The 57,372-nt window shown below is 53.0% G+C and carries 52 protein-coding genes; 22 read left to right on the top strand and 30 right to left on the bottom strand.

Going from position 1 to position 57,372, the window contains the following annotated elements:
• Positions 1-23: 23 nt before the first annotated feature.
• The 3 genes from D6C13_RS01050 to nfsA all read right to left on the bottom strand — a co-directional run bounded on the left by D6C13_RS01050 (position 24) and on the right by nfsA (position 2,298).
• Positions 24-506: a type III secretion system chaperone family protein gene (locus D6C13_RS01050; RefSeq protein WP_120130992.1), complete on the bottom strand. Its 483-nt coding sequence runs from the start codon at positions 504-506 to the stop codon at positions 24-26.
• A gap of 147 nt (positions 507-653) precedes the next feature.
• Positions 654-1,556, bottom strand: coding sequence for a 30S ribosomal protein S6--L-glutamate ligase (rimK, locus tag D6C13_RS01045; protein ID WP_120130991.1), 903 nt, complete (start codon positions 1,554-1,556; stop codon positions 654-656).
• A gap of 19 nt (positions 1,557-1,575) precedes the next feature.
• Positions 1,576-2,298, bottom strand: coding sequence for an oxygen-insensitive NADPH nitroreductase (gene nfsA, locus D6C13_RS01040; RefSeq protein WP_120130990.1), 723 nt, complete (start codon positions 2,296-2,298; stop codon positions 1,576-1,578).
• A 309-nt stretch (positions 2,299-2,607) separates the two neighbouring features.
• On the opposite strand from nfsA, the gene D6C13_RS01035 reads away from it, so the two are divergent.
• Positions 2,608-2,874, top strand: coding sequence for a GrxA family glutaredoxin (locus D6C13_RS01035; RefSeq protein ID WP_120130989.1), 267 nt, complete (start codon positions 2,608-2,610; stop codon positions 2,872-2,874).
• A gap of 39 nt (positions 2,875-2,913) precedes the next feature.
• Here D6C13_RS01035 and ybjM read toward each other — a convergent pair whose 3' ends face one another.
• Positions 2,914-3,300 (bottom strand): inner membrane protein YbjM, encoded by a 387-nt coding sequence (ybjM, locus tag D6C13_RS01030; RefSeq protein WP_120130988.1) that lies wholly within the window; start codon positions 3,298-3,300, stop codon positions 2,914-2,916.
• A gap of 324 nt (positions 3,301-3,624) precedes the next feature.
• On the opposite strand from ybjM, the gene D6C13_RS01025 reads away from it, so the two are divergent.
• A complete protein-coding gene (locus tag D6C13_RS01025; RefSeq protein WP_120130987.1) occupies positions 3,625-5,307 on the top strand; it encodes an aspartate:alanine antiporter in 1,683 nt (560 codons plus the stop codon).
• Positions 5,308-5,524: 217 nt separating this feature from the next.
• On the opposite strand, the gene D6C13_RS01020 is transcribed toward D6C13_RS01025, so the two are convergent.
• From D6C13_RS01020 to D6C13_RS01005, 4 genes are all read right to left on the bottom strand, one after another.
• Positions 5,525-5,890, bottom strand: coding sequence for a bleomycin resistance protein (locus tag D6C13_RS01020; protein WP_120130986.1), 366 nt, complete (start codon positions 5,888-5,890; stop codon positions 5,525-5,527).
• Between the two features lie 162 nt (positions 5,891-6,052).
• Positions 6,053-7,162 carry a porin OmpC gene (gene ompC / locus D6C13_RS01015; protein WP_120130985.1) on the bottom strand — a complete coding sequence of 370 codons (1,110 nt, stop codon included), beginning with the start codon at positions 7,160-7,162 and terminating at the stop codon, positions 6,053-6,055.
• A 453-nt stretch (positions 7,163-7,615) separates the two neighbouring features.
• Entirely contained in the window at positions 7,616-7,903 is a 288-nt protein-coding gene (locus D6C13_RS01010; RefSeq protein ID WP_120130984.1) for a hypothetical protein, read from the bottom strand.
• Positions 7,896-8,417, bottom strand: a complete 522-nt coding sequence (locus D6C13_RS01005; protein WP_120130983.1) for a GNAT family N-acetyltransferase — start codon at positions 8,415-8,417, stop codon at positions 7,896-7,898. Before D6C13_RS01005 ends, D6C13_RS01010 begins: the two co-directional genes overlap by 8 nt.
• A gap of 87 nt (positions 8,418-8,504) precedes the next feature.
• On the opposite strand from D6C13_RS01005, the gene D6C13_RS01000 reads away from it, so the two are divergent.
• Positions 8,505-9,239 (top strand): class I SAM-dependent methyltransferase, encoded by a 735-nt coding sequence (locus tag D6C13_RS01000; protein WP_120130982.1) that lies wholly within the window; start codon positions 8,505-8,507, stop codon positions 9,237-9,239.
• Between the two features lie 308 nt (positions 9,240-9,547).
• Entirely contained in the window at positions 9,548-10,153 is a 606-nt protein-coding gene (gene ybjG, locus D6C13_RS00995; protein ID WP_120130981.1) for an undecaprenyl-diphosphate phosphatase, read from the top strand.
• Between the two features lie 82 nt (positions 10,154-10,235).
• Here ybjG and D6C13_RS00990 read toward each other — a convergent pair whose 3' ends face one another.
• Complete coding sequence (locus D6C13_RS00990) at positions 10,236-11,447, bottom strand: serine hydrolase (RefSeq protein ID WP_120130980.1); 1,212 nt, start codon at positions 11,445-11,447, stop codon at positions 10,236-10,238.
• Between the two features lie 310 nt (positions 11,448-11,757).
• On the opposite strand from D6C13_RS00990, the gene D6C13_RS00985 reads away from it, so the two are divergent.
• A complete protein-coding gene (locus tag D6C13_RS00985) occupies positions 11,758-12,102 on the top strand; it encodes a GlpM family protein (protein WP_120130979.1) in 345 nt (114 codons plus the stop codon).
• A 101-nt stretch (positions 12,103-12,203) separates the two neighbouring features.
• A complete protein-coding gene (locus D6C13_RS00980) occupies positions 12,204-12,896 on the top strand; it encodes an HAD family hydrolase (protein WP_120130978.1) in 693 nt (230 codons plus the stop codon).
• A 9-nt stretch (positions 12,897-12,905) separates the two neighbouring features.
• Here the strand turns inward: D6C13_RS00980 and D6C13_RS00975 are convergent, their stop codons facing one another.
• Positions 12,906-13,829 carry a LysR family transcriptional regulator gene (locus tag D6C13_RS00975; protein WP_120130977.1) on the bottom strand — a complete coding sequence of 308 codons (924 nt, stop codon included), beginning with the start codon at positions 13,827-13,829 and terminating at the stop codon, positions 12,906-12,908.
• A gap of 156 nt (positions 13,830-13,985) precedes the next feature.
• Between D6C13_RS00975 and D6C13_RS00970 the strand changes: the two genes are divergently transcribed.
• The 3 genes from D6C13_RS00970 (at position 13,986) to D6C13_RS00960 (ending at position 17,455) form a co-directional block, all read left to right on the top strand.
• Entirely contained in the window at positions 13,986-15,407 is a 1,422-nt protein-coding gene (locus D6C13_RS00970) for a M20 family metallopeptidase (protein WP_120130976.1), read from the top strand.
• Complete coding sequence (locus tag D6C13_RS00965; RefSeq protein WP_120130975.1) at positions 15,404-16,687, top strand: MFS transporter; 1,284 nt, start codon at positions 15,404-15,406, stop codon at positions 16,685-16,687. The genes D6C13_RS00970 and D6C13_RS00965 overlap by 4 nt, the downstream gene beginning before the upstream one ends.
• Before the next feature lie 147 nt (positions 16,688-16,834).
• Entirely contained in the window at positions 16,835-17,455 is a 621-nt protein-coding gene (locus tag D6C13_RS00960; protein WP_120130974.1) for a glutathione S-transferase family protein, read from the top strand.
• Between the two features lie 85 nt (positions 17,456-17,540).
• Here D6C13_RS00960 and D6C13_RS00955 read toward each other — a convergent pair whose 3' ends face one another.
• Entirely contained in the window at positions 17,541-18,692 is a 1,152-nt protein-coding gene (locus D6C13_RS00955) for a PQQ-dependent sugar dehydrogenase (RefSeq protein WP_120130973.1), read from the bottom strand.
• Between the two features lie 297 nt (positions 18,693-18,989).
• Between D6C13_RS00955 and D6C13_RS00950 the strand changes: the two genes are divergently transcribed.
• From D6C13_RS00950 to yicI, 3 genes are all read left to right on the top strand, one after another.
• On the top strand, positions 18,990-20,063 hold the full coding sequence (locus D6C13_RS00950; protein ID WP_120130972.1) for a sugar ABC transporter substrate-binding protein: 1,074 nt from the start codon (positions 18,990-18,992) through the stop codon (positions 20,061-20,063).
• A 201-nt stretch (positions 20,064-20,264) separates the two neighbouring features.
• Complete coding sequence (locus D6C13_RS00945; protein WP_120130971.1) at positions 20,265-21,632, top strand: glycoside-pentoside-hexuronide family transporter; 1,368 nt, start codon at positions 20,265-20,267, stop codon at positions 21,630-21,632.
• A 119-nt stretch (positions 21,633-21,751) separates the two neighbouring features.
• Positions 21,752-24,076, top strand: coding sequence for an alpha-xylosidase (yicI, locus tag D6C13_RS00940; protein WP_120130970.1), 2,325 nt, complete (start codon positions 21,752-21,754; stop codon positions 24,074-24,076).
• Between the two features lie 110 nt (positions 24,077-24,186).
• On the opposite strand, the gene xylR is transcribed toward yicI, so the two are convergent.
• The 4 genes from xylR to xylF form a co-directional block, all read right to left on the bottom strand.
• Positions 24,187-25,374, bottom strand: coding sequence for a D-xylose utilization transcriptional activator XylR (gene xylR, locus D6C13_RS00935; RefSeq protein WP_120130969.1), 1,188 nt, complete (start codon positions 25,372-25,374; stop codon positions 24,187-24,189).
• A gap of 178 nt (positions 25,375-25,552) precedes the next feature.
• Positions 25,553-26,689, bottom strand: a complete 1,137-nt coding sequence (gene xylH / locus D6C13_RS00930; RefSeq protein ID WP_244212608.1) for a xylose ABC transporter permease XylH — start codon at positions 26,687-26,689, stop codon at positions 25,553-25,555.
• Positions 26,690-26,744: 55 nt separating this feature from the next.
• Positions 26,745-28,286: a xylose ABC transporter ATP-binding protein gene (locus tag D6C13_RS00925; RefSeq protein ID WP_120130967.1), complete on the bottom strand. Its 1,542-nt coding sequence runs from the start codon at positions 28,284-28,286 to the stop codon at positions 26,745-26,747.
• Positions 28,287-28,351: 65 nt separating this feature from the next.
• Complete coding sequence (gene xylF / locus D6C13_RS00920) at positions 28,352-29,344, bottom strand: D-xylose ABC transporter substrate-binding protein (RefSeq protein WP_120130966.1); 993 nt, start codon at positions 29,342-29,344, stop codon at positions 28,352-28,354.
• A gap of 381 nt (positions 29,345-29,725) precedes the next feature.
• On the opposite strand from xylF, the gene xylA reads away from it, so the two are divergent.
• Both xylA and xylB read left to right on the top strand, forming a co-directional pair.
• Positions 29,726-31,045 (top strand): xylose isomerase, encoded by a 1,320-nt coding sequence (gene xylA / locus D6C13_RS00915; RefSeq protein ID WP_120130965.1) that lies wholly within the window; start codon positions 29,726-29,728, stop codon positions 31,043-31,045.
• A 91-nt stretch (positions 31,046-31,136) separates the two neighbouring features.
• Complete coding sequence (xylB, locus tag D6C13_RS00910) at positions 31,137-32,588, top strand: xylulokinase (protein WP_120130964.1); 1,452 nt, start codon at positions 31,137-31,139, stop codon at positions 32,586-32,588.
• 338 nt (positions 32,589-32,926) lie between these two features.
• On the opposite strand, the gene lsrG is transcribed toward xylB, so the two are convergent.
• Genes lsrG through lsrA form a run of 6 tightly spaced genes read right to left on the bottom strand, consistent with a single transcriptional unit; the run spans position 32,927 to position 38,803 of the window.
• Positions 32,927-33,217 (bottom strand): (4S)-4-hydroxy-5-phosphonooxypentane-2,3-dione isomerase, encoded by a 291-nt coding sequence (gene lsrG / locus D6C13_RS00905; RefSeq protein WP_120130963.1) that lies wholly within the window; start codon positions 33,215-33,217, stop codon positions 32,927-32,929.
• A gap of 3 nt (positions 33,218-33,220) precedes the next feature.
• On the bottom strand, positions 33,221-34,096 hold the full coding sequence (gene lsrF / locus D6C13_RS00900) for a 3-hydroxy-5-phosphonooxypentane-2,4-dione thiolase (RefSeq protein WP_120130962.1): 876 nt from the start codon (positions 34,094-34,096) through the stop codon (positions 33,221-33,223).
• A 19-nt stretch (positions 34,097-34,115) separates the two neighbouring features.
• The gene (gene lsrB, locus D6C13_RS00895) at positions 34,116-35,117 is read right to left on the bottom strand and encodes an autoinducer 2 ABC transporter substrate-binding protein LsrB (protein ID WP_425272685.1); all 1,002 of its coding nucleotides are present in this window, start codon (positions 35,115-35,117) and stop codon (positions 34,116-34,118) included.
• 28 nt (positions 35,118-35,145) lie between these two features.
• Positions 35,146-36,171 (bottom strand): autoinducer 2 ABC transporter permease LsrD, encoded by a 1,026-nt coding sequence (gene lsrD, locus D6C13_RS00890; protein WP_120130960.1) that lies wholly within the window; start codon positions 36,169-36,171, stop codon positions 35,146-35,148.
• On the bottom strand, positions 36,171-37,247 hold the full coding sequence (lsrC, locus tag D6C13_RS00885; RefSeq protein ID WP_120130959.1) for an autoinducer 2 ABC transporter permease LsrC: 1,077 nt from the start codon (positions 37,245-37,247) through the stop codon (positions 36,171-36,173). The genes lsrD and lsrC overlap by 1 nt, the downstream gene beginning before the upstream one ends.
• The gene (gene lsrA / locus D6C13_RS00880; RefSeq protein ID WP_120130958.1) at positions 37,241-38,803 is read right to left on the bottom strand and encodes an autoinducer 2 ABC transporter ATP-binding protein LsrA; all 1,563 of its coding nucleotides are present in this window, start codon (positions 38,801-38,803) and stop codon (positions 37,241-37,243) included. Before lsrA ends, lsrC begins: the two co-directional genes overlap by 7 nt.
• 231 nt (positions 38,804-39,034) lie before the next feature.
• Between lsrA and lsrR the strand changes: the two genes are divergently transcribed.
• Positions 39,035-40,009, top strand: a complete 975-nt coding sequence (lsrR, locus tag D6C13_RS00875) for a transcriptional regulator LsrR (RefSeq protein ID WP_120130957.1) — start codon at positions 39,035-39,037, stop codon at positions 40,007-40,009.
• Between the two features lie 70 nt (positions 40,010-40,079).
• A complete protein-coding gene (gene lsrK / locus D6C13_RS00870) occupies positions 40,080-41,672 on the top strand; it encodes an autoinducer-2 kinase (RefSeq protein WP_167457965.1) in 1,593 nt (530 codons plus the stop codon).
• 119 nt (positions 41,673-41,791) lie between these two features.
• Here lsrK and kdgT read toward each other — a convergent pair whose 3' ends face one another.
• Positions 41,792-42,790: a 2-keto-3-deoxygluconate transporter gene (gene kdgT / locus D6C13_RS00865; protein WP_120130956.1), complete on the bottom strand. Its 999-nt coding sequence runs from the start codon at positions 42,788-42,790 to the stop codon at positions 41,792-41,794.
• A gap of 270 nt (positions 42,791-43,060) precedes the next feature.
• Entirely contained in the window at positions 43,061-43,726 is a 666-nt protein-coding gene (gene fsa / locus D6C13_RS00860; RefSeq protein ID WP_120130955.1) for a fructose-6-phosphate aldolase, read from the bottom strand.
• A 144-nt stretch (positions 43,727-43,870) separates the two neighbouring features.
• Here fsa and D6C13_RS00855 point away from each other — a divergent pair, with 144 nt between their 5' ends.
• The 3 genes from D6C13_RS00855 to D6C13_RS00845 are packed head-to-tail and all read left to right on the top strand — an operon-like array spanning position 43,871 to position 48,012.
• Positions 43,871-44,770 (top strand): glycyl-radical enzyme activating protein, encoded by a 900-nt coding sequence (locus D6C13_RS00855; protein WP_120130954.1) that lies wholly within the window; start codon positions 43,871-43,873, stop codon positions 44,768-44,770.
• Between the two features lie 5 nt (positions 44,771-44,775).
• Positions 44,776-47,208 carry a formate C-acetyltransferase/glycerol dehydratase family glycyl radical enzyme gene (locus D6C13_RS00850; RefSeq protein ID WP_120130953.1) on the top strand — a complete coding sequence of 811 codons (2,433 nt, stop codon included), beginning with the start codon at positions 44,776-44,778 and terminating at the stop codon, positions 47,206-47,208.
• Positions 47,209-47,268: 60 nt separating this feature from the next.
• A complete protein-coding gene (locus D6C13_RS00845) occupies positions 47,269-48,012 on the top strand; it encodes a DeoR/GlpR family DNA-binding transcription regulator (RefSeq protein WP_120130952.1) in 744 nt (247 codons plus the stop codon).
• A 60-nt stretch (positions 48,013-48,072) separates the two neighbouring features.
• Here D6C13_RS00845 and araD read toward each other — a convergent pair whose 3' ends face one another.
• On the bottom strand, positions 48,073-48,768 hold the full coding sequence (araD, locus tag D6C13_RS00840; RefSeq protein WP_120130951.1) for an L-ribulose-5-phosphate 4-epimerase: 696 nt from the start codon (positions 48,766-48,768) through the stop codon (positions 48,073-48,075).
• Between the two features lie 272 nt (positions 48,769-49,040).
• Between araD and osmB the strand changes: the two genes are divergently transcribed.
• Positions 49,041-49,259, top strand: a complete 219-nt coding sequence (gene osmB / locus D6C13_RS00835) for an osmotically-inducible lipoprotein OsmB (protein WP_015697121.1) — start codon at positions 49,041-49,043, stop codon at positions 49,257-49,259.
• Positions 49,260-49,467: 208 nt separating this feature from the next.
• Here the strand turns inward: osmB and yciH are convergent, their stop codons facing one another.
• Together yciH and pyrF are read right to left on the bottom strand one after the other, a co-directional pair.
• Positions 49,468-49,797, bottom strand: coding sequence for a stress response translation initiation inhibitor YciH (gene yciH, locus D6C13_RS00830; RefSeq protein WP_120130950.1), 330 nt, complete (start codon positions 49,795-49,797; stop codon positions 49,468-49,470).
• Between the two features lie 12 nt (positions 49,798-49,809).
• Complete coding sequence (pyrF, locus tag D6C13_RS00825) at positions 49,810-50,538, bottom strand: orotidine-5'-phosphate decarboxylase (RefSeq protein WP_120130949.1); 729 nt, start codon at positions 50,536-50,538, stop codon at positions 49,810-49,812.
• 191 nt (positions 50,539-50,729) lie between these two features.
• Between pyrF and D6C13_RS00820 the strand changes: the two genes are divergently transcribed.
• On the top strand, positions 50,730-51,017 hold the full coding sequence (locus tag D6C13_RS00820) for an Arc family DNA-binding protein (RefSeq protein ID WP_120130948.1): 288 nt from the start codon (positions 50,730-50,732) through the stop codon (positions 51,015-51,017).
• 149 nt (positions 51,018-51,166) lie between these two features.
• Here D6C13_RS00820 and lapB read toward each other — a convergent pair whose 3' ends face one another.
• The 3 genes from lapB to pgpB form a co-directional block, all read right to left on the bottom strand.
• Positions 51,167-52,336, bottom strand: coding sequence for a lipopolysaccharide assembly protein LapB (gene lapB, locus D6C13_RS00810; RefSeq protein WP_120130946.1), 1,170 nt, complete (start codon positions 52,334-52,336; stop codon positions 51,167-51,169).
• Between the two features lie 6 nt (positions 52,337-52,342).
• Positions 52,343-52,654 (bottom strand): LapA family protein, encoded by a 312-nt coding sequence (locus D6C13_RS00805; RefSeq protein WP_120131034.1) that lies wholly within the window; start codon positions 52,652-52,654, stop codon positions 52,343-52,345.
• 285 nt (positions 52,655-52,939) lie between these two features.
• The gene (gene pgpB, locus D6C13_RS00800; protein WP_120130945.1) at positions 52,940-53,695 is read right to left on the bottom strand and encodes a phosphatidylglycerophosphatase B; all 756 of its coding nucleotides are present in this window, start codon (positions 53,693-53,695) and stop codon (positions 52,940-52,942) included.
• A gap of 291 nt (positions 53,696-53,986) precedes the next feature.
• On the opposite strand from pgpB, the gene ribA reads away from it, so the two are divergent.
• On the top strand, positions 53,987-54,577 hold the full coding sequence (ribA, locus tag D6C13_RS00795; protein WP_101076876.1) for a GTP cyclohydrolase II: 591 nt from the start codon (positions 53,987-53,989) through the stop codon (positions 54,575-54,577).
• Between the two features lie 74 nt (positions 54,578-54,651).
• Here the strand turns inward: ribA and acnA are convergent, their stop codons facing one another.
• The gene (gene acnA, locus D6C13_RS00790; RefSeq protein WP_120130944.1) at positions 54,652-57,324 is read right to left on the bottom strand and encodes an aconitate hydratase AcnA; all 2,673 of its coding nucleotides are present in this window, start codon (positions 57,322-57,324) and stop codon (positions 54,652-54,654) included.
• Positions 57,325-57,372: the final 48 nt, after the last annotated feature.

The raw sequence follows: 57,372 nt of genomic DNA, 5'->3' as shown, positions 1-57,372 counted from the left end.
GGGAAATGGCAGATAAAACAAAATCAGTGCAGCAACGGTAAATTCACGGAAGGGACCGGCGCGCCTTCTTCTTCATCACCGAGGAACAGCAGGTCATTGGCATGCGCTTCGAGAATAATCATCGACATCTGCTCTTCTGCCTGTTGCAGGAAGAAAGCAAACTGCTCTTCGGTTACACCCACCGCAATCGTCAGCGACTGGCAGACAATCAGCTTCGGTAGATTATCGTCCTGAATATCAACAAACGCTTTAATGGTCAGGGAGCTGGCATTAATCGAGCTCAGGTCAGCGACCAGCGGGATCAGCGCCGTCGGTTTTACTTCGGCCAGCGCAGAGAACAAAATAACGTTGTCTACGATATCGAGTTTGGCATCAAAAATACCATCAAAATTCTGCATATGCGGCAAATGGAGAGCCTGACAGGAATCACACTCGAAAAAAGAGATGCCCAGCTGATCCAGCCAGCGCCGCAGCAGCGCTAAATCAGGGACGATGAGCGAATCCATAGAATGCCTCACGAGTTCAACACAACGAAAATAACAACCCCTTCGTAACGCTATCGGCATTACGAAGGGGTCATAGCTTACGGAATATTGCCGGTTAGCGCTACGATCAATACCGGATTGATGGACATTAGCGCGGTGAAATGAGAATTAGCCGCCGGATTTCAGACGAAATCCCGGTCGCGCCCGTTGATCAATGTAGTCAATCATCATACCGGCGATATCCAGCCCGGTGGTCGTTTCGATCCCTTCCAGCCCCGGCGACGCATTGACTTCCATCACCAGCGGGCCGCGGTTAGCGCGCAAAATATCCACACCGGCGACATCCAGCCCGAGTGTCAGCGCCGCTTTTACTGCAATTTCTTTCTCTTCTGGCGTGATTTTGACCTGAGTCGCCGTGCCGCCGCGATGCAGGTTGGAGCGAAAATCACCCGGCTTGGCCTGACGCTCAATCGCCGCCACCACTTTCCTGCCCACGACCAGACAGCGGATATCACGCCCCTGCGCTTCAGCAATATATTCCTGCACCAGAATATGCGCGTTCAGTCCACGAAAGGCGTCAATCACACTTTCCGCCGCCTGACGGGTTTCCGCCAGCACCACGCCGATGCCCTGCGTGCCTTCCACCAGCTTTACCACCAGCGGCGCACCACCGACCAGCGCAATCAAATCCGACGTATCGTCCGGCGCATTCGCAAAACCGGTGATCGGCAAATCAATGCCTTCACGCGCCAGAATCTGCATGGAGCGTAATTTATCGCGCGCACGGGTAATGGCCACCGATTCATTGAGCGGAAAACTGCCCAGCATTTCAAACTGGCGTAACACCGCGGTGCCATAAAAAGTGATCGCAGAACCAATACGTGGAATAACCGCGTGGTACTTATCGAGCTGACGTCCGCGATAATGCACACTGGGCGCAGCCGGATTGATATTCATATAGCAGGAAAGCGGGTCAATGATGTCTATCTCATGCCCGCGTGATTCTGCCGCTTCCTTCAGGCGCTTACACGAATACAAAGACCCGTCACGGGAAAGAATTGCAATTTTCATCCGACACTCCGTCGCCGTGTTAGCGTGTTGCCCAACCTTGCTTGTGCAATGCGTCCAGCATGAAAGGACGCTGTTCCTTTTTCAGCGTGCGCATGATCAGGTCACTCCAGGTATCGCGACGCGCATTGCTGTCCCGCTGTAAGTAATACTGACTCAGTTCTTCATCATATTCCGCCAGCACCGCTTTATTCACTGGCTGATAAGTGTTTTCGTGAACCAGCATGGACTGCGGCATACGCGGTTTCACCTGATGATCCTGCGCGGGTGTACCGATGCAAAAACCAAACAGCGGCATAACGAATTTTGGCAATTTCAGCAGCGTGACAACATCCTCCACCTGATTGCGGATCCCGCCGATAAATACGCCGCCCAGACCCAGCGACTCGGCCGCCGTCATGGCATTTTGCGCCATCAGCGCGGTATCCACGCAACCCAGCAGCAACTGCTCGGCAAGGCCAAGTTCAGCTTCGGGATTAATCTGCAAGTTACGGTTGAAATCTGCGCAGAAGACCCAAAATTCAGCCGCAGTGGCAACATATTTTTGTCCGCCGGTGTACTGCACCAGAGTTTCGCGCAGTGAAGGATCGGTGACACGAATAATAGAAGAGCATTGCAGGAAACTGGAAGTCGATGCTGATTGCGCAGCGCCAATGATGGCCTCGCGTTGTTCTTCGGTTACCGGTTGGTCGGTAAAGGCGCGAATTGAACGGTGTGAGCGCAAAAGGTCGATAGTCGGCGTCATTAAAAATTCCTGAATGATGTAAGTAACGGTGTGGGTAAAGGTGTAAGTAAAAGAGCTCACTGTCTCAATCATTCATGCAGTGAGCACCGTTTGCAAGGTTTGCGGCATCAATTGGTGCAACAATGTGTGGCGGCCAAAAACAGCAGCAGGTTCATTCAGATAGGTCAGAGGTATCAGACTGACAGGTAATTCCTGCTTTTTTTTATGGTTTGCAACAGGCATAGTAGCGACATCAAAAAGGTGATGTGGATAACAAAAATAGTCACTCGCCTTTCATTTTATCTTGTTGGTATTAACTAAGGAGTCTCCATGTTTGCAGTAATTTTCGGGCGTCCTGGCTGTCCTTATTGCGTGCGTGCTAAAGAGTTGGCTGAAAAACTGACTGAAGAACGTGATGATTTCAACTTCCGTTATATCGATATCCACGCGGAAGGTATCACTAAAGCCGACCTGGAAAAAACCGTGGGCAAACCGGTCGAAACGGTTCCACAGATTTTCCTCGATCAGAAACACATCGGCGGTTGCACTGATTTTGAAGCGTATGCCAAAGAGAATCTGGCGCTTTTCAGCAACTGATCCGCAAAGAATAAAGACATATACACAGCAAAAAGGCGCTCAGTGAGCGCCTTTTTTATTGGTCAGATATTGCCGGTAGGCGGTTGTGGCGAGAACAACAAACATTGCACCCAGCACGCACCAGAAAATCGCGCTGGCGGCATAGGCCACTTCCTGAACCGGAGGTCGTACGCGAACGTAGTAAATCCAGCGCAGAATGAAACAAAAAGGCACTGCCGCAAAAGCGCCCAGCAAAGTGGAAAAAATCGCCGTACTGCGAAATATTAAAGCCGTTATTACACCAGGAAAAAGAAATAACAACAGCCCGTATTCCGGACCGGGGAATTTATCGCTAACAATTATCCAACCATTTTTTAAAAAGATAAAAGCAATTACAAATAATATACAACATGTCGCCGGTGCTTTTATCGTTCGCCAAATTGCCATTTTACTTCCTCCTTAAAGCTGGCGAGTTTTTCACAGGTTCTCTGCACAAAATGCGTTCTTTCTTACCTGTCAGAGCCCTCTGGCTCCTTTGCCTGCGGTGTCTCGCACTCCCGCGAAACACAAAAAAAGCTTTCAGAATATTTAAACGGCCTTTTCTCTGGCTGAACGGCCTTTCTGTGACTAAAATGACGCCCGAAAGCCGCTTTGCCCTGACTCCGGCCTTTTATCAGGCGATGGCAGCGCGAGTAGGAATTTTCTGTTTCTGAATTTATCCTTTACATTCTCCTATATCAAGAATTTGTTGGTAAACAATAAGTTATCCTTGTGAATATAAACGTCGCTAGTTTGTTAAACGGGAATTACATCCTGTTATTATTTGTAGTTCTGGCACTCGGTTTGTGTCTGGGGAAAATTCGTCTGGGTTCTGTCCAGCTCGGAAATTCTATTGGCGTATTAGTGGTTTCCCTGCTTTTAGGCCAGCAGCACTTCAGCATTAATACCGAAGCCCTGAACCTCGGCTTTATGCTGTTTATTTTCTGTGTGGGTGTCGAAGCCGGACCGAACTTTTTTTCAATATTCTTCCGCGACGGCAAAAATTATTTCATGCTGGCGCTGGTGATGGTCGGTAGCGCCATGTTGCTGGCTTTCGGGCTCGGTCGTTTGTTTGGTTGGGACATCGGCCTGACCGCCGGTATGCTGGCCGGTTCCATGACCTCTACGCCGGTGCTGGTCGGCGCGGGGGACACGCTGCGCAACACCATGGGCGGCAATAATCTTCTCGGGTCCGAACTGGATAATCTGAGTCTCGGCTACGCCCTGACCTATCTTATCGGACTGGTCAGCCTGATTTTCGGCGCCCGTTATCTGCCAAAACTACAGCATCAGGATTTACCCACCAGCGCCCAGCAAATTGCACGCGAGCGCGGGCTGGATACTGACAGCAAACGCAAAGTCTATCTGCCGGTGATCCGCGCCTATCGTGTTGGCCAGGAACTCGTGGCCTGGGCGGATGGCAAAAACCTGCGTGAACTGGGCATTTATCGCCAGACCGGATGTTACATCGAACGCATCCGCCGCAACGGCATTCTGGCGACGCCGGACGGTGACGCGGTATTACAAGTCGGCGATGAAATCTCGCTGGTGGGTTATCCGGATGCGCATTCACGTCTTGATCCGAGTTTTCGTAACGGCAAGGAAGTGTTCGACCGTGACCTGCTCGACATGCGCATCGTCACCGAAGAAGTGGTGGTCAAGAACAACCACGCCGTCGGCAAGCGTCTGAGCCAGCTGAATCTGACCGATCAGGGTTGCTTCCTGAACCGTGTGATCCGCAGCCAGATTGAAATGCCAATCGACGACAGTATCGTGCTTAATAAAGGCGACGTTTTGCAGGTCAGCGGCGATGCAAAACGCGTGAAAAGTGTGGCAGAGCGTATCGGGTTTATCTCTGTGCACAGCCAGCTCACCGATTTACTGGCCTTCTGCGCCTTCTTTATTGTCGGCCTGATGATTGGTCTTATCACCTTCCAGTTCAAAAATTTCAGCTTTGGTATCGGGAATGCGGCGGGCTTGCTGTTCGCCGGGATCATGCTGGGTTTCCTGCGCGCCAACCACCCTACTTTCGGCTATATCCCGCAGGGCGCACTGAACATGGTGAAAGAGTTTGGTCTGATGGTGTTTATGGCGGGCGTCGGCCTGAGTGCCGGTGCGGGCATCAATAATGGCCTCGGTGCCGTCGGCGGACAGATGTTGATTTCCGGTCTGATTGTCAGCCTGGTTCCGGTGGTGATCTGCTTTATCTTCGGGGCATATGTTTTGCGCATGAACCGCGCGCTGCTGTTCGGTGCCATCATGGGCGCACGAACCTGCGCTCCGGCGATGGAAATCATCAGTGATACAGCCCGCAGTAACATTCCGGCACTCGGTTATGCAGGAACCTACGCGATTGCTAACGTATTACTGACACTCGCCGGTACATTGATCGTCATCATCTGGCCCGGGGCATGACGTAAGTCGTTGAACTGTAATGTGGCAAAAAAAAATCAATAATTTTTTTAAAATTTTGCCACATAGACCGAACTTTTAAAGTCTGTCGCAGTCTTAATTAGTGCCACTGCTTTTCTTTGAAGTCCCCAAATTTGGAGAGCCCACTAATCCCGCCTCGTTAGGTTCAAGATTAGTGGGTTTTTTCTTTTCTGGCTTTAAAACAATTCCTTACCCCTTATTACTCCTTATCATTCTCTATCACCCGAACCAATGTCCCGTCGATATCAATCATGACTCCCATTTTCATCCCTGACTGGGTTTGGGGCAGATGGACGCAGGGGCGTGAATGAGGATCCTCGCCGATGCCTGCGGCCTTAAAGGCAGCAAACATGGCATCTGCATCATCGACGCGTAAACAGCAACTGAACCAGCTGGTTTGCGGATCAAGCTCTGTGTGCAGGAAGAATTCCAGCGTAAGAGTTCCACGTACCATGATCAGCCAGCCGTCATCGACATACGTCGTATGGAAGCCAAAACTGCCGTAGAAATCTTGTGTTGCGCTGAAGTTTCGGGAAGGAAGATTGGGAGTGGCGAAATCGGTCATAGCGGCTCTCTTATATCCTAGGGTGTCGTTGAACGTTCACACCATCATGCCTGAGCCATCAAAGTGAAGAAAGGAAGACGTTAAACGCAAATCCCCCACCTTTCGGCAGGGGATTCAGACACATGAGACGCAGGTGCCCTCAACAAGGGCAGCGTCGGTTTATCAGAACTGATAAACCAGGCCCACAGCAACAACGTCATCGGTATTGATGCCGGCGTCGCGGGTCAGACGGGTGTCATCCATCAGGTTGATTTTGTAATCAACGTAAGTCAGCATGTTTTTGTTGAAGAAGTAAGACGCGCCAACATCAACATATTTGGTCAGGTTCTGGTTGCTGTAACCCGGAACATTACGGGCGTGTGACTGAACATACGCAACAGACGGACGCAGACCGAAGTCGAACTGGTATTGCGCTACCGCTTCAAAGTTCTGCGCTTTATCTGCATAACCGTAAGCGGTGCTGCCTGCTTTACCGAAGCGGTTAGCGTTGTAGCTCTGGGTGTACATCGCGGCCAGATAGATGTTGTTCGCGTCGTATTTCAGACCACCGCTGTAAGCGGTCGCTTTGTCGCCGTTACCTATGATTGCCGGATTGTTACGGCCATTTTGCTCATTGGTACGGTCAGAAGACATCATAGCGGCGGCTGCGCTGAAGCCTTCGCCCAGGTCATAAGACAGGGACATGCCGTAGCCGTCACCGTTTTGAGCCAGAACGTCGCGGCCGTTGTTAGATTCGGTTGCGCTGCCGTTTTTGCCCTGATACTGAACAGCAACGTCCAGGCCATCAACCACACCGAAGAAATCTTTGTTACGGTAAGTCAGCACGCCGTTAGCACGCTGGAACATGAAGTTGTCTGCACCGTAAGTATCGCCGCCGAATTCAGGCAGTACGTCGGTCCAGGACGCGACGTCATACATCACGCCATAGTTACGGCCGTAATCCAGTGAACCCCACTGCCCGAATTTCAGACCAGCAAAGCCGACACGGGTAAAGTTGTTATTATCAGCGCTTTCAGCAGAATTCAGGGCTGCCTGATATTCCCACTCACCGTAACCGGTCAGTTCGCTATTAATTTGGGTTTCACCGCGAAAGCCAAAACGCATATATGATTGGTCGCCGTCAGTGCTGTCATCGTTGGAGAAATAATGCAAGCCGTCGACTTTACCGAACAGATCAAGTTTGTTGCCGTCTTTATTATAAATTTCGGCAGCACCCGCAGTGCCGGCCATCATCAGAGCAGGAATTACCAGAGAAAGCGCGCGTAATTTCATCATCAATATCCTTGATTATTTGGAAGCTATCTAAATTGCCGTCCGGCAAGTTTATTATCAGCCCGCCGTGAAGTTATATTTCTTCTTAAGGCCTGGAACTGATGGGCGTCAAAATAGTCCAGGATAAGTTCCGTTGCAACCGGAAAAAATTTGAAATAGTTTTCGTTTGGCATTTGTTTAAGTTTAAAAAAACAAACAATTTATAATATTAAGTACTTTTAAAACATAGATTTATGGCAAAACAATTCACCCTAATATTAGTATTAATTTTTACTGCAACACACGGACATAATAATAATTTCACGGCGGGACTATGGCATGAAAACATAATCTCAGATTTCAAAAGCCTCCTAATGTAATGTTTTGTATATCTCAGGGAATGGGGTTGCAATTTCACCATAAAAAAAAAGCCTCCGGACCGGAGGCTGATGGATTTATTTGCACAAATGTTTATTACATTATTCTTTCGAGATGCTGACCTTTACCACCTAAACGTCCGTCGGTCTGATTCCATTCCTTTTCGTACGCCTGATAAGCAAATACAAATGCCTCGTGGCCGTCTTCAAATAACTGTTCCGGGCGCTTATGCCAGCCTGAATATGCGTCGTAACGCAAAATTTCATAACCGCCTTCGACCGGATGAAAAAGGTAAGTGTAATGTTCACAATATTCCGGTGCGTAGGGAATATCTTCCCCTGCTTCCAGTGTGATGAACAGGCCGCCCAGGCGTATTTTAATCATTGATATCCTTTTTCATTACCCACAATTTAGTCGTTTGTGCGGCCGTTATATAGGCAGTTTCAGCCATCTGATGCATCCCCTGCCGCTGATAAAATCCTATAGCAGACAGATTGCTCTGCAATACATCCAGCCAGAGAACCGGTTGCCGGTGTTCTCTCGCGACGCGTTCCGCCGCCGCAAACAGTTTCGCCCCAAGCCCGCGCGCGCGGCTTTCAGGCAGAAAGTACAGTTTGCATAGTTTAGCGCCAGATGCTGTCGTCACATTGGTTTCTGGCTGCACATTAAAATCGAGCCGCGCAAATCCGACTGCCCCGCCGTTTTCCTCGGCCACCAGCCATCGGCTGTCAGGGCTGTTCAGGCTCAGACGCATCACCTCGTCACCAAAATCCTCGGCCAGAAAAGCATCCAGCTCATCATTATTTTGCCACAAGCTACCAAAATAATGGCGATAGGTCTCGTGCCCGAGACGCTGCAATACGCTTAAATCAGCAAAAACGGCCTCACGAATCTCCATTTCATTGCTCTCTCATAAAATTATTCACTACACTGTTCAGGCCAAAATGAATTGGCAGTTAAGGCTATTTTTATAGGAGTCATTCTCATGACGCAAAATATTTACGATGATCAGGCCTTCTTTGATGGCTATGCCGGGCTCGGACGCTCGCAGTTCGGTCTGGACGGCGCGCCGGAATGGTCTTCCCTGAAAGCGATGCTGCCGGATATGAACGGTGCGCATGTGGCAGATCTGGGTTGTGGTTACGGCTGGTTTTGCCGCGCGGCGCGTGAAATGGGTGCCGCCGACGTTCTCGGGCTGGATATCTCTGAAAAAATGCTGGAAAAAGCCCGTTCCATGACGCCGGATACGGGCATCCGCTATGAAAGACGCGACCTGGAAGCGCTGACCTTACCCGAAACGTCGTTTGATCTTATCTACAGTTCGCTGACCCTGCATTACATCGACGCCCTGCCTGCGCTGTTCCGAACAATTTTTCAGGCGCTCAAAGCAGGTGGTCATTTCGTGTTTTCTGGTGAGCATCCGGTGTATACCGCGCCTTGCGGGCCGGGCTGGAAGCTCAACGAGCAAGGCCATAAAACCTGGCCGGTGGACGGTTATCAGCGTGAAGGCCAGCGCGTGACTGACTGGTTTGCAGAAGGTGTCATTAAGCAGCACCGTAAACTCGGCACCTATATCAATTCATTGATTGAAGCGGGATTTGTTATCCGTCATCTGGATGAATGGGGCCCTTCAGCTGAGCAGATTGCTGCTTATCCGGATCTTGCTGAAGAAGCAGAACGGCCAATGCTGTTTCTGATGTCAGTGCAAAAAACGCGTTAACTATGATCTGTTAACGGTTAACGGTTCGCATCCCACTTTCTGAAATCTTATCTTTTATTTTTCACGTCAGGCATCACCGCCGGGAGGCTCGTCCTCCCGCCTGCTTAAGGCTTCCTTAAGTTCTTCTCTTTACACTCTATTTCATCGCGAAACTATACCGATGCTCAATGACTCGGGAAATTCAGACGATACCCCCTTTACCTCAGTGACAGCGCAATTTAACGTAGCCACCGTTTATGAAGGTTTTGTTACTGATCGACGGGAATTTTTTGAAGGCTATTTTGGCCTGTTTATTCGAGGGTAGTTTAATGGAACAGCTGAACCATCTGGTTTTTCTCTGGATTAACGCTACGCCGGCCTCGCCGGAAGTGCTGATCAAATTTGCCGGATTTCTGGCAAATGATCTGATCATCATTGTCCCCCTGCTGATTGCCGGGTTATGGCTTTGGGGTCAGCGCGAGAATATCGGCCAGCAACGCGTATTGGTCAGCAAAACGGCAATTGCCCTCCTTTTTGCGATGGCGACCGCCAAATCGTTATCGCTGCTATTCCCTCATGCACGCCCTTTCGTGGAAGGGTTCGGGCATACCTTTATTCAGCACGCCCCTGACAGTTCATTCCCGAGCGACCATGGCACCGCCATCTTCACTTTCGCGCTGTCGTTCCTGTTCTGGCACCGCCTGTGGTCCGGTGCGTTACTGATGGTTACCGCCGTGGGTATCGCATGGTCACGTGTCTATCTGGGCGTTCACTGGCCACTCGATATGGTCGGCGGATTCCTGGTGGGTATGCTCGGTTGTCTGTTCGCACAACTGGTGTGGAACCTGTTCGGTGAGCAGATTAACGCGATGATGTGCCGGGTTTACCGCTTCGGATTTGCCTTCCCGATTAAGAAAGGCTGGGTGCAGAACTAAATATTTTCACAAAGCACAAAGCAAAAAAACGAGGCTCAGAGATGGCCTCGTTTTTTATTGCAGGTATTTATCTCAGATGAGATCACTTCCCAAAAATGCTGCTCCAGAGACCACTGATCTTCATCATCACGAAGTCCCAGATACGGCCAATAAAGCCGGTTTCTTTCACTTCCTGCAATGCCACCAGCGGACGCTGCTCAATGACTTTACCGTCCAGACTGAAATCTACCGTACCCACCACCTGATTTTTCGCCAGTGGCGCTTCAAGCTGCTTATTAGTCAGATTAAAGCTGGCTTTGAGATTCTTCAGCTGGCCTTTTGGCATGGTCAGCGACGCATTTTCTGCGACACCCAGCGGCACCATTTTTTCATCCCCAAACCAGACGCGCTGGCTGGTAAACGCATCACCGGCTTTAATCGGCGTCAGCGTTTCGTAAAAACGGAAACCCCAGGTCAGCAGGCTTTCGCTTTCGCTGAAACGGATCCGGTCACTCGGCGCGCCCATCACCACGGCAATCAGTCGCATTCCGGTTGAATCACTGGCAGAAGACACCAGGTTATAACCCGCACCCGAGGTGTAGCCGGTTTTAATACCGTCAACGTTCAGGTTGGAACTCCACAGCAGACGGTTACGGTTGATCTGCTTAATGTGGTTAAAGGTGAATTCTTTTTCTTTGTGCAGCGCGTATTCATCCGGCGTATCGCGGATCAATGCCTGTGAAAGCAGCGCCATATCGGTGGCGGACGTGTACTGCCCATCCGCATCAAGCCCGTGAACGGTTTTGAAATGCGTATTTTGCAGTTTCAGCTGTTCTGCGTAGCGGTTCATCAGGTTAACGAAAGAATCCTGGCTGCCGGCAACGTAATCGGCCAGCGCGATACTGGCGTCGTTACCCGACTGAATAACAACACCTTTATTGAGTTCAGACACCGGCACGCGGTCACCGGGTTTAAGGAACATCAGAGAAGATCCGCGCAGTACCGGATTGCCGGTTGCCCAGGCATCGTTGCCGACAGAAACCAGATCGTCAGACTTGATTTTACCGGATTTAATAGCCTGCCCGACCACGTAGCTGACCATGATTTTACTCAGGCTGGCCGGGTCAAGACGGGTATCAGGGTTAGATTCGGTGATGATTTTCCCGCTGTTGTAATCCATTAACACCCAGGATTTGGCGTTAATCTGAGGGGCGACGGGGCCGTTATCCGCCTGAGCGGCAGGAAGCGCCAGCAGGAATATTCCACTGCCCAGCGCGTAAATGAAAGTCCGTTTGAATTGGGAAGAAATTGTCATAGGTATCAGCGCTTTTGTCCGGGTAACTGAAATTTATCTTATCTTTCAATCAGATTGTGCAACTCTGTCAGGTGTAAAACCTACTGCTTTCCGGGTCGGGAATAAACCTAAATAGTGTAAAGATCTTAAGAATAGTCGAGTTTTCCGCTGCTTGCGCAAAATCAACTGGCGATATAAACGGCAGTCAGTGCTTGACCCATTCACTCATGTACGGCAGTTTGGCATATAAATACATATAAAATATCTATAACAATAAACGGGTTATCCGTAACGGGATATCAACGTTACTGAACTAAAGGCAGGGGCTGAAATGGCAGGTTTGGTCTTTAAGGCGCTGATCGGCGCACTGGTCGTGATCCTGATCGGAATACTCTCGAAAACACGCAACTATTATATTGCCGGACTGGTGCCGTTGTTTCCCACTTTCGCCCTGATTGCCCATTATATTGTCGGCACCGAACGCAACATCGAGGCGCTGCGCACGACCATCATTTTTGGCCTGTGGGCGGTGATCCCCTACATGGTGTATCTGCTTTCATTATACTTTTTCATCGGTTCGATGAAATTGCCCTACGCGCTGATTGCCGCCGTGGCCTGCTGGTCACTGGCAGCCTGGGCGCTGATTGGCCTGTGGACGCGTTTTCACGCCGGATGAAACGGCATATGAATATTGCGTGGCAACAGCGTTCATAAAACACTCAATCGCCAAAATTGCGCTACGCTGAATGAAGACTGTCAGATGAGGGAATCCGCGCCATGGATCTCGCAATTTTTGAGCTCGACCATACCCTGATTTGCGATGACAGCCACAACCTGTGGCTGCACTGGCTGATTTCTCAGGGTTATGCCTCTTCGGATGAACTCAGTCATTACCGGTTGCACGCCCTGCCCGCGCAGTTCTCCCCGCAATATGTCGCAAATTACAGTGATTATCTTACCCGCGCATTTTTGCCGATGAGCGGCCTGAGTTGCCCGACTGTGGCGAACTGGGTTCAGCGGTTTATTCACCGCGATATCATGCCTCGCGTATATCCGCAGGCACGTGAAAGGCTGGAATGGCACCGGGCTCGCGGGGATGAAATCCTGATCGTATCAGCGTGTGGCGAACATCTGGTGAAGCCGGTGGCCAGACGTCTTGGCGCACATGCCGGTATCGGGTTGCAGGCCGGAGTCAGTAACCAGCGCTTCAGCGGTACGGTTGAGGGTAATCTGATGTTTCATCAGGGCCGCCTCGAGCGCTTGAAACTTTGGCTGGAAGCCCGCAAACCTCATGTTTATCAGCAAATATTCGCCTACAGCCACACGCTGTACGACCAGCCTTTGCTGGAATTCGCCGATGTTCCGACGGTTATCAATGCCAGCGAAGCGCTACAACATCTCGCTGTCGCGAAGGGCTGGCATTCTCAGCACTGGTCGCGTTATCCCCATCTGCAACAGGCGGCCTGTTAGTTTTAAAAACTACAGACCAAAATCGCGGATAAACAATTCGCTTTCCCGCGCGATTTCATCACGAATAAAATCGATAAACTGACTTAGCGCGGGAGCACGTCGTTTCCCTGCCGGAGACTGTACCTGTAAATAACGCTGGCTCAGCTGCCCGATGTTCACCGGTTTAACCCGCAGATTGTCGCGACGCGCTTTATACATAATCGAAAAGTGACTGCACGCCGCAATCGCACCCGGCGTCTGCACCATAAAATCGTACAACGTCGAGAATCGGTTACAGCTCACCGTCGGTTCCAGAAAAATCCCGCTCATCCGACAGGACAAATCGAACAGCTGGCGGATGGTGCTGCCCTGTTCATTCATCGCCAGCGGGTAGGGATGCAAATCCATCAGTTGCAGCTCTTTTTCCGCCAGCGGATGATCGGATCGCATCACCATACGTACCGGAGCGGAGAACGAGGCCAGAATATCCACGCCGCGTTCCGCCACCAGACTTAACTGCAGGGCCACATCCACCTCTGCGTTACGGATCATTTCTGACACCTGCGTCACGGTACCGATATTCAGATAAAACATCACGCCTGGATTATCACGCCGGAACTGTGAAAACAGCCGCGGCAGCAGATCAAACGCCAGCCCGTCGGTACTGGCCATGCGGATCACCGTGCGGCGTACCGCTTTCAGCCCCTGAATTTCCGCTATCGCATGTTCCATATCCATCATGCTTTTACGCACGTGGTTTTCCAGGATCTGCCCGGCATCATTTAGCACCATCCCGCGCGCATGACGTTCAAACAGCTGGGCGCCGATGCGTTCTTCCAGCCGCTGGATCTGACGGCTGATGGCCGAAACAGCGACAAATAATTGCTTACTTGCCCCGCTGAGTGAACCGGTATTGGCGACCGCCAGAAAATAGCGGATCTCTGAACTTTGCATGGCGGCATTGCCTCATAACTGCACAGACGAGCATTACAATCAAAGCAACGCTAAGTTGCAATTATTATTATTGTGGCAACGTTTGTGCAACGCTTAGAGTGAAACTGCTAAAAAAAACAACAATAAATCCTCAAAACAATTACAAGCAGGTTACATATGACAGCGGAAAATATCGTCGTACAAGCGCTTGCCTGGTTTGACCAGGGTGAATACAAACGAATTCTGGCACGCCGGGTGGCTATTGCGACAGAAAGCCAGAGCAATCAGCGCGACGCAGAACTGACGCGCTATCTCGATGAAGAAATCAAACCGGCACTTTCCGCGATGGGTTTTAGTCTGCTCAGCGTGGACAATCCTCATGCCGAACACCGTCCTTTTCTGATTGCCACGCGTATTGAAGACAGCAAACTGCCGACCGTGCTGAGTTACGGCCATGGCGATGTGGTATTCGGCGACGATGAAAACTGGCGTGAGGATTTATCACCGTGGGAGCTCAAGGAAGAAGGCGACCGCTGGTTCGGACGTGGCAGCGCTGACAATAAAGGCCAGCACAGCATCAACATTGCCGCGCTGGAGCAAATTTTCAAAGCGCGCGGTGGCCGCCTCGGGTTTAACTGCAAACTGCTGTTTGAAATGGGCGAAGAAATCAGTTCTCCGGGACTGGCCGAACTTTGCCGGGATTACAAAGAACAGCTGAGCGCCGATATCTTTCTGGCCTCCGACGGTCCGCGTCTGAGTGCAGAACGCCCGACCTTATTCCTCGGCTCACGCGGTGCAGTGAATTTCCGTCTGACAATCCGCGCACGCGACAATGCTTATCACTCCGGCAACTGGGGCGGTTTGCTGACCAATCCGGGTACGCAACTGGCGAATGCGCTGGCATCTCTGGTGAATCAGCACGGGCAGTTACAGGTCGCTGCGCTCAAAGCGCCTGCGGTCAGTGGCGCTATCCGTGAAATTCTCCGGGATGTCGATGTGAACGGCGGTGCGACCGATCCGCAGATCGACCCGAACTGGGGCGAAGCAGGTCTGACACCCACCGAGCGTTTGTACGCGTCGAATACGCTGGAAGTATTGTCGTTCCTGACCGGCAATCCGCAGCGTCCGATGAATGCGATTCCCGGCCACGCGACGGCGGTCTGTCAGCTGCGGTTTGTGGTCGGCACCGACTGGAAGAATCTGGCGGATCACGTACGCGCACATCTGGATGCTCACGGTTTCCCGCAGGTGGACGTTGAATTTGTGCGCGGCTCACCGGCGACGCGTTTTGATCCCACCGATCCGCTGGTCGGCTGGGCACTGGATATCATGCAGCACACTACCGGTAAAAAACCGGCGCTGCTGCCTAATCTGGGCGGTTCACTGCCCAATGATGTCTTTGCCGACATTCTCGGTTTACCGACACTTTGGGTTCCTCACTCTTATCCGGCCTGCGGCCAGCATGGCGTCAACGAGCATATGCTGATCCCGGTTGCCCGCGAAGGGCTGGCCATCATGACCCATCTGTTATGGGATCTCGGTGAACGCGGTACCAGCCTGCTGAGACAACATCTTGCCCACGCAGGAGGTGCTCAATGAGCCAGTTAAGCGCCACATCGCAACACGCAGGCGCCACGGCAGAAAAGCCCAGCCTGATGAAAACTTTATTCGCGACCTGTATCGGCAACGCACTGGAATGGTTTGATATCGCGATTTACGGTTTTTTCGCCAGTTATATTGCCCACGCTTATTTCCCGACGTCCGACCCGACGGTTTCCCTGCTGCTGACATTTGGCAGCTTTGGCGTGTCGTTCCTGATCCGCCCGCTCGGCGCCATTGTACTCGGCGCTTACGCCGATAAACACGGTCGCAAAGCTTCACTGCTGATGTCCATCAGCCTGATGATGGTTGGCGGGCTGATTATCGTCATCACCCCTTCTTACGCCACCCTTGGCATGGCGGCTCCGCTGCTGATCCTGGTCGCAAGGCTGATTCAGGGATTTTCTGCGGGCGGGGAATTCGGCAGTTCGACCGCGTTTCTGGTCGAGCACTTTCCGGAGCGTAAGGCGTTTATCGCCAGCTGGCAGTTCGCCACGCAGGGTGCCAGCACGCTGCTGGCCTCGGCTTTCGGACTGGGGTTATCCGCCGCTCTGAGCGAAACGCAGTTACAAAACTGGGGATGGCGTATCCCGTTTATCTTCGGCCTGCTGATTGGTCCGGTCGGGTTGTATATCCGCCGCCATATCAAGGAATCGGAAAGCTTCACAAAAGCGAAGAAAGCGCCCTCCCCGCTGAAAGAAATCGTGCGCTCGCAAAAAGGTCTTTTCTTTACCGCTATCGGGCTGATGGTGGTGTCTACCGCCATTAACTACATGCTGAATTACGTGCCGACTTATGCAACCAAAACGCTGCATCTGCATGCTTCCGCCGGATTCAGCGCCACGCTGGCAGGCGGCATTATCCTGACGGTAGTGACCCCCCTGATGGGACTGTGGGCGGAGAAAATTGGCCGACTGCCACTGATGTGGGGATCGCTTATCCTGATGCTGCTGACCATTTATCCGGCGTTCTGGCTGATGCTGCAATACACCTCGGCGATGTCATTACTGCTGCTGATAAGCTGGCTGGCTCTGCTGAAAGCGGTGTATTTCTCCACGGTACCTTCGATGATGGCGGATTTATTCCCGATAACCACTCGCGCCAGCGGCATGGCGATCAGCTACAACGTTGCCGTGACCGTTTTCGGTGGCTTCGCGCCGTTGATCTGTACACTGCTGATTTCCGCCACCGGCAGCAGTCTGGCGCCGGGTTATTATCTGATGATCGTCGCCCTGCTGAGTGTCTGGGCTGTGTTTAAAGCGCAAAAAAAACATCGCTGAATTCCCCCTCAGAAACACTCAGCGACAGGGCTTCCTGTTGCTGAGTGTTACTTTTTTCACTTCGCTTAATTATTGGCGGTGGCCTATAGTCTTAGCCAGAAAGATCTACACCTTCTGTTTTCCTCTATTCAAAACAAGGAGTTCCGCATGCTCACCCTATGGGGCCGCGAAAATTCAAGTAACGTCAAAAAAGTGCTGTGGCTGCTTGATGAACTGAATCTGACTTTTCAGCACGTCAATGCCGGCGGCGTGTATGGCAAAAACAACGAGCCACTTTATCTGTCGCTGAATCCTAACGGCCTGGTACCTTGTCTGCAGGACGACGATTTCGTGTTGTGGGAATCCAACGCCATTCTGCGTTATCTGGCCGAACGCTCGGGGGAAGAAGCCTTCTGGCCGGACAATCTGCAACAACGTGCGGCAGCTGATAAATGGCTGGACTGGTGCAGTAACTCGCTGACCGTACCGTTCCGTCAGGTGTTTCTGACGCTGGTACGCACGCCCGTAGCGGAACGCGATATGTCTGTGGTCGCGGCGGGTATGGCGGCATTTGAAAAATACTGGGCGATTGCCGACGCCCTGCTGGCGAAGCAAAAATGGTTCTCCAGCGAGCAGTTCGGTATCGGTGATATTCCGGTGGCCTGCTATGCCGATGCCTGGTTCCGCCTGGATATTGAACGTCAGTCTCATCCGAATCTTGAACGCTGGTATCAGCAACTGAAAGCGCGCCCGGCCTTCTGTAAGCGGGTGATGCTGCCCCTGAGCTAAACGGGGTTTGGTTTCGGATAATCCTGTTAAAGGCGGCCATTTCTGACCGCCTTTTGTCATTCAATCATCTCAGCTTTAAGTCATCTCAGCTTTGCGGCGCGATCTTAAGCAATTTACCGTCGCGCTTATCCGTCAGTACATACACAAATCCGTCGCTGCCAACCTGCACCTCGCGGATACGTTCCTTGCGGTCGCTGAGCAGCCGTTCCTCATGAGTCACTTTTTCGCCATCGAGCGTCAGGCGGATCAATGATTCCCCGGCAAGCGCGCCGACAAACAGCGAGTTTTTCCACTGCGGGAATTTCTGCGCGTTATAAAACGCCATTCCGCTGAGCGCCGGTGATATCTCCCAGTAGTAAATCGAGTCTTCCGCGCCCGCCAGCGTCGTCCCTTTCGCTTCGGGGATCGGCTGACCGGAATAGTTGATACCCAGCGTCGCCAGCGGCCAGCCGTAGTTTTTTCCGGCCTGCGGTAAATTCACTTCATCACCACCACGCGGGCCGTGCTCGGTTTCCCACAGCGCGCCGCTCCACGGATTGATGGCCAGCCCCTGCGGATTGCGGTTGCCGTAAGTCCAGATTTGCGGTTTAGCATTCTTGTCATGCACAAACGGATTGTCCTGCGGTACACCGCCTTCCGGCGTCAGGCGTAAAATCTTGCCCTGAAGCTGATTCAGATGCTGGGCATTGATGCGCTGGTTATTATCGCCGGTGGAAAGAAAAATATTGCCCTTCTCATCAAACGCCATGCGACCGCCAAGATTGATACCGCTTTGCAAGGCCGGTTGCTGAATAAAGACCACTTTAAAGTTGCTCAGGGTTTTATTATCGGCCGATAAAGTGCCGTAGCCGAGCGCTGCATGTGGTTCACCCTTTTCTCCCGGATGCGCGAAGGTCAGATACACCCGACGATTGCTGGCGAAATCCGGCGATAAACGCACATCCCACAAACCGGCCTGCCCGCTGACCCAGACGCGCGGTACACCTTTCAGCAGCGCAGAAAGCCCGCCGTCCGGTTTCCACAGATGCAGCTGTCCGCTGCGTTCGGTGATCAGCGCGCCCTGATTATCCGGCAGAAAGGCCAGCGACCAGGGATGATCCAACCCCGTCGCCAGTTCCGTCACTTGTGCGCCCGCGTAGGGCGGAGAAACCGGTGATTTCGGTGCAGCAGCGGCCTGGGTGGTCATCAGGGCAAAGGTAAAAACGGGCAATAATGTGTCGCGGAAAGAAAAGGTCATAAGGCTTCCCCCGGAGGCATTGTTGAGAGAGAAAATCAGAGGTGAAGTTTCAGTTTAGGCCATGTGACTGATTTTGCTGCGCGGCGGTTCGCCGGCTATAACCAACAGGAATAACGGCTGACGGAAATATAATAACTACAAAGCATTCCCTCTTTCTTAACATACCGGTAGACTGCCCAAACAGAATAGACGTCTGGACAGACAGACTTCTGTACATCCTCAGCTAAAAATTACACCAGAAAAAATCGTGTCCAACGGACCTCTTTAGTCATTAGCAAATATAATGAGAAAAATATAATGAGAAAAATATCCGCATCCCTGCTGGCACTGAGCCTGTTTTCCGCCTTACCGGCATTCGCAGCCGATGGCACACCCGCGCCGGTTCCGGCGGCGATTGCCCAGCACAATGGTCCGGTGCGCATCGCTATCGTTCGCAATCTGGGTTCTGACGACAACACCACCCAGTTTCTGGCCGGAGCCATCAAACAAGGCCGTGCGCTCGGTTTTAAAGTCGATACCTTCCTGAGTAACGGCGATGACGCCAAATTCCAGGATTTCGTCAATCAGGCCATCAGCCAGAAATACGACGGTATTATCCTTTCGCAGGGTCGCGGGCCTTACTCTGAAGCGCTGGTCAAACGCATCGCCGCTGCCGGAATTGCGGTTTCTGCTTTTGATACAGAAGTTCCGGAAGACATTCCTGGCGTCACCGTTACCCGTCAGGACGATGCTTCGCTGGCAAAAGCGTCCGTCGGCCAGCTGGTGAAAGATTTCAACGGTAAAGCCAACATCGTCAAACTGTGGGTGGCCGGTTTCCCGCCAATGGAACGCCGCCAGAAAACCTACGAAGCCATCCTGAAAGAGAATCCGGGCATTCATCAGCTGGAATCCATCGGCGCGGTGTCCTCTGACGTTCAGGGCGATACGGCAAACAAAGTCGGTGCGATTCTGGCGAAATACCCAAAAGGTCAGATTGACGCGATCTGGGGCGCATGGGATGCCTTCAGCCAGGGCGCCTATAAAGCGCTGAAAGAGAATGGCCGTACTGAAATCAAGCTTTACAGCATTGATGTGTCGAATCAGGATCTTCAGCTGATGCGCGAAAAAGGCAGCCCGTGGCAGATGACCGCCGCTGTCGATACTCAGCTGATTGGTGCAGTAAACCTGCGTATTGTGGCGCTGAAAATTGCCGGTGAGAAAACGCCGGCTACTTACGAATTCCCGGCACAAACCATTCCTCAATCCCTGCTGCTCAGCCAGCCGGAAGGGGTCAACGTGACCGGCCTGAGCAAAATCATTCCGGGCTGGGGAAAATCAGAAGATTTCACCGCGCCGTGGTTTGCGACGCTGGAAGCAAAATACAAAAAGTAACCGCCTCAGACCTCCCGGAAACGGGAGGTTTTCATCAAAAACTCAGCATTTCTCTCCGTTTCTTCCGCTCAACTTTTCCCCGTTTGCCCCGCGCGATCACAGAAATAAAGAAACATAATTTCAGAAACAAAAATCTCAATAGCCTCAACGCCTTGTAAACGTTAAAACCGTACTCTCCCTTTTCATACGGACATTGAAGCAATGAGCACTGAGATCCTTTCGGTCAAGGAAAAGATTGGATATGGATTAGGCGATGCGGCCAGTCATATAATTTTCGATAACGTCATGCTTTACATGATGTTCTTTTATACCGACATCTTCGGTATTCCGGCGGGCTATGTCGGCACCATGTTCCTGCTCGCCCGCGCACTGGACGCCATTTCTGATCCCTGCATGGGATTACTGGCCGACCGCACACGCACCCGCTGGGGGAAATTCCGCCCGTATGTTCTGTTTGGCGCCATTCCTTTCGGTATCGTCTGCGTCTTTACCTACACCACGCCTGAGCTCAGCATGACCGGCAAAATGATTTACGCCGCCATCACTTATACGCTGCTCACACTGATGTACACCGTCGTGAATATCCCTTATTGCGCGCTGGGTGGCGTGATCACGTCTAACCCGACACAGCGTATTTCATTGCAATCGTACCGTTTCGTGCTGGCAACGGCGGGCGGGATGCTGAGCACGGTGCTGATGATGCCGCTGGTGAATTTCATCGGCGGTGAGGATAAAGCTGTCGGTTATCAGGGCGGGATCGCAGTACTGGCGATTGTCGCCGCCGTCTTGCTGGCGATTTGTTTTGCGACCACCAAAGAGCGAATCGATCCGGGCAAACCGACCGGCACTATGCGTGAAGATTTGCGTGACATCTGGCACAACGACCAGTGGCGTATTGTCGGCCTGCTGACCATCCTCAATATTATGGCAGTCGCGGTTCGCGGCGGCGCCATGATGTATTACGTCACCTATATCCTTGGTAATCCGGTGCTGTTCGCCTGGTTCCTCGGCGTGTATTCCGTCGGCAACCTGTTCGGCAGCGCACTGGCTAAACCGCTCACCGACTGGAAATGCAAAGTCAGCGTGTTCTGGTGGACTAACGCCATTCTGGCGGTGCTGAGCATCGGCATGTTCTTCCTGCCACTGAACGGCAGCGTGCTGATGTTTATCTTCATCTTCGCCATCGGTGTTCTGCACCAGCTCGTCACCCCGATCCAGTGGGTGATGATGTCCGACACCGTCGATTACGGCGAATGGAACGACGGCAAACGCCTGACCGGTATCAGTTTCGCCGGCACCCTGTTTGTGCTGAAACTCGGTCTGGCACTGGCCGGTGCGATGATCGGCTGGATGCTGGCAGGTTCCGGTTATCAGTCCGGAGCCGCTACTCAAAATACCGCCACCATGACCAGCATTGTCGCGTTATTCACTCTGGTTCCGGCTGCCTGCTATCTGCTGAGCGCCATCATCTGCAAACGCTATTACATTCTGCGCAGCCCGCTGCTGCGCCGCATTCTCGATGAAGTCGCGCAGGGTATCCGCCGTAATCAGCAAGAATTTATGAAATGAATCTGTTTTTGAAGAACTGAAACTGATTTAACTGAACATGCCCAAAATCATTCGTGCTCAATCAAGGCGGCCAACGCAGAGTCAGTGTGAAGGATGGAGGGCTGAAGGAGGAATTCATTATGAAAATAAGTGATGGTAACTGGTTGATTCAGGATGGTCTGACACTGACGCACCCGTTACAGGTTTTTGAAGTGCAGCGTTCAGGCAATGAAATGGTGATTTACGCCGCGCCGAAAGATGCGTCGGAACGCGCCAGCCAGCTGGATTCACCCCTGTTTACGCTGCGATTTTTCTCGCCGCAAACCGGTGTTATTGGCGTGCGTATTACTCACTTTGACGGCGAAACCGACAAAGGCCCGCACTATCCGCTGCTGCAATCCGACACACCGGAATTACGGTTCGAAGATAACGAGGAATTCGCTGCCCTGCACAGCGGCGACCTCTGCGTGCGCGTCACCAAGGGTAATAACTGGACGCTGGATTTTCTGCGCAACGGCCGCCGGATAACCGGCAGTGTCGCCAAATCTAATGGCTATGTGCAGGACGCAAACTCGCAGAAAACCTACATGATGGAACGCCTGGACCTGGGCGTCGGCGAAACGGTTTATGGTCTTGGCGAACGTTTCACCGCACTGGTTAAAAATGGCCAGACGGTAGAAACCTGGAACCGCGACGGCGGAACCAGCACTGAGCAGTCCTACAAAAATATTCCGTTTTATCTGACCAACCGCGGCTACGGCGTGCTGGTGAATCATCCTGAATGTGTGTCTTTTGAAGTCGGTTCGGAGAAGGTCTCTAAAGTTCAGTTCAGCGTGGAAGGCGAATATCTGGAATATTTCGTCATTGATGGCCCGACGCCGAAAAAAGTGCTCGACCGTTATACCCGTCTGACCGGCCGCCCTGCGCTGCCGCCGGCCTGGTCTTTTGGTCTGTGGCTGACCACCTCTTTCACCACTAATTACGATGAAGCCACGGTGAACAGCTTTATTGATGGCATGGCAGAACGTCAGTTGCCGTTACACGTTTTCCACTTCGACTGTTTCTGGATGAAAGCCTTCCAGTGGTGTGATTTCGAGTGGGATCCGCAAACCTTCCCGGATCCGCAGGGCATGTTGCAACGCCTGAAAGCGCGCGGCCTGAAAATCTGCGTGTGGATCAACCCCTACATTGGCCAGAAATCACCACTGTTCCACGAAGGCAAAGAAAAAGGCTATCTGCTAAAACGTCCGGACGGTCGCGTGTGGCAGTGGGACAAATGGCAGGCCGGAATGGGGATTGTCGATTTCACCAATCCGCAGGCCTGCGAATGGTATGCCGGGCATCTGAAACGTCTGGTCGATATGGGCGTGGACTGTTTCAAAACCGACTTCGGCGAGCGCATCCCGACAGACGTCGTCTGGCATGACGGCTGCGACCCGCAGAAAATGCACAACCATTACGCATTCGTATACAACAAACTGGTGTACGAAACATTGCAGGACAAGCTCGGCGCATCTGAAGCGGTACTGTTCGCCCGCTCCGCGTCGGTCGGTGCCCAGCAATTCCCGGTTCACTGGGGCGGTGACTGCTACGCCACGTACGAATCAATGGCGGAAAGTCTGCGCGGCGGATTATCCATCGGATTGTCTGGTTTTGGATTCTGGAGCCACGACATCGGCGGATTCGAAAATACCGCTCCGGCGCACATCTACAAACGCTGGTGCGCGTTCGGCCTGCTCTCAAGCCACAGCCGCCTGCATGGCAGCAAATCCTATCGTGTGCCATGGGTTTATGACGATGAAGCTTGTGATGTAGTACGCCAGTTTACGCAGCTTAAATGCCGACTGATGCCGTATCTCTATCCTGCTTCGTCACAGGCAGCCAGCCACGGAACGCCGGTTATGCGCGCCATGATGCTGGAATTCCCGGAAGATCCGGCCTGCGATTATCTCGACCGTCAGTATATGCTGGGGGATGACTTGCTGGTTGCGCCGGTCTTTAGCGAAGAAGGCGACGTCGATTTTTATCTGCCGCAAGGACGCTGGACGCATCTTCTGAATAACGAAGTGGCAGAAGGTTCACGCTGGCACCGTCAGCAGCACGGCTTTGACAGCCTGCCGCTGTATGTTCGCCCGAACACATTGCTGGCTTTGGGCAGTAATAATCAGAAACCGGATTACGATTACAGCCAGCAAACCGAATTCCATCTGTTTGAGCTGGAAGAAGGTGCGGTAGCGGAAAGCGCGATAACGGATCTCAGCGGGAAAACTGTTTTCAGCCTGAAAGCCGAACGGGTGGATGGCGTGATTACCGTGACTCATGAAGGTCAGGCCTCAGGCTGGACACTGTGTCTGCGTAACCTGAGCGGTGTGCGTGAAATCAGCGGATCACGTCAGGAATCCGGTTCACAGGGATTGGTTCTGACGCCGTCTGAAGGCGCAAAATCACTGGTAATTACGCTGTAAAAAGGCAAAGCGCCTGCGACAAAATCAATGCCCCGCTCAGTGATGAACGGGGCATTTTTTATAACATATCGATGATACCGGTTGCTTACAGACGTTCGTCTGATGGCACATCATGCATCCTGATAAACGCTTTCCCCGTGAATACTCCGGTACTCTTTCGGCGTCATTTCGTAGCCTTTCTTGAATACCGAATAGAAATATTGCAGCGACGGATAGCCGCACATTTGCGAAATCTCATTGATAGAAATCGACGTGGCCGCCAGCAGATTACGCGCCCGGTCGAGTTTCTCCTCATGGATCACGCCGTGGATCGTCTGCCCGGTTTCATCTTTAAAGCGTTTTTCCAGATTCGAGCGGGACATCCCGATGGCATCGAGAACCTGCTCCACCTTGATCCCTTTACAGGCGTGATAGCGGATGTAATGCATGGCCTGGATAACCGCCGGATCGCGTAAGGAACGGAAATCCGTCGAACGGCGTTCAACCACTTTCACTGGCGGCACCAGAATGCGCTGTAAGGGCAAATCACGCTGATCCAGCAGCTGATGCAGGAGTTTTGCCGCGCGATATCCCATCTGGCGCGTGCCCTGCACAACGGATGACAACGCCACACGCGACAAATACCGCGTCAGTTCTTCGTTATCGATACCAATTACGCTGAGCTTTTCCGGCACAGGGATATTCAGATGCTCGCAAACCTGCAACAGATGCCGCGCGCGCGCATCGGTCACCGCGATAATCCCGGTTTGCTGCGGCAATGTTTGTATCCAGTCCGCCAGCCGGTTTTGTGCGTGCTGCCAGTTTTCCGGCGCGGTTTCCATTCCCTGATAAACCACGCCCTGATATTGCTCGGCGGACACCAGTTTTCTGAAGGCATGCTCGCGTTCCTGCGCCCAGCGTTTTCCGCCTGCATCCGGCAAACCATAAAATGCGAAGCGGTTGATGCCCTTCTCTTTCAGGTGCATAAAGGCCGCTTCCACCAGCGCGTAATTGTCAGTGGCGATGTAATGCACCGGCGGATAATCTTCTTCCAGATGATAAGAACCGCCGACTCCGACTATGGGTACATTAAGATCCTTAAGCAACGTCACGATTTCCCGATCGTCAAAATCGGCAATGACACCGTCGCCGAGCCAGTCTTTGATATTGTCTATACGGCAGCGGAAATCTTCTTCAATGAAGATATCCCAGTCGCTTTGTGAGGCCTGCAAATATTCACCCACGCCTTCTACTACCTGACGGTCGTAGACTTTGTTAGCGTTAAATAACAGAGTGATGCGATAACGTTTTTCAAACATGCCTGTCTCTCACCAGTTTCTAATAGACTAAGCCTCATTCATTGCGCTAACTGAATGAGGCTGATTGCGTTGGTCAATAACACAGCGCAATGGCTAAGGTTGATTTGGCATAGTGATTTTGTGAGGTTCCTCAGGTTTTCCTGCATTACCACTCAAAATCACCGCCGCAGCGGCGGATTTATGCGCGCCTTTTGGTAGCTGAATCCATCCAGACCGCCAGCAGCAGAATCGCGCCTTTAACGATGTACTGCCAGAATGTTGGCACGTCCAGCATACTCATACCGTTATCCAGAGACGCCATAATGAAAGCCCCCATCACAGCACCCGCAACACTCCCAACGCCGCCCGCCAGACTGGTTCCGCCAATGACGCAGGCAGCAATTGCGTCCAACTCAGCAATATTACCCGCCGATGGCGAACCCGCGCCCAGACGTGAACTGAGGATCAGACCGGCGATAGCCACCATCAGGCCGTTAATTGCAAATACCGCCAGTTTGCTGCGCTCAACGTTAACCCCGGATAACCGCGCTGCTTCGATGTTGCCACCGATGGCATAAATACGCCGCCCGAAAGCAGTCCGGGATGCCATAAACATCCCCCCCAGCATCAGTGCGACCAAAATCAGCACCGGCGTAGGGACGCCGCGATAATCGTTAAGCAGATATATTGCGCCGAGCGCAATAATGGCGGTCAGCGCCTGACGGGTGACATCATTTTTGGCCGCCGTCACCGGCAGCCCGAGAGCCGCACGCTGTTTGCGCCTGCGCCACTGCCAGCCGATAAACAACGCCAGCGCAACAGAACCGATACTAAAACCTAAGGTATCTGGCAGATAGCTTTGACCAATCAGCGACATCGCAGGCGTTATCGGTGACACCGTAGTGCCGCTGGTGATGCCGATCAGAATGCCGCGAAACGCCAGCATCCCGGCCAGGGTGACGATGAATGACGGCACCTTACGATAAGCCACCCACCAGCCGTTCCAGGCACCCAGTAACAATCCGAGCACCATCGTTACCACAATGGTCAGCGGCAATGGCCAGCCGAACCAGACGTCAAAAATCGCCGCCATGCCGCCGAGCAACCCCATCATTGAACCGACAGACAGGTCGATTTCAGCAGAGATAATCACGAACACCATGCCGACGGCCAGAATGCCGGTAATCGCAGTCTGTCGCAGAAGGTTAGAAACGTTACGTGCGCTGATATACGCACCATCGGTAGTCACGCTGAAAAACACGATAATTACCGCAATGGCTGCCAGCATGACAAAAACCTGAAGATTCATGCTTTTTAGCTTACTGGCCGACAACATGCCCTTTGAGCCGCTCTCATTAACAGTGGCGGAAGGGCTTCCTGGCTGGGGGAATTTAGACATAAGTTTCACTCCTCAATGCGGCTTCCATGACCTGTTCCTGACTTAAATTGTTATTGTCCAGACAGGCTTTCACCTGCCCAAGATGCATCACCACAACGCGGTCACTCAGCCCGATCACTTCGGGTAACTCTGATGAGATAACGATAATGGCCATTCCCTGTGCCGCGAGTTGCCCAATGAGTTTGTAGATTTCATGTTTTGCCCCCACATCGATTCCGCGCGTGGGTTCATCAAGAATGAGGATTTTGGGTTTAAGAAGCAGACAGCGCGCCAGAATGGCTTTTTGCTGATTCCCGCCGCTGAGCCTTCCGATTGCCAGTTCGGGAGATGAGGTTTTGATTTTAAGTTGTTTCACCGACTCGCTGATGGTGTGCTGTTCCTGCGCTTCCCGCAGAACACCGCCACCGCTGAACTGGCTTAAAGCGGCCAGTGTGATATTGCTGCCGACCGCCATCACCGGCACGATGCCGTCACGTTTACGGTCTTCCGGCACCATCGCCAGCCCGCGCCGCATGGCGTCACGACAATCGGTAATCTGCACTTTCTGACCTTCCAGCCAGACATCTCCTGACCAGCGCCCCGGATAGACCCCGAACAGACATTCCATCATTTCGGTTCTGCCTGCACCGACCAGCCCCGCCACACCCAACACTTCTCCCTGACGCAACGTAAAACCGGCGTTATCCACCCGTTTGATATGACGGTTAACCGGATGCCATGCCGTGAGGTTTTCAATGCGCAAAATTTCTTTGCCAATCTGCCGTTCACGCGACGGAAACAGCTCCGTGAGTTCACGGCCCACCATCATGGCGATGATGTCTTTTTCCGAAGTACCCTCTGCATTGCAGGTGGCAATATGGCGACCGTCACGAATGACACACAATTTGTCGGAGATGGCTTTTACTTCGTTGAGTTTGTGCGAAATATAAATGCAGGCGATATCGTGATGGCGCAAATCACGGATGATATCGAGCAAAATCGCTGTTTCGCTTTCAGTCAGCGACGCCGTAGGTTCATCAAGCACCAGCAAACGCACCTGCTTGTTGAGGGCTTTAGCAATTTCAACCAGCTGCCGTTGTCCCAATCCCAGCTCGCCCACCAGCGTATGCGGGTCGATTTCGAGTTTGACCTGTGCCAGCATACGCTGACACCGCAGATACATTTTGTCGGTATCGAGCATGCCAAAGCGGCCCCACTCGTTACCCAGAAACATGTTTTCCAACACGCTGAGCTGTTTCACCAGCGCCAGTTCCTGATGAATTATCGCGATCCCTTTTTGTTCGGTGTCACGAATGCCTTTTGCGCTCAGCCGTTCACCTGAAAAATAAATTTCCCCTTCAAAAGAACCGTGCGGATATATTGCACACAACACTTTCATTAACGTCGACTTTCCGGAGCCATTTTCCCCGCACAGGGATAACACCTCTCCTGCGGCCAGAGTAAGACTAATATTATCAACCGCTTTTACCGCACCAAATTTCTTGGTGATATTTCGCATATCCAGCAGGGGTAATTTTTCATATTGTTCTGGCATGTTTACCTCCAGCAAAAACAACACTTCGGCTGGAAGTGTTGTTTTTGTAGAAAAATACTGAAAAATTAAAGATTTGATTTCTTATGGAAACCGTCAGCCACCACTGTGCTATCAATATTATTTTTATCCACCTGGATCGGTGTTAATAAATAAGAAGGCACTTCTTTTTTACCGTTATTTAATGTCGCATTAGATTTTGGTGTTTCACCTTTGCCTAACTGCACGGCGATTTCAGCAGCATCATTAGCCAGTTTGGTGATAGGTTTGTAGACCGTCATGGTCTGCGTGCCCGCTTCAATGCGTTTGATCGCCGCGAGATCGGCATCCTGACCCGAGATCGCTACTTTCCCCGCCAACCCCTGTGCAGATAACGCCTGAACAGCACCACCGGCGGTCGCATCATTGGAGGCCACCACGGCGTCGATTTTGTTGTTGTTGGCGGTGAGCGCATTTTCCATGATTTTCAGGGCATTTTCAGGCAACCAGCCGTCAGCCCATTGATCACCCACCACTTTTATTTTGCCTTCTTTAATTAACGGATTAAGCACTTTCATCTGACCGGCACGGAAGAGCTTGGCATTGTTATCCACCGGTGAGCCGCCCATCAGAAAATAATTGCCCTGCGGTACGCGATCAACAAGGCTTTGCGCCTGAAGTTCGCCTACCTTTTCATTATCAAAAGAGATATAAAAATCAATGTCGGCGTTGTTAATCATGCGGTCATACGCCAGCACTTTAATACCTTCCTGTTTGGCTTCGGCAATAACGTTACTCAGCACTTGTCCGTTATAGGGAATGATCACCAAAACATCGACGCCCCGGTTGATCATATTTTCAATCTGCGCCATCTGCGTTTCTTCATTACCGTTAGCAGACTGAACAAAAACATCTGCGCCAAGCGTTTTGGCTTTAGCCACAAAAATATCGCGGTCTTTTTGCCAGCGTTCTAAACGTAAGTCATCAATAGCCATACCAATTTTAATTTCTTTCGCCAGCCCGGACTGGCTAAAAAGCACTAATGCGGCACAGGCGGAAAGAATTATTTTTTTCATTTTCATCATGTCAGACCTTTTATAAGAATAAGAAGAGGCAGATACAGAAGAGTTCGTACAGCAATGACAGAGGGATTGTTGACGCTGGGTAATTAATCGGCAATTGCAGATTTTAATCACAGCGTTACGATTTTTTGTTTATTTCAGGAATTATGATGGCGATCATGGTTTGCCTGTAATATGCGCACAATAAGACTTTTTATTATCGAGGCATCGTGGAAGTTGAATAAAAAGTAAGTAAAAACGGCTTATTTATGCGATCTACCGCACACTTAATAATTCTATTAAATTGAGTGTGAAATAACGTAATTGTGGGATCAAACATCTCCTCCGAAGATAGAGCCTCAGCCTCCCAGTCCCGCTGGGCCCGTTTTCAAGGAGTTTTCAATGCACGCATATTTCGACAAGCTTGACGCCGTTCGCTACGAAGGTGCTAACAGCACAAACCCGCTGGCATTCCGTCACTACAATCCTGAAGAAGTGATCCTCGGCAAAACGATGGCTGAGCATCTGCGTTTCGCAGCCTGTTACTGGCACACCTTCTGCTGGAATGGCAATGATATGTTCGGCGTGGGCGCATTTGACCGCCCGTGGCAGCAACCCGGCGATGCGCTTGAGCTGGCGAAACGCAAAGCGGACGTGGCTTTCGAGTTCTTCCAGAAACTGAATGTTCCTTACTACTGCTTCCACGATGTTGACGTCTCGCCGGAAGGCTCAACGATTAAAGAGTACGTGAATAATTTTGCCGCGATGACTGATGTTCTGGCGCAAAAACAAGAAGCCAGCGGCGTAAAACTGCTGTGGGGCACCGCGAACTGCTTTACCAATCCACGCTACGGAGCGGGTGCGGCTACCAATCCTAATCCTGAAATTTACAGCTGGGCGGCGACGCAGGTTGTTCACGCGATGAATGCTACCAAACTGCTGGGCGGCGAAAACTATGTGTTGTGGGGCGGCCGTGAAGGCTACGAAACCCTGCTCAATACGGATCTGCGTCAGGAACGCGAACAGCTGGGTCGCTTCATGCAGATGGTGGTTGAGCATAAACACAAAATTGGTTTCCAGGGCACCCTGCTGATTGAGCCAAAACCGCAGGAGCCCACCAAGCATCAGTACGATTATGATGTGGCTTCGGTTTACGGGTTCCTCAAACAGTTTGGTCTGGAAAAAGAGATCAAAGTGAATATCGAAGCTAACCACGCAACGCTGGCCGGTCACTCTTTCCATCATGAAATTGCTAACGCCATTGCCCTTGGGATCTTCGGTTCTGTCGATGCTAACCGCGGCGACCCGCAGTGTGGCTGGGACACTGACCAGTTCCCGAACAGCGTGGAAGAAAATGCGCTGGTAATGTATGAAATTATCAAAGCGGGCGGTTTCACCACCGGCGGTCTGAACTTCGACTCTAAAGTTCGTCGTCAGAGCACCGACAAATATGACCTGTTCTACGGCCATATTGGCGGTATGGACACCATGGCGCTGGCGCTGAAAGTCGCCGCCCGTATGATTGAAAGTCGTGAACTGGATAAACACGTTGCCCAGCGTTACGCAGGCTGGAATACAGAACTGGGTCAGCAGATCCTGCAAGGCAAAATGTCTCTGGAATCCCTGAGCAGCTACGCACAACAAAACGCACTGGCACCTCAGCACCAGAGCGGCCAGCAGGAACGCCTGGAGAATCTGGTTAACCGTTATCTGTTTGGTTAATCTCATACAATAAGCTGACGCCCTGCCCGCCTGGTGCGGAATCGCAGGGCGTAAATCGTTCTGGAAACGGGTTAACCGATAAGGGAAAAACATGTATCTCGGAATAGATCTTGGCACGTCTGGCGTCAAAGCCATTTTGCTTAGCGAAGAAGGTCGGGTGGTCGCCAGCCACAGTGAGGCGTTAACCCTTTCCCGTCCCCACCCTTTGTGGTCTGAGCAAAACCCGGCAGACTGGTGGACTGCGACAGACCGCGCGGTTTGTGCACTGGCTAAGCAAAATGCACTGCAAGACGTAAAAGCCATCGGCCTGACCGGACAGATGCATGGTGCAACGGTGCTTGATGGACAGCATCAGGTTCTGCGTCCGGCAATTTTATGGAACGATGGCCGCAGTTTCAGCCAGTGCCAGAAACTGGAAGCGGATGTTCCTGATTCCCGTCAGATAACCGGCAATCTGATGATGCCCGGTTTTACGGCACCGAAACTGCTCTGGCTGCGTGAAAACGAAGCCGAATTATTCGCGAAAATAGACAAGGTATTACTGCCAAAAGATTATCTGCGCTGGCTGATGACCGGCGTATTTGCCTCCGATATGTCAGATGCCGCAGGCACGATGTGGCTCGATGTGGCAAAACGCGACTGGAGCGACAAACTGCTCAGCGCAACCGGACTGACGCGCAAACACATGCCAGCGCTTTTTGAAGGCAATCAGATCACCGGTCAGTTACTGCCAGAACTCGCCTCCCGCTGGGGAATGGACTGTGTGCCGGTGATTGCCGGGGGCGGTGATAATGCGGCAGGCGCGGTCGGTGTCGGATTATACAAAACCGGCCAGGCAATGCTTTCCCTTGGCACATCCGGCGTGTACTTCGCGGTCAGCGACGGTTTCCTGAGTAATCCGCAGCAGGCGGTTCACAGTTTCTGCCATGCGTTGCCGGACACCTGGCATCTGATGTCGGTCATGCTCAGCGCGGCTTCCTGCCTGGACTGGGCCGCAAATCTTACCGGTACCGCATCGGTCGGTGAGCTCATTAGTCTGGCGCAAAAAACCAAACCCGCCGACTCGCCGGTCTGGTTCCTGCCCTATCTTTCCGGTGAACGCACCCCGCACAATAATCCGAACGCCAAAGGAACATTGTTTGGCCTGACGCATCAGCACGGCCCTGCCGATATTGCCCGCGCCGTGCTCGAAGGTGTGGGATTCGCTCTGGCAGACGGAATGGACGTTCTGCACGCCACCGGTCTGCAACCGCGCAGCATCACCCTGATTGGTGGTGGTGCCCGCAGCCCTTACTGGCGGCAAATGCTGGCGGACATCAGCGGTAAAACGCTGGAATACCGCACCGGCGGTGATGTCGGCCCGGCGCTGGGCGCAGCGCGTCTGGCACAAATTGCCATGAATCCCGGTAAACCTCTGGAACAGTTCCTGCCGGAACTGGCACTTGAGCAAGTGCACGAACCGGATGCTGATATGCACACGGCGTATGCCGAGAGGAGGAAAGTCTTCCGGGAGTTGTATGTGAGGCTGGAAGGGTTGATGTAATGGCGGATTGGCCATCAGGGCAATGTCAATGAAGGCCTGACCGAGAAGATTTCGGGTTCTCAAGTGCTGCGGTCACCTGATGCACAGTGCCGAAACCGACCAGAGGAGAGGTGGAAAACCGCGCGTCATTTTGCGCGGGTTGTAACCTGAACGTAGGGTACCGCGGAGCGGCGGGATTTTGCGGCTATCACTGCGATACCTGAAACATAGCCTGCAAGCAGAGCGCGCAGTGAAAGAGCCGGAGATTCTTAAGAGGCGCGGCGATAGGCGCCTCTTAAGGCCAGTTTGGTGGCAGCCCAAGGCGTTGGTGTTGACCTTGAACCAAACCAGTTTTGACCTTACGAATATATCCCTTTAAAAGAAGTTTTCTTCCTCGGCCCCGACATGATCCCCTCCAGCGCTTCAACGCATTTCAGATAATGCGGTGTTTTCTTGTGTGCCAGCACGGCATCGTTATCCTGATAGGCCTCGTAGATAAAGAACCGCGTCGGTACTTTCTCGTCCTGCAACACATCAAATCTCAGATTTCCGGGCTCTTTCACCGCGCCGAGGTGGTTGGCGTGAAACACTTCCAGAAACTCATCCACCTTTTCCGGCTGAACATTAATTTCGACCAGCGTCACTTCCATGATTCACCCCTTTTCACTCAGGAACAGTTCGTATGCGTGCGCCACGCTGGCGTTTTCATGCACCACCGCTTTTACGGCTTTCAGCATGGCAACCGGCGATTCGGACTGGAAAATATTACGCCCCATGTCCACACCCGATGCGCCCTGATCGATGGCTTTGAAGCACATCTCCAGCGCCTCGCGTTCCGGCAGTTTTTTACCGCCAGCAATCACAATCGGTACCGGACAGCCCGCCGCGACGCGTTCGAAACCTTCATCGACGTAGTAGGTTTTGATGATGTTCGCACCCATTTCAGCGGCAATTCGGGTCGCCAGCGAGAAGTAACGCTGGTCGCGCGCCATGTCTTTACCAACGCCGGTCACTGCCATGGTCGGCATTCCGTAACGCATCCCCTGATCCACCAACTGGATGATGTTTTTAATCGACTGATGTTCATATTCGCTGCCGATATACACCTGCGCCGCCATTGCCGCGACGTTCAGGCGCAGCGCGTCTTCTATCGCGACGGCGACGGTCTCATTGGAAAGCTCAGTCAGAATCGAGTTACCCCCCGAGGCGCGCATCACGACGGGTTTATTAACTGCCGCCGGCACCACACTGCGCAGCACCCCACGGGTACACATCAGTACATCGGTATGTGCAAACAACGGCGCAATGTTGATGTCGATACGCTCAAGGCCGGTCGTCGGGCCCTGAAAATAGCCGTGGTCGAACGCCAGCATTACCGTTCTGCCGGACTCCGGATTGAAAATACGCGCCAGCCGCGACTGCATTCCCCAGTCAAGCTGACCGCTGCCTTTGAGGAAAAACGCGTGATTGTCCTGCGGCGTGCCGATGCCGAAGTTCTTGCCGTCTCTGATATCGTCCAGATCTGCCATTTTCTTTTCTCCTTATTCGTCAGAAGTCGTATTTACCAATATTGTCTTTGGTGAAGACCACGCGTTCCGGCAGTAAAACGATGCCGTTGCCTTTGGCCTCATACTGGTAGCCCTGCACGCTGTTCGGCACCACTTCCACCGATCCGACGTTTGGCACATCCAGTTTGTCACCCACGTTGAGCTCGCCTTTTTTCAGTAACTGATCGGCGACGTAAACCGAAATTTTGCCCTGGCTGACCACGTCCCACAGGCCGAACTGTTTCACCGTGCCGCGTTCAACGTACGGGCGCATGACGTTCGGCGTACTGAAACCGACAATGGTCACGTTGGTGCGTTTGAGGTTTTCAGCGGCCTGCGCGGCAGCCGGTAAGGCATTGGCGTCAGGCGCAATAATCGCATCCAGATCGCCGTAGGATTTCAGGATCCCTTCAGCGGTTTGCAGGGATTTGGTCGCATCGTTATAGCCATATTGCGTGGTCACGATTTCCCAGCCTGGATGCTCTTTGGCGATTTTGGCTTTCGCCTCTTTCACCCACTGGTTCTGGTCGGTCACCGTCGGGCTGGAATAGAAAAACGCCACTTTGGCTTTTTCTTTCTTCACCTGGCTGGAGGTCATATCCACCAGCATTGAGCCAAGCTGTTGTGGTGTGCCCTGATTGATGTAAATCGAGCGGCATTCCGGTTTGGTGTCGGAATCCCAGGTCAGCACTTTTACACCGCGTTGCATGGCGCGTTTCAGTGCCGGACACAGGCCGTCGGGGGATACCGCCGCAACCACAATCGCGTTGTATCCCTGATTGACGAAGTTGTTGATCATCTGCACCTGCCCGGAAACGCTCGGTTCTGTCGGGCCGTCATACGTTACGTCCACCCCCAGCTCTTTGCCTGCCGCCGTCGCGCCGTTGCCGCCGCTGGTGAAATAGCCGACGCCTACCAGTTTGGGAATAAACGCGATACGTTCGGCCGCCTGCGCACTCAGGCAGGCCAGGCTGACGGCACTGGCAATCAGTAAGGTTTTCATTGTGTTGGCTTTCATCATTAACCCCGGCTTATTTAGAAGACGTCAAGGAAGGAGAAGGCGCAGACCAGCGCTGGCGATAACGCTGGAAAACACTGCGGATAAGACCACGATTGAGGCTGGCGGAACGGCCGATGACCACCAGGATCAGCAGCGCACCGGAAAGTGCGCTGGAAATCTGACTGGAAACGCCAACCATCTGCAAGCCCTGCTGGAGATACCCGATCAGCAGCGTCGCCAGCGCCGTGCCGAGAATAGAACCGGAACCGCCGTAGATATTGGCACCGCCAAGCACTACCGCCGTGATAGCGGGCATCAGCAACGCGTTGCCAAGATCTGAACGGGCTGAACCAAAATAGGATGTCATCAGAATGGCGGCGACCGCTGAAGCCAGGCCGGTCATACCGTACAGCGCAAAAGCGGTGCGGCTGACCGGCAATGCGCCATAGCGTGCCACACGGGCATTCTGACCAATGAGAAAAATGTTGCGACCGGTGCGACTGCGGTGCATCAGCAGCCAGAAAAACAGCGTCGCCAGCAGGAAGGTCACCAGCGGCATCGGCAGTCCCAGCACCACCCTATTGGCGAAATTGGTAAACGCGTCAGGGAAATTACCAATGCCCTCGAAACCCGTCGCGCCCGCCAGCCCGGAAAGCAGTAAGGCGCTGCCGCCGAACAGGTAGAGGGTTCCGAGCGTGATGACCAGCGGATTGACGCCGGTATAAAGGATCAACGCGGCATTGAGCAAACCACAGGCAGCGCCCAGCGCCAGTGTGAGGATAATCGCCAGCGCCAGCGGAACACCGGCCTGACACAGTACGCCGAGCGCGATGGCACATAACCCGATGGTGGAACCGAAGGAAATGTCGATGCCGCCGCTGACAATCACCAGCGTCAGCGGCAATGCCACAATCCCGATGGTGATGAAATCACTGGTGCTGAACAACAGCGTATTCGCATCCAGCATGCGCGGATTGGCAAAACCGAACAGCAAGATTTCGATGACCAGCAGCGCCAGCAGTGCGATTTCCCAGCCATATTGTTGAAGTTTGTTCATCACATCACCCCGCTCTTTTTACCGGTACTTAACCGGCGGCTGACATTTTTCTGTTGCTGAGATTTACGTTCCGCGGGTTTCTTCTGAGGCGGCGGAGTGGCCGTCAGGAAGCGCGAATACTTCTGACGCCGCAGGTTTTTCTCCAGCGCCTGCCTCAGTCTGCCGTCAAATACCAGCACCGCCAGCAGCACCAGCCCGGCGATAAAATCGTTCCACCAGGCCGGAAGGCGTAGCAGCACCAGCACGCTGTCGATTTGTGTCAGGAAATACGCGCCAAGCACCGCACCGAGCAGGGAACCGGTGCCGCCGAGCAGGCTGATCCCGCCCAGTACGCAGGCGGCGATGGCTTTCATTTCCAGCCCGCTGCCGGTCTGGTTAGGCACGAACCCGATTTGCGATGCGAAGACAATGCCTGCGATAGCCGCCATCATGCCGTTGATGCCAAACGCCAGTATGCGCACGCGATTGACGGCGACACCGAGCTGCCGTGCGCCCTGCAAGTTGTCACCCACGGCGTAAAAGCTGCGGCCAAATGCTGTGCGGCTGAGCATCCAGAACATCACCACCAGTAAAACAATCACCAGCCAGCCCAGAGATGAAATGCTGAGGAACGCCGGTTCGGATAACGATTTGAGTCCGGCGGGTAAACCTTCAATCCATTTGCCGCCGGTCATCAGTAACATCAGCCCGCGGTATAAACCCAGCGTGCCGAGGGTGGCGACAATCGCCGGAATACGCAGCCAGGCCACCAGTACGCCGTTGAATAATCCCGCCAGCAAACCGGTGCCGAGAGTTACCAGACAGGCCAGCGGCAGACTCAATCCGCTGTTAAGTAAAACGCCCAGCGTCACGGCGCACAGACCGGTAATGGAACCGACCGAAACATCGATGTTGCGGGTCAGCATCACTACCGTTGCGCCCATCGCCAGCAACATCAGAATTTGTGCGCTGCCGAAAATCATGCCCAGCGTCTGAAAGCTGAACGACTGACTGTCCATCGCGCCGAGTAACGCAAACAGCGCGATAATCGCCATCAGCGCGGTCAGTTCCCGGTTGTTTTGTATCCGTTTCAGCATGAGGATCCTCCGCTAGCCGCAGTCCGGGAGTGGTTACCAAACGCGATGTGCATAATGTTGCTGACGTTGATTTCGCTGCCCTGCAGCTCGCCGCTCATTTCACCCTGATGCATGACAAATACCCGGTCGGCCAGCCCTTCTATTTCATCCAGATCAGAAGAAATCAGGATAACCGCCACGTTCTGTTCAACGACATTGCGCAGCAGCTGATAGATATCGGCACGCGCCGACACATCTACCCCGCGCGTCGGTTCATCGACAATCAGCACGGCTGGCTGGGCTTCCAGGCATTTTGCGATCAGCAATTTCTGCTGATTCCCGCCGGAAAGCGTGCGGGCGGTTTGCGAGCCGTCGCGATATTTGATCCCCAGCGCACGGTGATAACGTTCCAGCACCGCCGCCTCGCGTTTGATATTCAGCCACCAGCTCTGACGGTTGAAAGTCAGGGAGGTTGTGTTCCAGCTCAGTGGCGCATCCAGATAAAGACCGGACGCCTGCCGGTCTTCCGGCAAGTACACCAGCCCTTTCTTCAGGCGTTGTAAGGTGCTAAGTCCGCTGATGTCTTGCTGCATCAGGAAGACCTGACCGCTTTGTGCACCCCGCAGGCCATACAACGTTTCCGCCAGTTCGGTTCGCCCTGCCCCGACAACGCCTGCCAGCCCGACGATTTCCCCGGCGCGGGCGCTAAATGAAATATTGATAAAGCCTTCACCGGTCAGGTTTTGCACCTGCAATACCGGCTCGTTGCTGGCTGGATTGCGCCGTGCTCCCGGCAAATCCAGCCACAGTTTCTGTTCAGCAGGTAATGCAGCCGCCTGTGTTTGCGGCGTGATGGCGGCAATCAGTGCATCGTTATCCAGCTCCGAAAGCGCGCCGCTGAGCGCAATTTTGCCGTCGCGCATCACGCTGACCCGGTCGGCAATGGCGCGGATTTCCGGCAGTTTATGCGAGATAAACACCACGCCGACGCCCTGCGCCGTCAGATGGCGAACCTGCGTAAATAAGCGGGCGGACTCCGCGGGTGTCAGCGAAGCCGTCGGTTCGTCGAGGATCAGCAACCGGGCATCGCGCATCAGCCCACGCAGGATTTCTACCAGTTGCTGATCGGCCACCTCCAGCGTTCCGGCCAGTGAACCGAGTGGCAGATTGCAGCCCAGTTCAGACAGCGATTGTTGCAGTTTTTTCTCGCTGGCCTGATGCGCAGGCAGACGAAACAGAATGTTTTCACGCACGCTGAGACTCGGAAAAAGCATCGGCTCCTGCGGCACCAGGTAGATACCCGCCTGATGCGCTTTTGCGGGTGTCAGCGCCAGCAGCGGCGCGCCGCCTGATAACATTTCGCCGCGATCGGCAATCTCGACCCCGGCGATAATCTTCATCAGCGTCGATTTGCCCGCGCCATTCCCGCCAAGCAGCGCATGCACCTCACCGCGATGCAGGCTGAAATCGATGTCTTTCAGCACTGCGACACCGGAAAAGCTTTTACTGACACCGCTGACCTGCAAAAGCAGGTCCGGGGATTGTGCGTCTGCTGCTGAGTGATCGCCTGAATGCATACGCTGGCCTCGGATGAGATACATTAAGTGAACAAATGTATTTATTGTTTAATAATGTTCATAAAGCTAGTCCGTGGTGACACGGAAAACTTTTGCCCTGATCACAGTTTGTTCAACTCATATACTCTGCGTTATGATTCAGGCAGGAATGATTTGAAATTTGCCAAACACATCACAGTTAACAACATTTCGTTAACGAACAATTGATCTACATTTTGATAAGTGTTCACTATGAATGACAAAACAACGCTTTCCGATTTGACTAACCATCCGGAATTCAGCATGGGTGAAGAGGAACTGCTGGCACGCACCGCGTGGTTCTATTACCACGACGGCCTGACCCAGAATGAGATTGGTGAACGGCTCGGGCTGACGCGGCTTAAAGTGTCGCGTCTGCTGGAAAAAGGCCGGCAATCCGGGGTGATCCGCGTACAAATTAACTCGCGTTTTGAGGGCTGTTTGTCGCTGGAAAACACGCTGTTTGAGCGCTTTGGATTGCAGCAGGTACGTGTGCTGCCCCAGCTTGCCGATGGCTCGCTGAGCGCACGTCTGGGCGTCGGCGCGGCACATATGCTGATGACGATGTTAAAACCGCAGCAATTGCTGGCAGTCGGATTTGGCGAAACCGCCATGAGCACGTTGCAGCATCTGAGCGGATTTATCGCCTCGCAGCAGATCCGCATGGTGACGCTTTCCGGCGGGGTCGGCCCTTACATGACCGGCATCGGACAGCTTGATGCGGCCTGTGGCGTCAGCATTATTCCGGCACCGCTGCGCGCTTCATCTGCCAGCGTGGCAGCAATATTTCGCCAGGAGCGCAACGTCCATGACGTGATGCTGACGGCCTGCGCAGCGGATATTGCCGTTGTCGGCATCGGTTCGCTAAATCAGAAACAGGAAGCGACGATATTGCGCTCCGGTTATATCAGCGAAGGCGAACAGTTGTTATTTGGCCGCAAAGGCGCGGTCGGCGACATTCTCGGTTTCTTTATGCAACGTAACGGTGAGCTGGCGGAAAACATGGCAATCCACGACGAACTGATCGCCGTCGCACCGGACGAACTGGCCAGCATTCCGACCGTATTAGGCGTGGCAGGCGGTGCCGAGAAGGCAGAAGCGATTGTCGCCGCACTGAAAGGCAAACGAATAAACGCACTGGTTACTGAAGAGAGCACAGCAAGAGCCATGCTGGCGCTGCTCGGCTGACCCGCAGGGAGTAAGGGGTGTGGCGGTCAGGTAACCGGTGCCCGATAAACTGGCACGAGAGAACGTAGCGATGACCTCTACCCTGAACTCTGACGAAGATCGTAGCTATTTAATGGCGCTGGATGCCGGTACCGGCAGTATCCGGGCGGTCATTTTTAATCTTGAAGGCGAGCAGATTGCTGCCGGACAAGCTGAGTGGATCCATCTGGCGGTGCCGGATGTCCCCGGTTCGATGGAGTTTGACCTGCAAAAAAACTGGCAACTGGCCTGCCAGTGTATCCGTCAGGCGCTGCATGAGGCGCATCTTCCTGCTTCCGCTATCCGTGCCGTCGCCGCCTGTTCCATGCGCGAAGGCATCGTGCTCTACGACAAAGCCGGTGAACCCATCTGGGCGTGCGCTAACGTTGATGCCCGCGCCAGCCGTGAAGTCTCTGAATTAAAAGAAATCCACGATTTCGAATTTGAACGCGAAGTGTATGAATGTTCCGGCCAGACGCTGGCACTGAGCGCCATGCCACGGTTGCTGTGGCTGGCACATCATCGCCCGGACATTTACCGTCAGGCGGCCACGGTGACCATGATCAGCGACTGGCTGGCGTATATGCTCAGCGGCGAACTGGCAGTGGATCCTTCCAATGCAGGCACTACCGGCATGCTGGATCTAGCCACCCGTAACTGGCGGCCTGAGCTGCTGGATATGGCGGGTTTACGCGCGGATATGCTTTCGCCAGTGGCCGAAACCGGGACACGACTCGGGTATGTGACTGCTGCTGCGGCAGACGCATGCGGCCTGAAAGCCGGAACGCCGGTGGGCATGGGCGGCGGCGATGCCCAGCTCGGCACGCTCGGCCTCGGGCTGGTACGCCCCGGCCAGACGGCGGTACTCGGCGGCACCTTCTGGCAGCAAATCGTCAATCTGCCGCAGGCGATCACCGACCCGGAGATGAATATCCGCGTCAATCCGCACGTCATCCCCGGCATGGCGCAGGCTGAGTCGATCAGTTTCTTCACCGGCCTGACCATGCGCTGGTTCCGCGATGCATTTTGTACCGAAGAAAAAACCATGGCACATCGTCTGGGTGTGGATGCCTACAGTTTGCTGGAAGACATGGCTGCGCGGGTACCTGTTGGTGCCTGGGGCGTCACGCCGGTGTTTTCTGATGCGATGCATTTCAAGAACTGGTATCACGCTGCACCGTCTTTTATCAATCTTTCCATCGACCCGGAAAAGTGCAACAAACCGGTGCTGTTTCGCGCGCTGGAAGAAAACGCGGCCATCGTCTCGGCCTGTAATCTGGATATGATCGCCTCATTTTCCGGCGTGCGAGCCAAATCGCTGGTGTTTTCCGGCGGCGGTTCGAAGGGCAAATTATGGTGTCAGATTTTAAGTGACGTAACCGGCGTTCCGGTTAATGTGCCGGTAGTTAAAGAAGCCACCGCACTGGGTTGCGCGATTGCCGCCGGTGTCGCGGCAGGTGTGTATTCATCGCTTGCTGAAACTGGCGAAGCGCTGGTGCGCTGGGAACGGGAATATCAGCCGGATGTGGCTAATCATGCAAAATATCTGGTGCAGAAAGCCAACTGGCAGGAGGTCTATGCGGATCAGCTGAGGCTGGTAGACAGGCAACTGACGACATCGATGTGGAAAGCGCCAGGACTTTAGGCTAATTCCTGACAACTCCCTCCCAGCCTCCCCCTTCGCAGGGGGAGGAGCAAAAGAAAACCCATAAGCAGCTTCATATTCATCCTTCTGCGAAAGGGAGGAATAAGCCAAATCCGGAGTTATTTCACACTCGCCATCGGCGGATCCATCGCCACTTTGCCTTTCACCGCTTTGCTCTTGACTCTTCTTGACCACATCGCTGTAAGAATCGGAACCAGAATGGAAGTCACGATAACTGACGTGGCGACCAGTGCGGTGGCGGCCGGGGCGATAGGTTTAAACTGTGGCACCATTTCTGCGATCAGTACCGGAGTGGCGACAGCAGCACCGGCAGAACTGGAGGCTGCCACACCGGCTGTCCCGTCACCGCCTCCGATAAATTTATCCGCCAGCATCAGCGGGATGCCAGTCACTACAATAACGGAAAGACCCAGCAGAATTCCCAGCAGACCTGTCTGTGCAATCACGTTCAGATTGATGGTGCAACCGAGTGCAAAACCAAAGAACGGGATCAGTGTTTTAATCGCTTTGCCGAAGAATTCACGCAGTTCAGGATCCAGATTGCCCAGGCCAAAACCAATCAGGAAAGGCAGAACGGCGCCGACAAAAATGTGCGGTTCAAAAGAGGCAATACCCGCCGTGCCAAGAATGATCATAGTCATCAGCGGACCGGATTCCAGCGACATCAGCACGAAGGCGCTCGCCTCTTCTTTCGTGCCATATTGCTCCATCACGGAAGCGTATAAGCCGCCGTTGGTCATGTCCATCGCCGCAACCAGCGCCAGTACCGACAACCCGGCGAAGAAGCCAAACTCAACGCCGTTTTCCGGCATGAAGCGTGAGGCTATCGCAGCAACAATCCAGGCAACGGCAATTTTGGTGACGACCAGTGTGCCGGATTTACGCAACACGGTGCCGGTCGCGCTGATTTTAATCGATGCGCCCATACAGAAGAACCAGACCGCCAGAATAGGCACCGTACCGGTCATCAGGCCATTGGTGAAAGAACCGAAATATTTCCCCGAGTCCGGGGCAAAGGTATGACACAGGGCGCCGAGGAACAGAGGCACCAACATCATGCCACCGGGGATTTTTTCTATCGCTCTTTTAATGTGCATATTATTCACCTGATTTAAATGTAACGGACTTTGGAATGACGCTACGTTATCCATTTCTCGGAGTGATAAAAGTGATTCAAATCATAAATTGAAACGATGTTTCTATTTTTTAGATCGGTAGTTTTAATAAATTAAATCGTCAATATTTAATTTCGGTAGGAAATCACATTTTCAGATTTTTCTTTGGGAGTTTTCACATCGGAAAAACAAAAAACCCGCAGCAGTCGCCTGTGCGGGTTCGGTATTGCAGGTGTGTTATTGCAAAAGAGATCAGCTGATTGACGTGGTTCCGAAGGCCTGACGCCAGTCGGCATCAAATTTTTCAACTGCCGCCTGCACCGCCGGAGTATCGAGCAGTTGTTCCGCGACATCGACCGGCAGAGTGATTGACTGACAACCGGCCAGCAGACAATCCATTGCCTGACGCGGCGTTCTGAAACTGGCGGCCAGCACTTTGGATTGCGGCGCATGAAGGTTCAGCAGGGTCTGCAACTCTTTGACCATCGCGATACCGTCGCCGCCCTGCGCATCCAGCCGGTTGACGTAAGGCGCGACGTATTCAGCCCCCGCAAGCGCCGATAACAGCCCCTGACCTGCCCCGTAAACGGCAGTGCCAAGGGTCGGGATATTCATACCTTTCAGCTTTTTAATCGCGGCCAGCCCTTCAGAGGTTACGGGGATCTTGACCACCAAACCTGATACGCGCTGCGTCAGTAACAGGGCTTCCGCGACCATCTGCTCGGCATCAGGCGCCATCACCTGTGCAAATAATTTGCCATTACCCCCCAGCGCATCGCGCAACGCAGGCAACACTTCCCACAGCGGTTTACCCGCTTTCGCCACGATGCTCGGATTGGTGGTCACCCCCTGCAACGGCAATATTCGTGAAAGACGTTTGACCGCAGTCACATCAGCAGTATCGAGATACAACTCCATAACTCTCTCCTTAAACCTGTGAGCAAATGCAAAGTTCAGAGAGTGTACCTCTGCAAGCAGAAGGTTTGTTGATCATCATCAAAATTACTTTCGAATGAAAGTGTGTAAATTACGAAAGAAGAAAAGACACAAAGGAGTGTCGAGATGATTTTCAATGTGCAGCGTTATTCCACACATGATGGCCCCGGCATCCGCACGGTGGTGTTTCTCAAAGGCTGTTCGCTGGGATGCACCTGGTGTCAGAACCCGGAAAGTCGTTCTGCCGGACACGATATTTTGTTCGATACCCGCTTGTGCAGCGCTGGATGTGATTATTGCGCGCAGGTTTTTCCTCATGCCGTCACATTTGAAAACGGCAGGATCAGTGTCCGGCAGGAAAGTTTTACTGTGGCGGATTTATGTCAGATAGAACAAACCTGCCCTTCCGGCGCGCTGAGCGTGTGCGGCGATGAGGTGGAGATCGATGCACTGATGCAACAAATTTTGCGTGATAAGCCTTTTTATCAGCGTACCGGCGGTGGCGTGACGCTGTCCGGTGGCGAACCTTTTATGCAGCCGCAAACAGCACGGACGTTACTGCAACGCTGCAAACAGGAAGGTTTGCATACGGCCGTGGAAACCTGTCTGCATGTGCCATGGAAATACATTGAGCCCTCTCTCGGCGCGCTCGATCTCGTGCTGGCGGACTTAAAACATGTCGCCGGTGAACCTTTTAAACGCCTGACCGGTGGCTCGGTAAAACGCGTTATGGATAATTTCCGTCGTCTTTCTGCTGCCGGACAAAAGCTCATCGTGCGCGTTCCGTTGATTCCTGATTTCAACGCTGACCGTATTTCCATCCGCCAGATTGTCGATTTCGCAGCGGAGGAAACTGGCTGCGAAGCCATTCACTTTTTGCCATATCACACGCTTGGCATCAATAAATACGCCCTGCTCGGGCAACCTTATCTGGCTTCTCGCCAGCCGCTAAATGACCCTGACCTGCTGACGTTTGCCGAAGAGTACGCCGCACAAAAAGGGCTATGTTCACAGTTAAGAGGATAAGAATAATGACCCAGCTGAATCTGAATACCCTTTCCGCCCGGATCCGCGCTCATAAAGAAGCCCTGATCCATATCGTGAAGCCACCGGTCTGTACTGAACGCGCGCAGCATTACACGCAGATTTATCAGCAACATGCCGACAAGCCACTGGCGGTGCGCCGCGCACTGGCGCTGGCTGAACATCTGAGCAAACGCACTATCTGGATCAAACATGATGAGCTGATCGTCGGTAATCAGGCCAGTGAAGTGCGCGCAGCACCGATTTTCCCGGAATACACCGTCGGCTGGATCGAAAGTGAAATTGATGCGCTGGCAGACCGGCCGGGCGCCGGTTTTGCCGTCAGCGAAGAGAACAAAAAAATCCTGCACGAAATTTGTCCGTGGTGGCGTGGTCAGACGGTTCAGGACCGCTGCTACGGGATGTTTACCGACGAACAGAAAGCGCTGCTCGACAGCGGGATTGTGAAAGCAGAAGGGAATATGACGTCCGGCGACGCCCATCTGGCAGTGAATTTCCCGCTGCTGCTGGAACTCGGTATTGACGGTTTACGTCATAAAGTGGATGAACGCCGCAGCCGCATTCAACTGACTGACTGGGAAGATCTGCACAAGGAGCAGTTGCTCAAGGCCATTGATATCACGCTGCACGCCGTCAGTGATCATGTTCTGCGCTTTGCTGAACTGGCACGTGAGATGACTGTTTCTGAAACCCGCGAAAGTCGTCGTGCCGAGTTACAAGCGATGGCGGCGAACTGCGATGTGATTGCCCACCGGCCACCGGAAAATTTCTGGCAGGCATTGCAGTTGTGCTATTTCATTCAGCTGATTTTGCAGATCGAATCCAATGGTCACTCCGTTTCATTCGGGCGTATGGATCAGTATCTGTATCCGTTCTACCGTCGCGATGTGGAACTGGAACAGACGCTGGAACGCAGTCAGGCGATTGAGCTGCTGCAAAGCTGCTGGCTGAAACTGCTGGAAGTGAACAAAATCCGCTCCGGTACGCATTCTAAAGCCTCAGCCGGAAGCCCGCTGTATCAGAACGTCACCATCGGCGGTCAGACTTTACGCAATGGCATCGCCTCAGATGCGGTCAATCCGCTGTCTTACGCGGTGCTGGAGTCCTGCGGGCAGCTGCGCTCCACCCAGCCGAATCTCAGCGTGCGTTATCACGCCGGGATGAGTCATGATTTCCTCGACGCCTGCGTGCAGGTGATCCGCTGCGGCTTTGGGATGCCTGCGTTCAATAACGATGAAATCGTTATTCCTGAATTCATCAAACTGGGCGTCGAAAAACAGGATGCCTATGATTATGCGGCTATTGGTTGTATCGAAACCGCTGTGGGCGGCAAATGGGGATACCGCTGCACCGGCATGAGTTTCATCAACTTTGCCCGCGTCATGCTGGCTGCGCTGGAACAAGGTAAGGACGCGAAAAGCCACACCCGTTTCCTGCCACAGGAACGCGGGTTGTCACAGGGCAATTTCGATAATTTCGAACAGATTTTTGCTCAGTGGGATGAACAGATCCGTTATTACACCCGCAAATCTATCGAGATCGAATGCGTGGTCGATACGGTTCTGGAAGAAAACGCGCAGGATATTTTATGTTCCGCACTGGTCGATGACTGCATTGAACGTGGCAAAACCATTAAACAAGGTGGCGCAAAATATGACTGGGTTTCCGGTTTGCAGGTCGGGATCGCTAATCTGGGTAACAGTCTGGCAGCGGTGAAGAAACTGGTCTTTGATCAGGGAACTATCGGTCAGCAGGAACTGGCCAACGCGCTGGCATCGGATTATGCCGGGCTGGACGGCGAACGCCTGCGCCAGCGCCTGATTAACGGCGCAGAGAAATACGGCAATGATCACGACACAGTGGATAATCTGCTGGTGCGCGCGTATCAGTGTTATATCGATGAGCTGTCGAATTATCACAATACCCGTTTCGGCCGCGGTCCGGTGGGGGGAACGTATTACGCCGGTACATCGTCGATCTCTGCTAACGTGCCTTTCGGTGCCGCTACCACGGCGACGCCGGATGGCCGCAAAGCCTTTACTCCGCTGGCAGAAGGCGCAAGTCCGGCATCGGGCACCGACCATCTTGGCCCGACTGCGGTATTTAACTCGCTGGGTAAATTGCCAACCGAGGCGATTCTGGGCGGCGTATTACTTAACCAGAAGCTGAACCCCGCGTCGCTGGAAAACGAAAATGACCGCCAGACGTTAATGTTGATGCTGCGGACATTCTTCGAGGAGCATCACGGCTGGCATGTTCAGTACAATATTGTTTCCCGCGAGACGTTGCTGAAAGCCCGTGAGGAGCCACAAAGCTATCGTGACCTGGTGGTTCGCGTGGCCGGTTATTCCGCGTTCTTTACGGCCTTATCGCCGGAGGCTCAGGATGATATTATCGCCCGTACTGAACACTCGCTTTAACGTTCTCAACTGATATTTCTTTCTTTGGGCGGTTCCGGCCGCCCTTACTTTTGGGCAATTATGAACGACAGACAACAAATCATTCTGCAATGGGTAAACGACAAACAGCGCATCAGCGTCACTGAGTTGTCACAGATTTGTCAGGTTTCTGAAGTCACCATCCGCCATGATCTGACTCAGCTGGAACAGCGTCATTACCTGCGCCGTGCCCACGGTTTTGCCGTCGCTATCCAGACTGACGACGTTGATACCCGCATGATGTCTAATTTTGCGCAAAAGCAGAAGCTGGCGAAATTTGCCGCGTCACTGATCCAGGACGGGGAAACTGTGTTTTTCGAAAGCGGCAGCAGTATCGCCCTGCTGGCTCAATATCTGGCTGACAAAAAGAATCTGACCGTCATTACCGTCAGCAGTTACGTGGCGTCATTATTGAAAAGTATGCCGTGTGAAGTGGTTCTGCTGGGCGGGATGTATCAGAAAACCAGTCAGACCGTGGTCGGCCCGCTGACCAGACTGTGTCTGCAACAGATGAATTTCAGCAAGGCGTTTATGGGGATTGACGGTTTCACGCAGGCGACAGGTTTTACCGGTCGCGACATGCTGCGCGCCGATGTTGTAAATGCGGTGGTTGAGAAAGGGGCGGAAAATATCGTCCTGACGGATTCCTCAAAATTCGGGCAAATTAATCTCAATCCGCTCGGCCCGGTCAGCGCGTTCAGCCGGGTCATTACTGACGATAAACTCTCTGCAGACTATCAGCAGCATCTGGAACAGGCAGGAATGAAAGTCAGTCTGGTTGGCTGATGTGCAGCAGCAATACTTCGGTTGCAGTCAGCGTGCCTGCAACCTGAAGTTTGCACAGGGTTACTGGCCGTAGTAGGCATTCTTACCGTGTTTGCGCAGGTAATGCTTGTCTAAAAGCTGTGGCTGCATATCCGGCAGCTGCGGCGTTAACTGGCGTGAGAAAATCCCCATATACGCGATTTCTTCCAGCACCACGGCATTATGCACGGCGTTCTGTGCATCAGTTCCCCAGGTAAACGGCCCGTGTGAATGCACCAGTACCGCCGGAATATCTGCCGGTGACAGGTTTCTTTCAGCGAAAGTTTTGACGATCACTTCGCCGGTTTCCCATTCATAACGTCCGGCAATTTCCTCTTCCGTCATCCGGCGTGTGCAGGGAATATTGCCGTAGAAATAATCCGCGTGAGTGGTGCCCCATGCCGGAATGTCCAGACCGGCCTGGGACCAGATGGTCGCGTGGCGCGAATGTGTATGAACAATACCGCCCGCTTCTGGGAAATTGAGGTACAGTACCCGGTGAGTATCAGTATCCGAAGACGGCTTTTTGCTGCCCTCAACGATTTTGCCGGTTTCCAGTTCCACCACCACCATGTCGTCCACGCCCATGTGGTCGTATTCCACTCCCGACGGTTTAATCACTATCAGCCCTTCAGCACGGTCAACGGCGCTGACATTTCCCCAGGTAAAGGTCACCAGATTGTGGCGCGGCAGTGCCAGATTGGCCTCTAATACCTGCTCTTTCAGTTGTTTAAGCATCATGGTTCCCTCTTATTGCGATGCTTTATTGTCTGGTCGGGGGCTGCGAGCAGGTATGGGGCAAATCGCTAAAGAGTGCGTACAGTTCTGCTGCAAACGTAAAAGTGCCTGTTTGCTCCGGAAATGGGGTCATGCTGTTCGCTGTTTTTAGTTTTTTGTGTGGTGAGAAGACGGGTTCATGGTGAATTAAGATTATTCACCTAGTGAATGAATATCCATTTCACTATTTTTAATTAACGGATGCACAACTGCGTCTGGAAAGGAGAAATATTATGATGCTCGTAAATAAACGTGTTGCCAGTATTGCACTGGTTCTTACTCTGGCGATGTCTGTCAGTGCTTGTGGTAACTGGTCTAAGCGTGACCGTAACACCGCAATTGGTGCGGGTGCCGGTGCGCTGGGCGGTGCAGTTCTGACTGACGGCAGTACGTTAGGGACACTCGGCGGCGCTGCGGTAGGGGGTATTGTCGGGCACCAGGTCAGTAAATAAAACTGTCAGAGAATAAGTTCTATTTCATTGGCATCAAAAACGTAAGCGTTAAGCAACGAATAAAGCTAAAAATAGGATTGGGCAGTTTTTCAGGTCACCTTTCTTGTCATCTTTTTGGATGACAAACAACGCTCCCGGCGTTGTGATATCTCTAAAGTCGCACAAGATGCTGCACCGTAAGGATGCAGCATCTTATTGTTTATCCCTTTCAGCCGCCTGCCAGTTTCACTTTCATTCCTTTGGCTTCCAGCAACTGTTTGAGCAGGTCGCGTTTATCGCCCTGGATCTCAATCACGCCCTCTTTCACCGCCCCGCCGCAACCGCATTTCTTCTTCAGTTCCGCCGCGAGTTTTTCCAGTGCGACATCATCAAGACTGACGCCGGTGATCAGGCACACGCCTTTACCTTTACGGCCGCTGGTCTGGCGCTGAATACGCACAATACCGTCCCCTTGCGGGCGCACGACGACGGCTTTCGGCTCATCAATCCTTCCGCTGTCGGTTGAATAGACCAGACGGCTGTTGTTGTCATTGCTCATACGTTTTCCTTCTTAACGCAGGGAGGTGCGGATATCACGCAGGGTCTGCGCCGGATCGGCTGACTGCGTAATCGGACGGCCAATCACCATGTAATCGACACCGGCGGCCAGCGCCTCCTGCGGGGTCATAACGCGACGCTGATCGTCTGCCTTACTGCCCGCAGGACGAATGCCCGGCGTCACCAGCTGGAATGCCTGGCCCAGCGCAGATTTGAAGCGCGTCGCTTCCTGAGCAGAACACACCACACCGTCCAGACCACAATCACGGGTCAGACGCGCCAGACGCTCGGCGTAATCGGCAGGAGAAAGGGTAATACCTAAGTCCGCCAGATCACTGCTTTCCATACTGGTCAGAACGGTCACCGCAATCAGCAACGGGGCATCTTTACCAAAGGGTGCCAGCGCTTCTTTGGCTGCGGTCATCATACGCGCCCCGCCGCTGGCGTGGACGTTGACCATCCACACGCCCAGATCGGCCGCGGCGGCAACGGCACGCGCGGTGGTATTCGGAATATCGTGGAATTTCAAATCGAGAAAAACGTCAAAACCGCGGGTTTGCAAATCTTTGACCATCTGCGGACCAAAATGCGTGAACATCTCTTTGCCCACTTTCAGGCGGCAATCACGTGGGTCAATCTTATCGGCAAACGCCAGCGCGGAGGATTTGTCGGCATAGTCAAGTGCGACAACAATAGGTGATGTATTTAAGTCGTTGTTGTTAATGTTATTTTCAGACTTCATATCGTCAGCCTCTTGTGTGAATTCAAATCGGGAAGGAAAAATAGTTTTTTTGCCGCCCGCATTTTACATGGCAAAACGCTGAATTCACAGCTACACATAATGTGACAGATTTATTAAATTTTTGTGAATCACTAGACGACACGACAAGGCTGGCATAGCTTGTTACTTTTACTCTAAGGAAAGGCTGAAAAATGAGTGAGATAACAACCCTGACCGTCAAAATTCCGGTTGAATTAAAAGAGCTGATCAAAAACGCCGCCGCTGACGCAGAACATTCATTAAGCGCAGAAGTCGCAGCACGACTGGAACAGAGTTTTAATCCTGCCGCGCCAAAAAGCAAAAAGGCCGCCAAAGCGACCGAACACGAGATTGATAATCAGCATCTGGCGGAAGAAACTGAACCTGCGCTGACTACCAAAGAAATCAAGAAATTACGTACTTTGCTCAATGCCCGTAAGACCAGCAGCAAAAAGAAGTAATTATTAAATACTCCCCGTTTCTTTCCCCAAAATAATTCGTGTTGCAGACAGGCGGCAAACGAACGAATCCCGATGGGCTGAATGAAGTCAGTGATTCGGGTGAGAAGGTGCAGCCAGTGCATCTGCAATACGAAATATGAAGGGGAAAGTTATTGACCGTCAAGTCCGCGTATTGGTTTGATCGTCGCCCAGCCACGGCATGACGGGCAATGCCAGTACAGTGAATGCGCAGTAAAGCCGCATTTATGGCAGCGGTAACGGGGTTTGGTGCGGATCTGTTCGCCGACCATGTCACGCAGTAAGACCAGGCTTTCCTTCGCACGCCCCTCTTCTGCATCCGCCAGATGGTAATCCATCAGGTGATGGAACACACGCATGGTCGGATGGCGCTGAAGCTGGCGGTTAATGTAGTTCTGCGCCGTCTCACGCCCTTCCTCATCATGAATGATTTCCGCCAGCATCAGCTCAGCAACCGCACCGGTATTTTCATCCACACAACGTTTGAGGAACTCGGCCCAGCTCAGGGTATCTTTCAGGTTCTGATAGCATTCCTGAAGCATTGGCAGCGCTTCGCTGACCAGTTCTTTATCCTGCTCCAGCACGCGCTGCAAGGCTTCCGTCGCTTTGCGATATTCACCCTGCGCCAGTAAAATCCGCCCCTGCATGATAGAGACGCGGGCACAGAGTTTATCTGCCGCCGCCGCCTTTTTCAGCAGTCCCATCGCTTTATCAAAATCATCGGCGACCATCGCCTGCAACGCCAGTTCGCACCAGAAATGTGCAATTTCTTTACGGCGGTTTTCTTTGCCCAGTTTGACCAGACGTTCAGCCACGTCGATGGCATTCTGCCAGTCGCTGGTCGCCTGATGAATGACCAGCAGTTGTTCGAGCGCGAAAACCTGGTAATCCTGCTCTTTCACCAGCTGATTGAACATGTCTTCGGCGCGGTCATAAAAACCGGCAGCCATGTAGTCACGGCCCAGTTGCTGAACGGCAAGCAGGCGTTGTTCGAAGGTCAGCGAGGCACTTTCCATCAGCGACTGGTGGATACGGATTGCGCGATCCACTTCGCCACGGGAGCGAAAGAGGTTACCCAGAGTCAGGTGCGCTTCGACTGTGCTGCTGTCCTCTTTCAACATTTCGAGGAACAGGTCGACCGCTTTGTCCTGCTGATTGGAAAGCAGGAAGTTAACCCCCGCTACGTATTCACGCGACAGGCGGTTAGCATTTTCCTGTTTATCCTGCTGAGAACTTCTGCGCCCCATGTACCAGCCATAGGCGGCAGCAACGGGCAACAACAGAAACAGCAGTTCTAACATAGAAGATTATTCCTTGCTGACATCATAAGATGCTGCTGGTGGCGTAACGACGGCCACAGGCTCAATTTGTTGTTCAAGACGTTTGATTTTACGTTGTGCACGCCCCAGTGACACCCGGACGCGGAGGTAGAACAACCCGCAAATGACCCAGCCGAGAATAAAACCTGTGGCAAACAACACGGCAAGCAGTGTGGAAACACGATAGTCACCCTGCGCCAGCAAATAGTTGAAGGTCACAGTCTGATCGTTATGGGCACCCAAAGTGATAGAAATCACAACAATGACCAGCAAAAATAAAAAAATCAGCAAATATTTCACATTCATTCCTGTAATGCCGGATGTACCGGATGAATTATGGCAAAAACTCTCGTCCCGACCTAATAAGTTAGCATTTCCGGACAAAGCAGGGAAATATTGCCGTAGCTTTAAATGCAATCCGTATCAATTTCGTACAGTTTTAAAGGATGTATCCGACGCTGCATGCCTCTGTGCAATCAGGCTAATGATAGGTATATGGGGATGAATGGCGCAAATTAAAGGGGCACGACAGACGGCCCCTTTGGATGACAAACACTTACCGGTCATTTACCGGCTATTGCACGGCTAGTCGCGTTCGCTGATTTCCTGCTTTTCAGCCGGCGGTGGCGTCAGCGGTCCGACATAGCGCTCGGTCAGCCAGCAGGCCAGCGTCACCAGTATCCAGCTGATCCCTACGGAGGCCAGCAGGTCACGCGGCCAGTGCATACCCAGCATCAGACGGCTGCCCATGACCACCACCGCCCACACCATCAGCACCGTGACCGTTTTGTAGTGCTTACGACGCCATAACAACCCGATGCCTAACAAAGCCCAGGTGGCAGCAAACATGGTATGCCCGGAAGGAAACGCGTAGCCGGTATCGTTTTGCCAGCTTTTGTTCAGCCAGTGCGGAATTTGTACGTCATCGCCGAGAATTTCTTTCACCTGCTTGCCACGCAATTTGCTTTTTTGCGCATAAAACTCACCGACGTTCATCTGGTGGTCGGTGCCCAGCCACGCCACATACGGTCGCGGCTCACGCACTTCTCCCTTGATGAAATCTTTCGCGTATTGCCCGACCAGCAGCGAGGCGGCGATAATCACGCCCAGCCCGATGGCGGGTTTGAGACGAAAGCGCAAACACCACAAGAACCAGCCACAAAGAATGACGGTGGTGAGAATACCCCAGGGCTCGCTCACCGTTTCGGTCACCCAGTACAGCGGGCGTAAAACAGAAGGATTTTCTCCCGGCACCCAGAGCCATCCGCTTATCCATACCGCGGCGGGCATCAGCATTAAAATTACAGCGCCGAGTGCTGTGCGTTTGGCGATATCAAACATAGTCATCCCTTCCGTCATTCGTAAAAAAGAGTTGGAGTGTACCAACGTTGTCACTTCGTCACATTCTCAACGCTTCGATTGTTGAAGATGCAGTTATAATTCATATCTTATGAACTAATCGTTCAAATATTCCCGCTAAAATGAACAGCAAACTGTGGCAAAATGGTGCCCTGTCATGATGGAAAGGCACCGATTCCCTATCCACAGGCCGCATCTGAAAGTAGGATGCGCATCAACAAGTAAAATACTCACTGTGAATCAAGACTATTTGTGGTTTTTTTGGAGCGTAAAATGCAGCTGAAACGGGTGGCAGAAGCCAATCTGCCAACACCTTGGGGCGATTTCCTGATGGTGGGTTTTGAAGAATTGGCCACCGGGCACGACCACCTGGCGTTAGTATTTGGTGACATCAGCGGTGAAACACCCGTTCTTGCACGAGTTCACTCTGAATGCCTGACCGGTGATGCTTTGTTCAGCCTGCGCTGTGACTGCGGTTTCCAGCTTGAAGCGGCACTTAATCACATTGCTGAGGAAGGCCGTGGCATCCTGATGTATCACCGTCAGGAAGGCCGTAACATCGGCTTGCTCAATAAAATCCGTGCTTATGCGCTTCAGGACAAAGGCTACGATACCGTCGAAGCCAACCACCAGCTCGGATTTGCCGCAGACGAACGTGATTTCACGCTGTGTGCGGACATGTTTAAATTGCTCGGCGTCGATTCCGTTCGCCTGCTGACCAACAATCCGAAGAAAGTCGAAATCCTGACAGAGGCCGGAATAAACATCACCGAACGCGTCCCGCTGATTGTGGGCCGCAACCCGGAAAACGAACGCTACCTGTCGACCAAAGCGGCCAAAATGGGTCACCTGCTCGACAAGTAAGGATTCTATAGTCCGATGAAAATATTAAGGGCACCTTAAGAAGGTGCCCTTTTTTATTGGCAGAAGAACAGGTTTTACAGCATTTTACGGATCACGTAATGCAAAATGCCGCCGTTCTGGAAGTACGTCAGCTCATTCCCGGTATCGATACGACAGCGGGCATTCACTGTTTCTGCATGTCCGTCGGCGTAAACGATATGCACCGCCACGTCCTGTCCCGGCGTCAGGGTTTGTAATCCGCTGACGCTTATCTGCTCATCGCCGGTGAGTTTCAGCGTTTTACGGGTGACACCCTGCGGGAATTCGAGCGGTAAAATACCCATCCCGATAAGATTAGAACGGTGAATACGCTCGAAGGATTCAGCAATAACCACCCGAACCCCCAGAAGACGCGGCCCTTTCGCCGCCCAGTCACGACTTGAACCTGAACCGTACTCTTTACCGGCTATGACCGCCGTCGGCACACTTTCATGCTGATAGCGCATCGCGGCATCATAAATCGCCAGCTGATCCTGCGAAGGAATATGACGGGTATAACCACCCTCCACGCCCGGCACCATTTCGTTTTTGATACGGATATTGGCGAACGTCCCGCGCATCATCACTTCATGGTTACCCCGTCGCGAGCCGTAAGAGTTGAACGCCTTCGGTTCGACGCCGTGCTGTTTGAGGTACAACCCGGCCGGACTTTCAGCTTTGATATTACCGGCTGGCGAGATGTGGTCGGTAGTCACGGAGTCAGCCAGAATCGCCAGAATACGGGCGTCTTTGATATCTTCCAGCGCATCCGGCTCGGCTTTCATATCACTGAAGAACGGCGGATGACGGATGTAAGTGGAGTCTTCCTGCCAGGTATAGGTCGGCGTGCCGTCGACCTGAATCGCCTGCCAGCTGGCATCACCGTTGAAGACTTCGGCATATTCTTTGTGGAACATGTCCGTCGTCACCTGCCCGACCGCATTGGCAATGTCGTTGGCAGAAGGCCAGATATCTCTCAGATACACCGGCTTGCCGTCTTGGTCCTCGCCCAGCGGATCGGTCGTCAGAACGACGTTCATATTCCCGGCCAGCGCATAGGCCACCACCAGCGGCGGTGAAGCCAGCCAGTTGGTTTTAATCAGCGGATGAATACGCCCTTCGAAATTACGGTTTCCGGAAAGCACCGCACCGACGGTCAGATCCCCGGCTTTGATAGCCGATTCAATCGGTTCAGGCAGCGGCCCGGAGTTACCGATACAGGTCGTACACCCGTAACCCACCAGATTAAATCCGAGTTGTTCCAGATACGGCATCAGACCGGCGGCATTAAGATAATCGGTCACCACTTTTGAGCCCGGCGCCAGCGAGGTTTTCACCCACGGCTTACTGGTGAGACCTTTTTCTGCGGCATTTTTGGCCAGCAAACCGGCAGCCATCAGCACGCTCGGGTTGGAGGTATTGGTACAGGAAGTGATCGCGGCAATCACCACCGCGCCGGTGGTCAGGGCATAATGCTGACCGTCCAGCGTGAACGTCTCTTTATCGCTGTGCCCCGCTTTGCTGTTACCCAACTCCAGTTCCGTCGCGGCTTTAAAGGCTTTGGGTACGTTGGGCAACGCCACGCGATCCTGCGGGCGTTTCGGCCCGGCCAGACTTGGCTCGACTTCACCCATATCCAGCGCCAGTGTACTGGTAAATACCGGCTCGTCTCCGGCATTACGCCACAAGCCCTGCACCTGAGAATAGGCCTTCACCAGGTCGATTTGCTCATCGCTGCGGCCGCTAAGTTTCATGTAGCTCAGCGTCACATCATCGACCGGGAAGAATCCGCAGGTAGCCCCGAATTCAGGCGACATATTGGCAATGGTGGCGCGGTCGGCCAGCGGCAAATCAGCCAACCCGTCACCATAGAATTCAACGAATTTGCCGACCACACCGTGTTTACGCAGCATCTGCGTGACCGTCAGCACCAGGTCAGTCGCGGTGATCCCTTCGCGTAATTTACCGGTCAGTTTGAACCCGACAACGTCCGGGATCAGCATGGAGACTGGCTGTCCGAGCATCGCCGCTTCAGCTTCGATACCCCCACAGCCCCAGCCTAAAATGCCCAGACCGTTGATCATGGTGGTGTGGGAATCGGTACCGACGAGGGTGTCGGGATAGGCGACCGTTTTGCCATCCTGTTCTTCATACCAGACAGTTTGCCCGAGATACTCGAGGTTCACCTGATGGCAGATACCGGTGCCGGGCGGGACCACACGAAAACGGTTGAAGGCTTTTTGTCCCCAGCGCAGGAACTGATAGCGTTCGTTATTACGCTCCATTTCGAGGCGGACGTTTTCATCAAAAGCATGATCATCACCAAATTCATCGACAGTGACCGAGTGGTCGATAACCAGATCAACAGGGGATAACGGGTTTACCTGTTCGACGTTACCGCCAAGGCGTTTGACCGCCTGACGCATCGCCGCCAGATCGACCACCGCCGGTACGCCGGTGAAATCCTGCATCAGAACACGCGCGGGCCGGTAAGCAATTTCCCTGTCCGCATGGCCGGTTTTCTGCCAGTTGACCAGTTCCTGCAAATCACTTTCCGTTACGGTGTCGCCATCAACGTGGCGCAGCAGATTTTCGAATAAAACTTTGAGGGATTTGGGCAGGCGCTGGATATCACCCAGCGTTTTGGCTGCGAGTGGCAGGCTGTAGTAGTGGAACTCCTTGTTCTGGACCGCCAGCTTATCCAGACTGTTCTTGCGAATAGACGACATAGCTTCTCCTTTAGCGCTCAGCGGGGCCTTAAGGAATAACCCGCTGGC

The sequence above is a fragment of the Rahnella woolbedingensis genome (assembly GCF_003602095.1).
In the GTDB taxonomy this organism is placed as follows: Bacteria; Pseudomonadota; Gammaproteobacteria; order Enterobacterales; family Enterobacteriaceae; genus Rahnella; species Rahnella woolbedingensis.
Note: the sequence above shows the minus strand (reverse complement) of the source record. Positions and strands in the feature narration are given on the sequence as shown.

What these genes read in the sequence shown, in the direction of transcription:
- D6C13_RS01050 (WP_120130992.1), bottom strand. Translation starts at nt 506, where the DNA reads ATGGATTCGCTCATCGTCCCTGATTTAGCGCTGCTGCGGCGCTGGCTG.
- rimK (WP_120130991.1), bottom strand. Translation starts at nt 1,556, where the DNA reads ATGAAAATTGCAATTCTTTCCCGTGACGGGTCTTTGTATTCGTGTAAG.
- nfsA (WP_120130990.1), bottom strand. Translation starts at nt 2,298, where the DNA reads ATGACGCCGACTATCGACCTTTTGCGCTCACACCGTTCAATTCGCGCC.
- D6C13_RS01035 (WP_120130989.1), top strand. Translation starts at nt 2,608, where the DNA reads ATGTTTGCAGTAATTTTCGGGCGTCCTGGCTGTCCTTATTGCGTGCGT.
- ybjM (WP_120130988.1), bottom strand. Translation starts at nt 3,300, where the DNA reads ATGGCAATTTGGCGAACGATAAAAGCACCGGCGACATGTTGTATATTA.
- D6C13_RS01020 (WP_120130986.1), bottom strand. Translation starts at nt 5,890, where the DNA reads ATGACCGATTTCGCCACTCCCAATCTTCCTTCCCGAAACTTCAGCGCA.
- ompC (WP_120130985.1), bottom strand. Translation starts at nt 7,162, where the DNA reads ATGAAATTACGCGCGCTTTCTCTGGTAATTCCTGCTCTGATGATGGCC.
- D6C13_RS01010 (WP_120130984.1), bottom strand. Translation starts at nt 7,903, where the DNA reads ATGATTAAAATACGCCTGGGCGGCCTGTTCATCACACTGGAAGCAGGG.
- D6C13_RS01005 (WP_120130983.1), bottom strand. Translation starts at nt 8,417, where the DNA reads ATGGAGATTCGTGAGGCCGTTTTTGCTGATTTAAGCGTATTGCAGCGT.
- D6C13_RS01000 (WP_120130982.1), top strand. Translation starts at nt 8,505, where the DNA reads ATGACGCAAAATATTTACGATGATCAGGCCTTCTTTGATGGCTATGCC.
- ybjG (WP_120130981.1), top strand. Translation starts at nt 9,548, where the DNA reads ATGGAACAGCTGAACCATCTGGTTTTTCTCTGGATTAACGCTACGCCG.
- D6C13_RS00990 (WP_120130980.1), bottom strand. Translation starts at nt 11,447, where the DNA reads ATGACAATTTCTTCCCAATTCAAACGGACTTTCATTTACGCGCTGGGC.
- D6C13_RS00985 (WP_120130979.1), top strand. Translation starts at nt 11,758, where the DNA reads ATGGCAGGTTTGGTCTTTAAGGCGCTGATCGGCGCACTGGTCGTGATC.
- D6C13_RS00980 (WP_120130978.1), top strand. Translation starts at nt 12,204, where the DNA reads ATGGATCTCGCAATTTTTGAGCTCGACCATACCCTGATTTGCGATGAC.
- D6C13_RS00975 (WP_120130977.1), bottom strand. Translation starts at nt 13,829, where the DNA reads ATGCAAAGTTCAGAGATCCGCTATTTTCTGGCGGTCGCCAATACCGGT.
- D6C13_RS00970 (WP_120130976.1), top strand. Translation starts at nt 13,986, where the DNA reads ATGACAGCGGAAAATATCGTCGTACAAGCGCTTGCCTGGTTTGACCAG.
- D6C13_RS00965 (WP_120130975.1), top strand. Translation starts at nt 15,404, where the DNA reads ATGAGCCAGTTAAGCGCCACATCGCAACACGCAGGCGCCACGGCAGAA.
- D6C13_RS00960 (WP_120130974.1), top strand. Translation starts at nt 16,835, where the DNA reads ATGCTCACCCTATGGGGCCGCGAAAATTCAAGTAACGTCAAAAAAGTG.
- D6C13_RS00955 (WP_120130973.1), bottom strand. Translation starts at nt 18,692, where the DNA reads ATGACCTTTTCTTTCCGCGACACATTATTGCCCGTTTTTACCTTTGCC.
- D6C13_RS00950 (WP_120130972.1), top strand. Translation starts at nt 18,990, where the DNA reads ATGAGAAAAATATCCGCATCCCTGCTGGCACTGAGCCTGTTTTCCGCC.
- D6C13_RS00945 (WP_120130971.1), top strand. Translation starts at nt 20,265, where the DNA reads ATGAGCACTGAGATCCTTTCGGTCAAGGAAAAGATTGGATATGGATTA.
- yicI (WP_120130970.1), top strand. Translation starts at nt 21,752, where the DNA reads ATGAAAATAAGTGATGGTAACTGGTTGATTCAGGATGGTCTGACACTG.
- xylR (WP_120130969.1), bottom strand. Translation starts at nt 25,374, where the DNA reads ATGTTTGAAAAACGTTATCGCATCACTCTGTTATTTAACGCTAACAAA.
- xylH (WP_244212608.1), bottom strand. Translation starts at nt 26,689, where the DNA reads ATGTTGTCGGCCAGTAAGCTAAAAAGCATGAATCTTCAGGTTTTTGTC.
- D6C13_RS00925 (WP_120130967.1), bottom strand. Translation starts at nt 28,286, where the DNA reads ATGCCAGAACAATATGAAAAATTACCCCTGCTGGATATGCGAAATATC.
- xylF (WP_120130966.1), bottom strand. Translation starts at nt 29,344, where the DNA reads ATGAAAATGAAAAAAATAATTCTTTCCGCCTGTGCCGCATTAGTGCTT.
- xylA (WP_120130965.1), top strand. Translation starts at nt 29,726, where the DNA reads ATGCACGCATATTTCGACAAGCTTGACGCCGTTCGCTACGAAGGTGCT.
- xylB (WP_120130964.1), top strand. Translation starts at nt 31,137, where the DNA reads ATGTATCTCGGAATAGATCTTGGCACGTCTGGCGTCAAAGCCATTTTG.
- lsrG (WP_120130963.1), bottom strand. Translation starts at nt 33,217, where the DNA reads ATGGAAGTGACGCTGGTCGAAATTAATGTTCAGCCGGAAAAGGTGGAT.
- lsrF (WP_120130962.1), bottom strand. Translation starts at nt 34,096, where the DNA reads ATGGCAGATCTGGACGATATCAGAGACGGCAAGAACTTCGGCATCGGC.
- lsrB (WP_425272685.1), bottom strand. Translation starts at nt 35,117, where the DNA reads ATGAAAACCTTACTGATTGCCAGTGCCGTCAGCCTGGCCTGCCTGAGT.
- lsrD (WP_120130960.1), bottom strand. Translation starts at nt 36,171, where the DNA reads ATGAACAAACTTCAACAATATGGCTGGGAAATCGCACTGCTGGCGCTG.
- lsrC (WP_120130959.1), bottom strand. Translation starts at nt 37,247, where the DNA reads ATGCTGAAACGGATACAAAACAACCGGGAACTGACCGCGCTGATGGCG.
- lsrA (WP_120130958.1), bottom strand. Translation starts at nt 38,803, where the DNA reads ATGCATTCAGGCGATCACTCAGCAGCAGACGCACAATCCCCGGACCTG.
- lsrR (WP_120130957.1), top strand. Translation starts at nt 39,035, where the DNA reads ATGAATGACAAAACAACGCTTTCCGATTTGACTAACCATCCGGAATTC.
- lsrK (WP_167457965.1), top strand. Translation starts at nt 40,080, where the DNA reads ATGACCTCTACCCTGAACTCTGACGAAGATCGTAGCTATTTAATGGCG.
- kdgT (WP_120130956.1), bottom strand. Translation starts at nt 42,790, where the DNA reads ATGCACATTAAAAGAGCGATAGAAAAAATCCCCGGTGGCATGATGTTG.
- fsa (WP_120130955.1), bottom strand. Translation starts at nt 43,726, where the DNA reads ATGGAGTTGTATCTCGATACTGCTGATGTGACTGCGGTCAAACGTCTT.
- D6C13_RS00855 (WP_120130954.1), top strand. Translation starts at nt 43,871, where the DNA reads ATGATTTTCAATGTGCAGCGTTATTCCACACATGATGGCCCCGGCATC.
- D6C13_RS00850 (WP_120130953.1), top strand. Translation starts at nt 44,776, where the DNA reads ATGACCCAGCTGAATCTGAATACCCTTTCCGCCCGGATCCGCGCTCAT.
- D6C13_RS00845 (WP_120130952.1), top strand. Translation starts at nt 47,269, where the DNA reads ATGAACGACAGACAACAAATCATTCTGCAATGGGTAAACGACAAACAG.
- araD (WP_120130951.1), bottom strand. Translation starts at nt 48,768, where the DNA reads ATGCTTAAACAACTGAAAGAGCAGGTATTAGAGGCCAATCTGGCACTG.
- osmB (WP_015697121.1), top strand. Translation starts at nt 49,041, where the DNA reads ATGATGCTCGTAAATAAACGTGTTGCCAGTATTGCACTGGTTCTTACT.
- yciH (WP_120130950.1), bottom strand. Translation starts at nt 49,797, where the DNA reads ATGAGCAATGACAACAACAGCCGTCTGGTCTATTCAACCGACAGCGGA.
- pyrF (WP_120130949.1), bottom strand. Translation starts at nt 50,538, where the DNA reads ATGAAGTCTGAAAATAACATTAACAACAACGACTTAAATACATCACCT.
- D6C13_RS00820 (WP_120130948.1), top strand. Translation starts at nt 50,730, where the DNA reads ATGAGTGAGATAACAACCCTGACCGTCAAAATTCCGGTTGAATTAAAA.
- lapB (WP_120130946.1), bottom strand. Translation starts at nt 52,336, where the DNA reads ATGTTAGAACTGCTGTTTCTGTTGTTGCCCGTTGCTGCCGCCTATGGC.
- pgpB (WP_120130945.1), bottom strand. Translation starts at nt 53,695, where the DNA reads ATGTTTGATATCGCCAAACGCACAGCACTCGGCGCTGTAATTTTAATG.
- ribA (WP_101076876.1), top strand. Translation starts at nt 53,987, where the DNA reads ATGCAGCTGAAACGGGTGGCAGAAGCCAATCTGCCAACACCTTGGGGC.
- acnA (WP_120130944.1), bottom strand. Translation starts at nt 57,324, where the DNA reads ATGTCGTCTATTCGCAAGAACAGTCTGGATAAGCTGGCGGTCCAGAAC.